Source organism: Paraburkholderia sp. 22099 (assembly GCF_052045835.1).
Lineage (GTDB): Bacteria > Pseudomonadota > Gammaproteobacteria > Burkholderiales > Burkholderiaceae > Paraburkholderia > Paraburkholderia terricola.
Window position 1 is genome coordinate 1 of the sequence record NZ_JBQEPU010000019.1, and the last position, 57,671, is coordinate 57,671.

The window sequence follows — 57,671 nt, forward strand, 5'->3', positions numbered from 1 at the left end:
CCGCGGATATCAGCGTGATTCACCGTCGACCTTACTGCTACGTCGCCCTCAGGAAATTCCTTTGCCTATGGAAAAACCGCAAACCTGGATATCGCGATTGACACGGAAAGTCATATCAGCGGCCAGCACGCGCGCTTCGTCGGGGTCATCGGGATCGCCGTATTCGTCGATCCACGAGGCACCCGCATGCAGCAGGTGATAGCGGCTCATGTCGAGCAAGGGCACCTCGCATACCACCGCGCCGAACAGCTCGGGGCGCTGCACCATGCACGCGGCCACCAGCAAACCGCCGTTGCTGCCGCCCTGAATGCCGAGTTGCGCGGCACTCGTCACGCCGGTGCTGATGAGCGCCTCGGCCACCGCGATGAAATCGTCGAACGAACGCTGCCGATGCTCGCCCTGCGCCGCCGTGTGCCACTCCGTGCCGAATTCGCCGCCGCCGCGGATATGCGCGACCACGTAGACGCCGCCGCGCGCGAGCCAGCCGATGCCCTGTCCCGTCAGATAGCTCGGCAGCAAGGGAATCGCGAAGCCGCCGTAGCCGTTGAGCAGGCATGGCCGCGCGTGTTGCCGTGCGCGCTCTGACGTGGCCTCTTGCGACGCTTCTTGCATGACGCGCGGCCCGATCACGGTGTACGGCACGCGCGTGCCGTCAGCGGACACCGCATGCGCGCGCGTCACTGCGAACGGCGTTGCGTCGAATTGCGTCGGCCAGCGATCGAGCAATTCCCAACCGGTCAGATCGTCGCGGGCGAGGTCGGTGAGCCAGTACGCCGGCGGTTGCAGATAGTCGTCGGTATCGACGAACACTTCGTCGTTCAACGTCGGCTCGACCGGCGAGACTTCGGCTTGCGCGTCGTCGCGCGACGGAAAGACGCGCCGCCGCCAATGCCAACCTTCTTGATCGGCATCTCGCGCGGGCGTCCACAGCAAGGTCTGGTTTCGCACATCCTCGAGATACGACACGATCAGATGGTTGCGCGTATGCGTCCACTCGCACACCGAGGTTCGCGGTGTCGGCATGAAAAGCGGCGTGACGTCGCGCTCGCCGCGCAGGAACGCCGCTTCGCGAATCGCCAGCAACGCGCCGCCCGCGTAATGCGCGCCGTTGCAATGCCAATCGAGGCGCGGCTCCAGCAGCAGCCAGCCCTGCCAACCGCTCACCGCGACATGCGAGGGCACGTCGTAACGGCGCCAGGCATCGGCGGCAGCCGCGGCGCTCTCTAGGTAATACGTGTGCGAATCGAAGAAGTCGACGCTGCTCACCACCGTATGCCGCTGTTCGACCGGATCGTAGTGCGCTTCGACGCCGATGTCGCCGAACGCGCCTTTGAACACCACCGGCGCGTCGGCCAGCGCCGTGCCTCGCGTCCAGCGGCGCACTTCACGCGGGTAGCCTGAGCGCGTGAGCGTCTTGCGGCCATTGTCCCAACCGACGTACAACGTATCGCGGTCGATCCACGACGCGGTGTGCTTGCCGGCCTTCGCGATCACGAAGCCGTCGTCGACGAAACGTTGGGCGTCGATATCGAATTCGCGCACCACCAATGCGTCCGAGCCGCCCGGCGACAGCGTCACCAGCGCGCGATCGCCATCCGGGTAAAGAATGTCGAGTTCCACGCATACCCACGGCGTGCCTTCCGCCGCGCCGAGCGCGTCGAAGTCGAGCAGGGTCTGCCACACGGGCGCGCCGCTGCGCCATGCGGCCCATGTGGTGCGCCGCCAGATGCCCTTCGGATTGCGCTCGTCCTGCCAGAGATCGTAGGCCCAATCCTTCCAGCGATCGGGAATGACCGGACGCTCGCGCGGCAGATAAGCGTCGGCGAGCTGTTGCCTGAGCGACTCGAATTGCGCACCGCTGCACCACGCGGCGCGCGTGCGGACATTCTGCGCGTCGACCCACGCGAGCGCGGCGGGATCGTCGAGCGCTTCGAGCGACAGAAAGGAATCGGGAGAAAGCGGCCAGAGAAAGGGGCCGCGAGTAGCGGGAGAAGCGGGCATCGTCGGCTGTCGAATGAAAACAGCGTTGATTATGCCCTGCGCGAAGCGAAGCGCCTTTGACGATGCTCGCCAGCGCCGACATGGATGAAGCCGCGAACGACGGAGCGATACCCGAACCGCTCCGCGTCACATCACGCCAACTTCAAGCACGAACCTCAGCACGAACCTCAAGGCTCGAGATTGAGCTCCTGAATCTTGCGCGTAATCGTATTGCGGCCGATGCCCAGACGCTCGGCCGCTTCCACCTTGCGGCCACGCGTGAAATCCAGCGCCTCGCGAATCACCGCCGCTTCGAAACGGCGCGCGAGTTCGTCCATGACGTCGGCCGAGTTCTCGCGCAACAGGCGCGCGACTTCGGTACGCAGACCGCCTTCCCAGGCGCTCACAGGCGTCGCGACCGGCAAGCCGCCGGCCGCGGCCGGTTGCGCCGAAGCGCTCGCGCCGTTGATCGGCGCCGTCGCCGCGAGGCCGGCTTCGCCATTACCGAGCACTCCGCCGCCGCCCGCGAGATCGCTCACGCCGGCTTGCGCGGGACCGAGGTCGGGCGGCAAGTCCTTGATCTCGATGGTCTGCGCGGGCGCCATCACCGTCAGCCAGTTGGCGAGGTTCTCCAACTGACGCACGTTGCCCGGAAACGGCAGCGACGCGAGATACGCCAGCGCGTCTTCGGACACGCGCTTGGGCTCGACGCCCAGATCGCGCGCACTCTTTTGCAGGAAGTGACGCGTGAGCAGCGGAATGTCCTCGCTGCGCTCGCGCAGCGCAGGCAAACGCAAGCGGATCACATTGAGCCGGTGATACAAGTCCTCGCGGAACAGGCCCTGGCGCACGCGCGATTCGAGATTCTGGTGCGTCGCCGCGATCACGCGCACGTTGGCCCGCAACGGATTGTGGCCGCCGACGCGATAGAACTGCCCGTCCGACAGTACGCGCAACAGGCGCGTTTGCAGATCGAACGGCATGTCGCCGATTTCATCGAGAAACAGCGTGCCGTTCTCGGCCTGCTCGAAGCGCCCCTGGCGCATGGCCTGCGCGCCGGTGAACGCGCCGCGCTCATGGCCGAACAGTTCGGATTCCAGCAAGTCCTTCGGAATCGCGGCGGTGTTCAAGGCAATGAAGGGACCGTTCGAGCGTGGGCTATGTCGGTGCAACGCACGCGCGACCAGTTCCTTCCCGGTGCCTGATTCGCCGGTAATGAGCACGGTGGCGGCGGAATGCGACAAGCGGCCGATCGCGCGGAACATATCCTGCATCGCCGGCGCCTGGCCGAGCATTTCCGGTGCATCGGCGACGCGGTCGTCCCACGTCTGTTCGCCGCGCATGCTTTCGTCGACGGCGCGGCGGATCAGTTCGACGGCCTTGTCGACGTCGAACGGTTTGGCGAGGTACTCGAACGCGCCGCCCTGAAATGCGGCGACCGCGCTATCCAGATCCGAGAACGCCGTCATGATGATGACGGGCAAGCCCGGCACCTTGTCACGCACGGTTTGCAGCAATTCGAGGCCGGAGCCGCCTGGCATCCTGATGTCGGACACCAGCACTTGCGGGCTGTCGTGATCGAGCGCGGCCGACGCCTCACGCACGTTCGCGAAGCTGCGTGTCGCGAAGTTTTCGCGGGCGAGCGCTTTTTCGAGCACCCAGCGAATCGATTGATCGTCGTCTACTATCCAGATCGGCTTCATATGGGTCGGTCAGAATTCTTGAGATGCGTTTGGTTTAGCAGTCGAGCGGCAGCACAATCTGAAACTCGGTGTGGCCCGGGCGGCTTTCCACTTCGATCAGTCCGTCGTGTTGTTGCACGAAGGTCTGCGCGAGCGTCAGACCGAGACCGCTGCCGTCCTCGCGCCCCGACACGAGCGGATAAAAGATGCGGTCACGGATCTCCTCGGGAATGCCTGGGCCGTTGTCGATGATATGCAAGTCCAGTGCCAGCTTACATAAACGTTTCGACACCGTGATCTTGCGCGCAATGCGGGTGCGCAATTCGATGCGCGCGTCGCCTTGCGAGATGCGCTCACGCAGCGCCTCGGCCGCATTGCGCACGATGTTCAGCAGCGCCTGAATCAGTTGTTCCTTGTCGCCGCGCAAATCGGGCACGCTCACGTCGTAATCGCGTTCGATCGTGAGGCCGCGCGGAAACTCCGCGAGAATCACCTGGCGCACGCGCTCGCACACCTCGTGAATATTCACGTCGCCGACGATATGCGGATGACGGTGCGGTTCGAGCAGGCGGTCGACCAGCGTCTGCAAGCGGTCCGATTCCTTGATGATGACCTGCGTGTACTCGCGCAACTCGTCGCGCTGACGCTCGCCGAGTTCGAACTCGAGCAGTTGCGCCGCGCCGCGAATCCCGCCGAGCGGATTCTTGATCTCGTGCGCGAGATTGCGGATCAGTTGCTTGTTGACCGCCGTGAGGTCGTTGATGCGCTCCTCGCGGTCGGTGCGCAGATGCCGCTCGTTCTCGAACAGTTCGAGCAGCACGTAGTCCTGCGCCGTTTCCAGAAAGCCGACGATCGCATGCACGTGCAGCGGCTCGTGACCGGGACGCTCGAGCACGGCGTCGAGATGCGTCGCGTGAAAACGGTGGGCGGCGATCGCGGAGATGGTCGCGAGCAGTTCGTCCGCATTCGAGAAGATGTCCGGCCACGCCATCTGCGTGAGTTGCCGGCGCGAAAGCTCCAGCATCGATTCGGCCGACGGGTTCGCGAACACGACGCGCAGCGTGCGCTTTTCGAGCACCAGCACGACTGTCGGCAACGCCTCGAAGCCGGGCAGCAAACCGGAACTCACGAGGAGAGCGTCGTCCGACAGCGTTTGCTCCTGCCCTTTCCTTGCCTTGATCAGATTCTTGAGAACCATCTTTGCAGTCCGGCCGATAGGAGATGGTGATAAATCAGGTGTAGCGCGTTTTGTGTCGCCCGGTGCCCGCGGCTCGCGCATGTCGCCTACGCGCATGTCGCCTACGCGCATGTCGCGAACGTCGCCTACGCGGATCGCAAACGTTGCGCTCGATCCAACGAAAAAGGGACGGCGCCGCCGTCCCTTCGTGACCGATCGCGAGCGTCGGGCAAAGCGCTTCGCCGTTTGAAGGGCGAAGCGCCATTGCCGCTTACAGCGAGTAGTACATTTCGAATTCGATCGGGTGCACCGACTGACGATAGCGTTGCAGCTCGCCCGTCTTCAGTTCGATGTACGCGTCGAGCATCGAATCCGTGAACACGCCGCCGCGCGTCAGGAATTCGCGGTCCGCGTCGAGTGCGTCCAGCGCCTGGTCGAGGCCGGCACACACGGTCGGGATCTTTGCATCCTCTTCCGGCGGCAGGTCGTACAGGTTCTTGTCGGCAGCTTCGCCCGGATGAATCTTGTTCTGCACGCCGTCCAGACCCGCCATCATCAGCGCGGAGAAGCACAGGTACGGATTCGCCATCGGATCCGGGAAGCGCGTTTCGATACGGCGGCCCTTCGGATTCGACACGTGCGGAATGCGGATCGACGCCGAACGGTTGCGAGCCGAGTAAGCCAGCTTCACCGGCGCCTCGAAGTGCGGCACGAGGCGCTTGTACGAGTTCGTCGACGGGTTCGTGATCGCGTTCAGCGCGCGAGCATGCTTGATGATGCCGCCGATGTAGAACAGCGCGAATTCCGACAGACCCGCGTAACCGTTGCCCGCGAACAGGTTCGTGCCGTCCTTCCAGATCGACTGGTGAACGTGCATGCCCGAACCGTTATCGCCGACCACCGGCTTCGGCATGAACGTAGCCGTCTTGCCGTACGTGTGCGCGACGTTGTGGATGATGTACTTCATCTGCTGCAGCCAGTCGGCGCGTTGCACCAGCGTCGAGAACTTGGTGCCGATTTCATTCTGGCCCTGGCCCGCGACTTCGTGGTGATGCACTTCGACCGGAATGCCGATCTGTTCGAGCAGCAGGCACATTTCCGAACGGATGTCCTGGAACGTGTCGACCGGAGCGACCGGGAAATAGCCGCCCTTCGTGCCCGGACGGTGGCCGGTGTTGCCGCCTTCGAATTCCTTCGCCGACGACCACGGTGCTTCTTCCGAACCGATCTTGATGAAGCAGCCCGACTGATCCGTGTTCCACTGGACCGAGTCGAAAATGAAGAATTCCGGTTCCGGACCGAAGAATGCCGTGTCGCCCAGGCCCGTGCTCTTCAGATAGGCTTCAGCGCGCTTGGCGAGCGAGCGCGGGTCGCGCTCGTAGCCCTTGCCGTCCGCCGGTTCGACGACGTCGCAGGTCAGCACGAGGGTGGATTCTTCATAGAACGGGTCGATGAAGGCCGTGTTCGCGTCCGGGACCAGCAACATATCCGATGCTTCGATGCCCTTCCAACCGGCAATCGACGAACCGTCAAACGCATGGCCGCTTTCGAACTTGTCTTCATCGAATGCCGACACCGGCACCGAAACGTGTTGCTCCTTGCCGCGCGTGTCGGTGAAACGAAAGTCGACAAACTTGACGTCTTCGTCTTTGACGAGTTGCACGACGTCGGCCACGGATTTACTCATAACCTATCTCCTGATTAACGAATTCGGCGGGTTCAGCCGCCGCCCAATCTAGCTGACCCGTCCCGGCGCGTCCACCCCTGGTTTCGTCGAGGCGGACATTCGAGCCTGTGGGACAAGTCGATCGGAAGCAATGAAGCAGCTTCTGTGCCATGCATGCGCCAAGCCGGCGCAGACCCATTGTGCGCGCGCGTTTGCGGGGAATGCGCGCACCGAATGGCATGCAGCCCCGAAATCGGCGATTCGGGCATGGCACCGAAAACGTGCATGACCTAACTGCGACCTTGCCGTTATACCTATTTTGGTGCATTTTCTAGATTTTGCACCATTAGAGAACATTACACTTGCGCGGCGACTCCCAAGGTTTCTGGCGCCCGCCGATCCTCTCCGCTTCGCGCTGCGCGCTAGAATGGTTATTTGGTCCAAGAGAGAGACACGCTCATGAGCACGCTTGAACAGCTATACGCCCAGGCGGAAAAGCGTCGCGGCGAAAACCAGTTGCCCTACGCGGGCGCGATCTCGCCGGCCGAGGCGTTCGAACTGCTGCAACTCGATCCGCGCGCGCGTCTCGTCGATGTGCGCACGCGCGCCGAACTCGATTGGGTCGGTCGGCCGGTTGTCGGCGACGGGCAATACGCGCACGTGGAATGGACGCGCTATCCGGGCGCGGTGCCGAACCAGGAATTCCTCGATCAGTTGAAACAGGTCGCCTCGCCGGATACGCCGGTGCTCTTCCTGTGCCGCAGCGCCGCGCGCTCGAAGCTCGCCGCGATCGCCGCGGCCCAGGCCGGCTTCACCCAGGCGTACGACCTGCTCGAAGGCTTCGAAGGCGACAAGGACGGCCAGGGGCATCGGAAGACGGTGTCGGGCTGGTGTTTTCGCGGCTTGCCGTGGATCGGCGCATGATCGCGGACGGCGCGGTTGGCGCGGTTGGCTGACCCGTTGGCCGACCGTTGCCGGTTGCCGGTTGCCATTGGCATGCGCGCACGCCTGCCTGAAACGCATCGTCGGCGCTGAGTGTGACAGGCCGATGATGCGGCGACTACACAATGAAGCACAGCCGGCGAGAGAGTGCCCGCACGGCCTCACGAGCGCCGAAAAAAACTCGCTCGCGTAGCCCGCGAATCAATCGCGCGGTTTGGCCGCGGCCGCGTCCAATTCGACGATGTCGCCGCCCAGCAGATGCACCCCTTCGCGCAGTTTGACGAACGCCGCCGCGACGGCTTCCGGCTCGCCCTTCACACCCAGATCGATGTGATGCCGCGCATACACGCCGCCGCGTTCGGCGTCGCCCACGCTCGGCAGGCTGAACACCCGCACGCCCGGAAAATCCCGTTCGATCTTCTCCATCAACGGCGTCACACGCGATTCCGGCAACTCGAACACCAGCAGTGATTTTTCCGCGTGCGGCATGGCGTGATGCAAATGCGCGTACTGCGTATCCAGCACCCACTCGATCATCGGCCACGCCATCACCGGGAAACCCGGCACGAAGTGATGCTGGCCGATCGAAAAACCCGGAATCTTGTTGTAGCCGTTCGGAATGATCGAAGCGCCCTGCGGATAGGTGCCCATGTTCAGGCGATGCAGGTTTTCCGGCGTTTCCAGATCGAGCGGCGTTGCCGCGGTCGCCGGATACATATCGCGGATGCGCTCCTGGATCAGCCGCGCCGCTTCCGGATGCAATTGAAGCGGCACGCCGAGCGCGGCCGCCGCGCACTGGCGAGTGTGATCGTCCGGGGTGGCGCCGATGCCGCCCGTGGAGAACACGACGTCGCCCGACGCGAACGTGCGCCGCAGCGTCGCCGTGATGCGCTCGGGATCGTCGCCGATATATTCCGCCCAGCCGAGCGACAGTCCGCGCGCGCCCAGCAATTCGATGACCTTCGGCAGATGCTTGTCGACGCGCCTGCCCGACAGGATTTCATCGCCGATGATGATGACGCCAAATGCCATTGCCGCCTCTTTCGCTTAGTCAGTAATTCATCAATAAGGAACCGGCGCCGTCTGCCGCGCGCCGCCGTGCTCTTCCGCGCGCATGCGTTGCAGCGCGCGCAGACAGTAGTAGCCGAACCACAACGCCGAGAACACGAGGATGAACGCGTAGATCCAGATCGTCACCGCGGTGATTACCGGGAACAGCACGATCAGCCATACCGACGACACCCACAGCAGCGTGGGCAGCGAGCCCATCAGACCGCTGGCGATGCCGATCAGCAGCAGCGGCAGGCGGAAGCGCCGCACCAGTGCGCGACGCTCGTCGCGCGTGGCGTGCAGCGCAAGCGCGTCGTAAGTCATCACGCGATAGGTCAGCCAGCCCCACAGCAGCGGCGGAATCAGCGCGAAGAACGGCGGCACCAGCCAGAGCGGCAACGTGACGATCAGCAGCACCAGACAGACCAGGGTGGTCCACAACGCATGGCCGAGGCTACCGTACCACGTTCCGCCTCGGCGCATTTCGAGGCCGGTGAATTGCCGCGTCGACAGGAAACGGATGACCGCCGGCATCGACAGCGTGGCGATCAGCAGCAGCACGGTGACGACGATCAGCGGAATCGCCATCGCGATCACGATGAACGGCGCGATCGCCGCATGCAGCGACGCAAAGCCGAGCCAGTCGAACAGTTGATAGAGCGTGGCCGTGAACGACCAGCTCGCGAGCCAGGTGCGGGTCGCGCCGATCAGCGTCTGCCAGGAAAACCACAGGATCACGCCCCAGCCGACCGTGGCCGCGAAAAACGGCATGAAGGTCAGCCAGAGCATGCGCGGGTGGAGCGCGCTTGTAAGCGCGCGTCCGAACGAGCGCAACAGATCATTCATGCGTGCCAGTGCCGGTAAACGAAACGATGGGATAAAAGGAAGCGCGCGACGAGCCGGTCAGAACAGCGTTGCAGCGCGCGCAAACGTGGACAGGATAAACCACGTGATGCGCCGCCGGGGAAACCGGCGGCGGGTGATGAAGGAGTGACGCAGGAGTAATCAGGCGGGAATCGGGCGAAGATCGGGCTCGAATCGGGCTCGAATCGCGTGGGGCTCAAACGGCGGCGGCGTCACCGCCTTCGGTGCCGCGTTTCGACGAAAGACGCCTGGCGATTCGCACGAACGCGAGCCAGTGCTGCGCCCAGAATCCGTCGCCATAGCGGCGGCCGTCGAGTTGATCGGCGATGCCGGTCGGCTCCATGTCGCGGCTCCACGAGGCGCTGCGAAACAGCATGTCCCACCAGGGGAACAGCACCCCGAAGTTGCAACCGTATTTCAGCCCTTCATGGCCATAACCCATCGCATGGTGACGGCGATGGAAAGTCGGACTCACCAGCAGGCGCTCGCCGAGCCAGCCGAAATACAGGCGGATATTCGCGTGCTGCACGCTCTGCGCGAGATTCGTGATGGCGACCAGCACGACGAATTGCGACGGCGGCACGCCGATCACCAGCGCGATCATCGCAAAGAACGACGCCTGCAGCAGATCGTCGAGCAGATGATTGCGGTCGTCGGCCCACAGCGACATCTGCTGCTGGCTGTGATGCACCGCGTGCAGTTCCCACCACACGCCGACCCGGTGCTGCCAGCGGTGATACCAGTAACCCGCGAAGTCGAGCGCGAGCAGGTACATGACGAACGTGACGAGCGGCTGCGTGGTGACGCCGGGCCACAGATTGTCGAATTCGATATTCGCGATGTTGTGCAGCCGCAACCAGGCCTGCACGTTGTCGAAAAGCGGCTGCAGCGCGAAGAAAAAGAACAGGTTGAGAATGCCGAGCTTGGCGATCCACGTATAGATCACGTCGACGCGCACCGCCTTGCGGTTTTGCCACTGCTCCACCGGCCGCAGCGCCTCGAGCGGCCGCAGCACCGCGTACATGGCCAGCACCTCGAACACGCCCACGATCAGCCAGTACAGGCTGTCGTAAGTGTCTTCGTCGTAATCCATCAGATCGAAGCGGAACAGCAGCGGCTGCACCACGTCGACGTACAGCAGCGTCTGCACGGCGGAGACGAAGCTGTCGAGCGAAGAGAAGATGAGATGGAACATGGTGCTGGCCGGTTACTTCATTCTAGCGGCTGTTCAGGCGCCGTTCGGCGCCGTGACCGGCGCGCGATTGAAGAAATAGATGCCGTGCGGCGAACGGCCGACGGCAATCGTCTGGACCAGCTTGCGCGTGGTCAGGTCGATCACGCCGACGTGCTTCGCGAAGCGGAACGTCACCCACAGATAGCGTTTGTCGGCGGAAAGCTCCATGTCGTCCGGTCCAGGCAGCAAACCGCCAATGTCGCCGACGTTCGTGAGCGTGTCCTCGTCGAGAATGCTGATCGTGCTCGCAACCCGGTTCGACACCGCGACGTGCTTGCCGTCGGCCAGCGACCGGAAGTTGTGCGCGCCCTTGCCCGTCTGGATGGTCTTGACGATCTTCTGGTTGCGCCAGTCCACCACCGCGACGTAATCCGCGCCGGTCATGCCGATCAGCAGGTACTTCTCGCCCGGCGTCATCCATAGCCCGGCCGGCACCTTGCCGACCTTCATCTTCCATTTGACGGTTTGCGTGGCCAGATCGATCGCGGCCAGTTCGCCCGAGACCTGCAGCGTGACGAACACGGTCTTGCTGTCGTTGGTGAACGCCATGTGGCTCGGCATGACCGCGAGCGGCAGGCGCGACGCCAGCGTCATCTGTTTGTTCTGGTTGTCGTAGTGATAGATGTCGAGCCTGTCCAGACGCAGCCCGGTGGTGACGAGCCATTTGCGGTCGGGCGAAAAACCGATCTGATAAGGATCCTCGATGTTTTCGACCCAGCGCTGCACCTGGCCCGACTTCGGATCGACGAACATCAGATTGTTCGATACCGAATTGGCGACGATCAGCGATGAACTGTCCGGCGTGACCATCAGGTGATGCGGTTCCTTGCCGGTGGGCACCGTGCCGACGACCTGGCGGCTGGTCTCGTCGATGAGGCTCAGCGTGGCTTCGCCGGAATTGAGCACGATCACGTTGTTGGCGTGAGCCGCCGGGGAAAACAGGCCTGCGGCGGCAACCAGCGCCGCGCCCGCGGCGAACGTGGCAGTCAAGCCGGGAAGGAAAAATTTGCGCATGAAAACTCACTTCGGAGAACGGCTGTCATTGTAGAACGTTTGCCGCGGCCAGCGGTTGACGTGGATCGGGTATCCAGCGCGCGAAAAAACAGGGGCGCGATTGACTCCGATGATCGCGCCTCGAACGGCCTGGCGCAGCGGGTTCGTGCTCCTTGCGACGCGCGGAAAATGGATCCGCGGCTGAAACGTCGAGTCTTGATTTGCTCATACAACTCAAGAAATATCCAAATAAAATAATCCATTTATAAGAATAATTTCTTCAATTCCTTATTTCCTCTATTTTAGATTTTTCAAGTTAAGAGGCATCAATATAAAGCGATTTTTCCGGGCCAATTTCAGATTTACCTGACATCGCTTGCGCAGCGCCAGATTGGACAATCCCGCCGCTACATCGCCCACACAGCCAATCCCTGTGGACGAATGAGCGTGACGCGGGTGTTTCGTGCACGCAAAAAACGCCGAAGACGCTGACTCATGAAAGCCAAGGTCCGCGGGTTATTTTTTGCACGATTTATTCAGGCGATGAAGTCTTCTCCATTAACACGCGCCCATGCGCCGTCCACGCAAGCAATACCCGGAGACTCGTAAAAGATGAACAGGAAGAACCCATTGGTTTGCTGTGAAGCACCCCACACGCGGCTGGCGGCGCCGGAACCTGCGATATCGGGCGAAAAGCGAACCGCGGCCATGCGCAGGAAGCGCATCGCGCAAGCGGTGCTGGTCGCGGCAGCGTTGGCGGGCGCGGCATCGGCGGCGCATGCGACGATCTACTTCACGGCCAGCCCGAACGATCCGGCCACCGATACGGACGCGAGCGCGACCAAAACCGGCGCGCTGGCGGCAGGTATCGGGGCGAGCGCAGACGGCACCCGCTCACTGGCGGCAGGTCTCACTGCGCAAGCGCTCGACGACGCCACGATTGCAATAGGCGCGGAGGCTATCGCCGGGGGCAGCGGCTCGATTGCGACTGGCTTCCAGGCACTTACCGTGCAAGAAAATTCAATCGCAACGGGTACGCACGCCAGAGCGACGGGCAAGGGTTCCGTCGCCGTGGGCGCCACGTCGGAGGCAATGGGCGATATGTCCACGGCACTCGGCTTTGGAGCGCATACCACGGGCTCCGCCGCGTTCGCCGGCGGCAGATCGGCGAACGCCGCATCCAACTTTGCCGTCGCGATCGGGTATGAGGCCAGCGTGGACGTCGGCAGTGCGGGCTCAATGGCATTGGGTGCGGGCGCGCTAGCGCGTGGCGGCTATGCGAGCGCTTTTGGCGCCGCGGCCGCGGCCATCGCGAACTCAGCCGTCGCGATCGGCTACATGGCCACGGCCACCTCCATCGATAGTGTCGCATTGGGCGCCAGGTCCACCACGACGGCGGACCCCGCTCTGCCCGGTTACCAACCGACCGGCAACGGCGCGACGGACATCGAGGCCCCCAAGGCGATCGCCGAGGTGTCCATCGGTTCGGCGGCGAACGAGCGCCGCTTAACGAACGTCGCGGCGGGCACGGCGGGGACCGATGCCGTCAACGTCAGCCAGTTGAAGGCGGTCGACGGCAAAGTCGAGGCCGTCGCGCAAAATGGCACGCTGCACTATTTCAAGGCAGACGGCACGGCCACCGGTTCTGACGACGCCGTCGCGAACGGCACGAATGCGGTCGCGGCAGGCGTCAGCGCGGCTGCGACGGCTGAGAACGCGGTCGCAGTCGGCATGAGCGCCACTGCTGGCGGCGTGGGTTCGACCGCGCTCGGCGCAAGCGCCGTCGCCAATACCGCGGGCTCCACGTCGATCGGCGCGTCGTCCTTCGCCGACAGCAACGGCGCGACCGCGCTCGGCGCGTATTCGAGCGTTACCGGCGCCGGCGGCGTCGCACTGGGCTACATGGCGAGCGCCAGCGCCGACAATTCGGTTGCCATCGGCCAGGGCTCCATCGCCGACCGGGTCAATACGGTCTCCGTGGGCAGCGCCGGCAACGAACGCCAGATCGCCAACGTCGCGGCAGGCACGGCCGACACCGACGCGGTCAACGTCAGCCAGTTGAAAGCGGTCAGCGACGAAGGCGCCGCCACCGCCGCGAAGCTCGAGGGCGCCGTCATGTACGACACCGACGGAACCAGCATCAACAGGAAAAGCATCACGCTCGGCGATCCGTCAAGCGGCGGCACCGTCATCCGCAACGTCGCGGCAGGCGTGGATGCCACCGATGCGGTCAACGTCAGCCAGTTGCAGGCGGCGAGCGAGAACGCGTCGCGCTATTTCAAGGCGAATGGCGCCAATGACGGCACCGACGACGCCTCCGCTAGCGGCGAGCAGGCGGTCGCCATGGGCAGCGGCGCGCTGGCGTCGGGTCAAGCCAGCGTGGCCGCGGGCACGGGCGCAGCGGCAAGCGGCGATTTCAGCACGGCGGTCGGCGGCCTCGCTACGGCTCAGGAGGAAGGCTCGACGGCATTCGGCTATCAGGCGAGCGCTGCGGCAACCAACACAGCCGCGTTCGGCTACCAGGCGAGCGCCACGGCAGAGAATGCCGCCGCATTCGGCAATCAGGCTAGCGCCAACGCCGTCAACGCCGTCGCACTGGGCCAGGGCTCCGTCGCCGACCGCGCCAACACCGTCTCCGTCGGTTCCGCCGGCAACGAACGCCAGATCGCCAACGTCGCGGCCGGCACGGCCGACACCGACGCGGTCAACGTCGCCCAGTTGAAAGCGGTCAGCGACCAGGGCGCCGCCACCACGGCGAAGCTCGACGGCGCCGTCATGTACGACACGAACGAGGACGGCAGCGTCGACAACAGCAGCATCACGCTCGGCGATGCGTCGGCCGGCGGCACCGTCATCCACAACGTCGCGAACGGCGTGGACGCCACCGACGCGGTCAACGTCAGCCAGTTGAATACGGCCATCAGCGGCGCTGTCAGCGACATCGTCAACAACGTCGTGGTCAACGCGGCCAATCCGTTCTTCAGCGCGGAAGGCGATCGCGATGCCGAAGGCGCCGTGTCGTCGGGCGCGCATTCACTGGCGTCGGGCGCGAGCGCGCAGGCCACCGCCGCGAACGCGGTCGCGATCGGCGCAAACGCCGTCGCGAGCGCGACCAACGCCACCGCCTTGGGCGCGGCCGCCAACGCCAGCGCCACCAACGCCACTGCCGTCGGCGCGGGCGCCAACGCCAGCGCCGAGAACTCAGTCGCGTTAGGCCAGGGTTCGGTCGCGGACCGGGCAAATACGGTATCGGTCGGCGCGGCCGGGCAGGAGCGTCAGATCGCCAACGTCGCGGCCGGCGTGCAAGGCACCGACGCGGTCAACGTCAATCAGTTGCAGCAGAGCGTCGGCGGCGCGCTCAGCCAGGCGAACCGCTATACCGACGACCAGATCCGCTCCGCCCGCCGTGATTCGTACGGCGGCACGGCGTCCGCCATGGCGATGGCCGGCTTGCCGCAGGCGGTCTTGCCGGGTCGCGGCATGGTCGCGATGGCGGGCGGCACGTATGCCGGCCAGTCGGCGTTGGCCCTCGGCGTCTCGCAACTGTCGGAAACGGGCAAGTGGGTCTACAAGGTGCAAGGCACGACCGACTCGCGCGGCCAGTTCGGCGCGGCGATCGGCGCCGGCATGCACTGGTAAGCCTGAATTCGCGGGGCCGGCTCGCATCGAGCCGGTCATCGCGACGGTTTAAGCGTTGTCGTCCCAGGCGCGCAACAACAAGCCTCGCGCCCTTCGCGCGATGTCGTTCTCAAAAGGAGCGCCATCGCGCGTTTTTTAAGCCAAAGCCTGGCGGCATACTCGCAAGCCGCCCGCATCGAGCGACTGCGAGCCGCCCCATCAGCGCTGCATCGACTCCCACACTTTGTACAGACGCTTCACCGAAACCGGCATCGGCGTGCGCAACTCCTGCGCGAACAGGGAAACGCGCAGCTCCTCCAACAGCCAGCGGAACTCCGACAAGCGCGGGTCCAGCACGCCGCCGCGTTGCGCGACCGCGCGCTGATAGTTCTGCCACAACGGCTGAAACTCGGCGAACTGCCGGGCGTCGCGCGCGGGATCGGCCTTCAGCTTGTCGACCCGCAGCGCGATCCCCTTCAGATAGCGCGGAAAATGCGCCAACTGCGGATACGGCGTATCGACCACGAAGCGCTTGCCGATCAGTCCATCGAGCTGATTCAGCATGTCGGCGTGCGCGGCCGTGAACGACTTTGCCTGCACCAGTTTCTTGGTCACGCCCGCATATTCACCGAGGATCTGCCCCACCAGCCGCGAAATTTCCTGCGCCAATAAGGTGAGCCGGCTGCGGCCCTCGTCGCGGCGCGTGTGAAAACTCACGTCGTCGTCAGGCAGCGGCTCTTGCAGACAGGCGCGGTCGAGCGCGGTGTCGATCAGCTGATCGCGCAACTCCTCCTGGGTGCCGCGCGGCATGAACAGCATCGCCATCTCACGCAAGCCCGGCAGATTCTTTTCCAGATACTTGATCGGCTCCTTCAACTGCAACGCGAACAGACGCCGCAAACCCGCGCGATGAATCCGCGCGGCTTCGTCCGGCGAATCGAACACCTCGACGTCGCAGTGCGCGCCGCGATCCACCAGCGCGGGATAGCCGAACAGGGTCTGCCCGCCACGGCGAATCTCGAGCAACTCGGGGAGCTTGCCGAAATTCCACGTCGTCAGTTTTTCGTAGAGCGCGGTGCCTTGCGCGCCGCCAGGCTGCGCGGTTTGGGGACCGCTCACCGCCGCGCCCTTGCCTCGCTGCGCGCCGCCGCCCGGCGAACCGGCGGCGCCCGCGGAAGCGGCTACCGGCGAAGCGCCCGCGACACCGCCACCGCCCGCCCCCGCCAACGCCGCCCCGGCCGCGCTCGACGCGATCTTCTGAAAATGCTGCTGCGCCTGCCCGCCGAGTTCGGCGCGCAGTTGCGACAGATTGCGTCCCATCGCGAGCTGCCGCCCATGTTCGTCGATAACCTTGAAGTTCATGAACAGATGCGGCGGCAGCGTTTCCAGCTTGAAGTCCGACTGTTTCATCGCGACCTGGGTCTGCTCGCGAATATCCGCGATCAGCGATTCGAGCAAACCGCCCGCGCCGAAGCGCGGCCCGCCGTGCCGTTCGACGAAACCCGCCGCGTACTCCGGCACCGGCACGCAATGACGGCGCAGCTTCTGCGGCAAGGACTTCAGCAGCAGGTGCGTCTTCTCCTTCAGCATGCCCGGCACGAGCCACTCGCAGCGCCGTGCGTCGACCTGGTTCAGCGCGTAGAGCGGCACCGCGAGCGTCACGCCGTCGCGCGGCGAACCCGGCTCGAAGTGATAGGTGAGCGTCATCTCGACGCCCGCCATCGTCATGCGCTTCGGGAACAGATCGGTCGTCACGCCGGCGGCTTCATGCCGCATCAGATCGTCGCGCGACAGATACAGCAGGCGCAGCTTCTCTTCAGGCTGGCCGCTCTTTTTCACCTCGTCGCGATACCAGCGCTCGAACGACGCGCCGGTGTAAATGCCCTTCGGCAACGCCTGGTCGTAGAAGGCGAAAATCAGTTCGTCGTCGACCAGCACGTCCTGACGGCGCGACTTGTGCTCCAGTTGCTCGATGTCGGCGAGCAACTTGCGGTTGTGCACGAAGAACGCGAGCTTCGTATCGAACTCGCCTTCGACCAGCGCGCCGCGAATGAACAACTCCCGCGCGCGCGCCGGGTCCTGCTTGCCGAAGCTCACGCGCCGCCGGTGATAGATCGGCAACCCGTACAGCACCGCCCGCTCGAACGCCGACACCTGCGCCGCGCGCTTCTCCCAATGCGGCTCGGAGAGCGATTTCTTCAGCAGATGCGCGCCGATCTTCTCGATCCATTCGGGCTCGATCTTCGCGATGCAGCGCGCGTACAAACGGCTCGTCTCGACCAGTTCGGCGGCCATCGCCCACTTGCCCGCCTTCTTCACCAGCGCCGAGCCCGGCCACAGGTAAAACTTGATGCCGCGCGCGCCGAGGTAATACGGTTCGTCGTCGGCTTTCAGGCCGATGTTGCCGAGCAGGCCGGTCAGCAGCGCAAGGTGAATCTGCTCGAAGGTCGCCTCGGCTTCGTTCAGACGCCAGCCGTGCTCGCGCACCACCGTCAATAGTTGCGAATGCACGTCGCGCCATTCGCGCAGGCGCAGTTGCGACAGGAAGTTCTTGCGGCACTCGTCCTGCAACTGCCGGTTCGACTTCTTGTGCGCGATCGCTTCCTCGAACCAGTTCCAGATTTTCAGCCACTGCAGGAATTCGGAGCGTTCGTCGGCGAACCGGCGATGCGCCTGGTCGGCTTGCTCCTGCGCCTCGATCGGCCGGTCGCGCGGGTCCTGCACGGACAGCGCGCTCGCGATGATCAGCACTTCCTTCAACGCCTGCTGATCGCGCGCGGCCAGGATCATCCGGCCGACGCGCGGATCGAGCGGCAAACGCGCGAGTTCGCGGCCGAGCGGCGTGAGGTCGTTATCGTCATCGACCGCGCCCAGTTCATTGAGCAGTTGATAACCGTCGGCGATCGCGCGGCCCGGCGGCGGTTCGATGAACGGGAAGGTTTCGATCGCCGTGAGATGCAGCGACTTCATCCGCAGAATCACCGAGGCCAGCGACGAACGCAAAATCTCCGGATCGGTGAAGCGCACGCGGCCCTGATAGTCGCTTTCCTCGTACAGCCGAATGCAGATGCCGTCCGCAACCCGGCCGCAGCGCCCGGCCCGCTGATTGGCGGCGGCCTGCGAAATCGACTCGACCTGCAACTGCTCGACCTTGTTGCGATACGAGTAGCGCTTCACGCGCGCGAGGCCGGAGTCGACCACATAGCGAATGCCCGGCACCGTCAGCGAGGTTTCGGCGACGTTGGTGGCGAGCACGATGCGGCGCGCGTTCGAGGTGCGGAACACGCGCTCCTGTTCGGCGGCGGAAAGCCGCGCGAACAGCGGCAGGATTTCGGTGTGCGGCGGATGGTGCTTGCGCAGCGCCTCGGCGGCGTCGCGGATTTCGCGCTCGCCGGGCAGGAACACCAGCACGTCGCCGGGGCCTTCGCGGCAGAGTTCGTCGACGGCGTCGACGATCGCTTCCATCAGATCGCGATCGCGGTCCTTGCCAAATTCCCGTTGAGTTTTCGGCCTGTCACGCGATTCGCGCGACGACGGCGCCGGGGACGTGCCTTCCGCCGCCTTCACCGCCGGGCTGTCTTCCGCCACCGGCCGATAGCGCACCTCGACCGGATACAGACGCCCGCTCACTTCGATCACCGGCGCGGGCTTCTCCTCGCTGCCGAAGTGGCGCGCGAAGCGGTCCGCGTCGATGGTGGCCGAGGTCACGATCAGCTTCAGATCCGGGCGCCTGACGAGGATTTCCTTCAGATAGCCGAGCAGAAAATCGATGTTCAGGCTGCGCTCGTGCGCTTCGTCGATGATCAGCGTGTCATACGCCTTGAGCAGCGGGTCGGTTTGCGTTTCGGCGAGCAGAATGCCGTCGGTCATCAGCTTGACCGACGCGCCCGGCGACAGGTTGTCCGTGAAGCGCACCTTGTAGCCGACCACTTCGCCGAACGGCGTGCCGAGTTCCTCGGCAATGCGGCGGCCCGTCGCCGACGCGGCGATCCGGCGCGGCTGCGTGTGGCCGATCAGACCGGCGCCGCCGGCGCCCAGACCGCGCCCCAACGCGAGGCAGATCTTCGGCAACTGGGTGGTTTTGCCGGAGCCGGTCTCGCCGGAGACGATCACCACCTGATTCCGCGCGATGGCCTTGGCGATCTCGTCGCGGCGGGCGGAGACCGGCAGCGCCTCGGGGAAGGTGATCGGCGGAATCGGGTTGGGTTCGACGATACGCTGAGCGCGCGGCGCACGTGGCTCGCGCGGCTCGCGGCGCGCCTCACGCGGCGGCTTGCTTTTCTGCGCCGACACCGGCGCGCCTTCCGTCGCACGCCGCGGCTCGCGCGCCGGTTTTGGCGTGGGCGGCGCATCGCTACGCTTCGCGTCGCCGGCATTCATCTGATCGGCGGCCGGCGCCGCATTCTCGTTCGCCGCAGCGGGACTTTTGGGTACATTCGACATGGGGGCGCATTATAATCCCCGGCATGAATTCCCAAACCGACCTCGTCCCCGCGCCCGCGAGCGCTCCGGCCCCCGCCGGAGCAACGGAAAACCTCGCACAGCATGCGCAATTCGTCGACTGGATGCGCTCCGTCGCCCCGTATATCCACGCGTTCCGAAACAAGACGTTCGTCGTCGGCTTCGGTGGCGAGGTGGTGCATCAGGGGCTCCTGAATGCGCTCGTGTCCGACATCGCGCTGCTGCAGGCCATGGGCATCCAGATCGTTCTGGTGCACGGCTCGCGACCGCAGGTCGAAGAGCAGATGAGTTTGCACGGAGTGGAGTCTGAATTTTCGCACGGCATGCGCATCACCGACGCGCGCGCGCTCGAATCGGCGAAAGAAGCGGCCGGCGAAGTGCGTCTGGACATCGAGGCCGCGATCAGCCAGGGCTTGCCGAACACGCCGATGGCGCACGCGCACATCAGCGTGGTATCGGGCAACTTCGTGACGGCGCGGCCGGTCGGCATTCTGGACGGCGTCGATTTCGCCCACACCGGCGTGGTGCGCAAGATCGACGCGGACTCGATCCGCCATTCGCTCGCGAGCCGCAAGCTGGTGCTGCTCTCGCCGCTCGGCTTCTCGCCCACCGGCGAGGCCTTCAACCTGGCGATGGAAGACGTCGCGTCGGCCGCCGCTATCGCGCTGCGCGCCGACAAGATCGTGTTCCTGACCGAAACGCCGGGCCTGATGCAAGCCGGCGAGGAAGGCGCCGAACTGATCCGCGAACTGTCGCTCGACGACGCCTACAAGCTGCATGAAAGCGGCGAAGTCACCGGCGACGCGGGCTTTTATCTGAAGCATTCGATTCGCGCCTGCCGCGGCGGCGTGGCGCGCGCGCACATCATCCCGTACGCGCTCGACGGCAGCCTGCTGCTCGAACTGTTCCTGCACGACGGCGTGGGCACGATGATCTCGTACGAGAACCTCGAAAGCCTGCGCGAAGCCACGCCGGACGACGTCGGCGGCATTCTCGCGCTGATCGAGCCGCTGGAATCGGACGGCACGCTGGTCCGGCGCGGACGTCACCAGATCGAACGCGACATCGACCATTTCTCGGTGATCGAGCACGATGGCGTACTGTTCGGCTGCGCGGCGCTGTATCCGTACACGCAGGAGCGCATCGGCGAAATGGCGTGCCTGACGGTCGCGCCCGAGGCGCAAGGCACCGGCGACGGCGAGCGGCTCCTGAAGCGCATCGAGCAACGCGCGCGGGCGCGCGGCCTCACGCGCATTTTCGTGCTCACCACGCGCACCGAGCACTGGTTCCTCAAGCGCGGCTTCGTCAAGGTGACCGTCGACGACCTGCCCGAAGACCGCCGCAGACTCTATAACTGGCAGCGCAAATCGCTCGTGCTGATGAAACAGCTCTGAGCGGCCCCATATACAGCGCCTGCCCGCCCCACATTCGATTACAGGAGAAGCACAGCATGACTCGTATGGTTCAATGCGCGAAGCTCGGCAAGGAAGCCGAAGGTCTCGATTTCCCGCCGCTGCCGGGCGAACTCGGCAAGCGGATCTACGAAAGCATCTCGAAGGAAGCCTGGCAGGCGTGGTTGAAGCAGCAAACCATGCTGATCAATGAAAACCGGCTGAACATGGCCGATCCGCGCGCACGCCAGTATCTGATGAAGCAGACCGAGAAGTTCTTTTTCGGAGAAGGCGCGGATACGGCGCAGGGTTATGTGCCGCCCTCGGCGGAGTGAGTTTTCGCGTTTTGCCGGCGTTTGTGCGCCACTGAAAAATCCGCGCCGCGTGCGCGGATTTTTTTGTGCCGGCGGCGACGTTGCTACGACGGGACGGCCGCAATCCCTTCCAGCGCGATGATCCGCGTCCTCGCGCATGTTTCGCGGATCGCCTTCAGAGGGGCGTACTCGGGCGACTCATACCACGCCATCAACGAAGCCATGTCCGGAAACTCGATGATGACGAGACGATGCGGCTGCCAATCGCCTTCGAGAATTTTCGTCAGTCCGCCACGGCCCAGATATTTGCCGCCATAGCGCGCCTCGGTAGCGGGCACTTCTCGTTTGTACTCTTCGAAAACGGCGGGGTTGGTGACATCGACATCGGCAATCAGATAGGCGGTCATGGCGCAATCCTTTTCGCGGTGTCGTCCCACCGCCGACTGTGACCCATCCATTGTAGTCGGCAAGGACAGCAGTCATTTTTAGCTTTACCCTGGCGCAGTTTTCCCCTACTCCATCTCACTACGGAACCAACCAGCGGTCCGCGCCGCCGGCCTCCCGAACGCCCTCGCTCGACGCCCCGCGAGCCCAAGGTTTGCGCGATCCTCTGTCATCGTGCTATCATGTTCATCGTTCCAACAGCATTTCACCTCATTAACGTTTCTTTTCATTGTGGCCCGCAGTGCGGGTGCCATGTTGAAATCGAACAGTTTTTATACAAGAAGGCTTGTCGGTCGTTTTCCTGCCTGAGGTTCCCTCGCGTTTCCCCAGCGGCGAATAAAGCACCGGCCTTTTTCGTTTCAAGCCTTCCAGCGGCGCCTGGGCCAGCTTTCGGCCAACCCAGCGTCCTCATGCACCTGCCCCCCTTCCACGGCCACGCAGGTGCAACAGTCAGCACGATCCAGACGAGTGTTTTTCGCGAATCATCCGCGAGGCACGGGCGTTGTGTTTTTGCGCCCCGCTTCTTCGTTCCTTGCGACGAGGCATACGCCATCGCGGGTTTCGTGAAACGCACTTTTCCAGCAACCGTGGCGGAACGTTCATGCGCATCATGAGTTTCGTCGCAGTCATCGGAGTTTTAACCTTGACCGCTTCCAGCAACGGCTTCTGGCGACACCACAAAGAAGAACAACGCCTCTCTCTGGACGACATCACCGTCGTCGACAAATCACTCCTCAAGCGGGCCGTCGGCGCAATGGCGCTCGGCAACGCGATGGAATGGTTCGATTTCGGCGTGTACAGCTACATCGCCGTCACGCTCGGCAAGGTGTTCTTCCCGTCGTCGAGTCCGTCCGCGCAGTTGATCGCCACCTTCGGCACGTTCGCCGCGGCGTTTCTCGTGCGGCCGGTCGGCGGCATGGTGTTCGGGCCGCTGGGCGACCGCATCGGCCGTCAGCGCGTGCTGGCGATGACCATGATCATGATGGCGCTCGGCACCTTCGCAATCGGCCTGATTCCGAGCTACGCGACGATCGGCATTTTCGCGCCGGTGCTGTTGCTGGTCGCGCGCCTCGTGCAGGGCTTCTCGACCGGCGGCGAGTACGGCGGCGCGGCCACCTTCATCGCCGAATTCTCGACGGACAAGCGGCGCGGCTTCATGGGCAGCTTCCTGGAGTTCGGCACGCTGATCGGCTACGTGCTCGGCGCGGGGACGGTTGCCGTGCTGACCGCGGCACTGTCGAACGAGGCGCTGCTGTCATGGGGCTGGCGCGTGCCGTTCCTGATCGCGGGTCCGCTGGGTCTGGTGGGTCTGTACATCCGGATGAAGCTGGAAGAAACGCCCGCGTTCAAAAAGCAGGCCGAGCAACGCGAAGCCGAGGACAAGTCGCTGCCGAAGCAATCGTTTCGCGAGCTGCTCGCGCAGCAATGGAAGCCGCTTTTGCTGTGCGTGGGCCTCGTGCTGATCTTCAACGTGACCGATTACATGGCGCTGTCGTATCTGCCGAGCTATCTGTCGGCCACGCTGCACTTCAACGAAACGCACGGTCTCTTCCTCGTGCTGCTCGTGATGGTGCTGATGATGCCGATGACGCTCGCCGCCGGCCGTCTGTCCGACGCGATCGGCCGCAAGCCGGTCATGCTGTTCGGTTGCGTGGGGCTGTTCGCGCTGTCGATTCCCGCGCTGCTGTTGATCCGCATGGGCACGGTGCTGCCGGTGTTCGGCGGCCTGATGATTCTCGGCGTGCTGCTGTCATGCTTTACCGGCGTGATGCCGTCGGCGCTGCCGGCGCTGTTCCCGACCAAAATCCGCTACGGCGCGCTCGCGATCGGCTTCAACATTTCCGTATCGCTGTTCGGCGGCACGACGCCGCTGGTCGCCGCGTGGCTGGTCGACAGCACCGGCAATCTGATGATGCCCGCGTACTACCTGATGGGCGCGTCGCTGATCGGCATCGTCTCGGTAATCGCGCTGCGCGAAACGGCGCGCAAGCCCCTCCTCGGCTCGGGCCCGTGCGTGGCCACGCACGCGGAAGCGCATGCGGTGCTGCGCGGCGAGCGTGAAGCCGCGGAGATGGACGAAAGTTATGCAGCGGCGGCGACGGCGCGCGCGTGACGCCGGGTTGCGCGCTAGCGCGGTAGTTGAGAACTGACGTGTCAGAACGGGTCGGCAAGTTTGCCGGCCCGTTTTTTTATGTCAGCAGGGAATCGAATCGCGCCGTCGCGTGCGCGCCATCGACGATCAACATGCCGGCCGAAACCGGCAGCTTGAAGCGCCGTGGGCCGGCGCTGCCGGGATTGACGAACAGCACACCGTCGCGTTCGCTGACCGACGGCTTGTGCGAGTGACCGGTGACCACCACGCCGATGCCCTCGCTGTGCGGATCGGCAAGCACGTCGGCGATGTCGTGCGCGACGAGAATGGTCACTTGCTGGACGGCGAGCCTGGCGTGCGTCGGCAGCGATGCGGCCCACTCGCCGATGTCGTTGTTGCCGCGCACCGCCGTGACCGGCGCGATCTTCACGAGCGCCTCGAGCACTGCCGGATTGCAGATGTCGCCCGCGTGGATGATCGCGTCGCAGCCGGCGAGATAGCGCAGCGCTTCGGGACGCACGAGGTTGTGCGTGTCGGAGATGAGGCCGACGCGGGTGGAGGAAGCGTTTTTTGTGCGGGCAGTCATGACGCAAGTATCAGCGAAACGGGCTCGGTTTGCGCGCAACGGTTTGCGCGAGTTCGTGCTTGCGACCGAACCCCGCAGCGGCTTGGCCAACTAACGCTGGCAAGCCGCGAATTCAGGTTCGGCGGATTCCGCGCCTGCAGTCAACTAGCGGGGGCACAACGGCCCTACGGCTTCAATCCACCGATTGCCGCTCAACAAGCTCACGCGACAAAGCCCCAACCGGCCGCTCGGCAGCAAGCATCCGCTTGCTCGCGCCTTGCACGATCACCGACACCACCGCCGCGCACGCAAAGCTCAGCCATACACCGTCATGCGGCAGCATCGTCGCGGTCACCGCGAAGAACGCCGTGAACGACGCGCGGCCGATCACCATGCCGCGCATGAGCAACGCGACGAAGTCCGCGCCGTGCGCGCGTTGCGCCGATACCGCGAGCACGATCCCGAGCAACGGAAACACCGAGAGCAATCCGCTCCAGGTCGCGCCCATCGACGCGGACAACGTCGTGACCGCGACCGTCAGCAGCGCGCCGGCAAGCATGCGCACGGCGAGATCGCCGAGCCCGCCGCGCGCGGCCGGCACAGGCCCCGACGCACGCGGCAAGCCGCCTTGCGAAACCGCGACGGCCACGCCTGCCGCCGCCACCGCCCACATGAGCCCGCTCGCCAGTTGCGTGAGCAACATCGCCACGCCGACCCACCCCGCCATGCCGACCGTCAGCGCAAGCGGCCACGCAAAACGCCGGCACGTCCACGCATATGTAAAGTTGAACGCTTCCGATGCCGCAATCGCCGCGATCGACGCCGCCGACGCCTGCGCCGCGAATGCCGGGCCGCGTTCGAGCGCGAGCAGCAGGACGATCGGCCCGGCGACGACCGGCAGCCCCGCCAGCCATCCCGCCACCGACGGTCCCCAGACGCGCCCCGCCACGGTCAGCGCGGCAAGAAACGCCGGCACCAGTGCGAGCTTGAGCGCCAGCAACACGCTTACGCTTCCAGCACGTGCTCGATACGCCGGTCGGGCACCAGCCACCACGCCGCGACCAACGTATAGAGCGCCGCCGAGACCCACGGCACGACGAATGCGAGCGCGATGCCCACCAGGTTGATGACCACCGAGACCTTGCCCTTGAAGTCGCTGCCGACCGCCTTGGCAAGCGTCGAGTCCCCGCCATGCTCGCGGATCAGCACGCGCGTGAGAATGAAGTAGGCGATCGCCGACATGCACAGCACGACGCCGTACATCGCGGTCGGCCACGAGGCCAGATGGCTCTCGCCGATCCAATGCGTGACGGCCGGCATCAGCGACAACCAGAACAGCAGATGGAGATTGGCCCACAACACCGCGCCATTGACCCGCTGCACCGCATGGAACATGTGGTGATGATTGTTCCAGTAGATGCCCACGTAGATGAAGCTCAGCACGTATGCGCAGAACACCGGCAGCATGGGGCGCAGCGCGGCGAGATCGTGGCCTTCCGGCACCTTCAGTTCGAGCACCATGATCGTGATGATGATGGCGATCACACCATCGCTGAAGGCTTCGATGCGTCCCTTGCCCATCGGTCGGTTTCCTGATGATGAATGCGGTTGGGCGCATAGCGTCGCCCGCGTCCCGCGGACGGCTCGCGCCGCCGCCGATTATCGGCGATGCCGCGCCGCTTTGTCGATGCGGGTTCGAACCGCTTGCACACATGCGCGCCGACTCTCGACCGACAACGCATATCTACGGCGCAAGCAACAACGCTCAATCCGCGGCGCCGTCCGGGTAATACACCGCAAGCCATACGCTCGGCTCCGTCTCGCTCGTCCATGCGACCCGATGCCGGCAATGCGCTTCGATCAGCACGTGGTCGCCGGGCTTCATCGGGTGCGGCTGCGGTTCGCCCTCGAATTCGAGCGCGGCCGCGCCGCTCAGCAGCACGACCCATTCGGCGCGCGGGCTGTCGTACCAGAAGCCCGGCGGGCTGGCCTGCCCGGTCGATACGATCCGCTCGATGGTCACCCCGCCGCGCTCGACGAGCGCGTCGACTCGTTCGTCCGAGCTTGCCGGCTCACCGTGGTCGAACAGATTGCCGCTGCGGATTGCGCGTTTCATCGCATGGACTCGCTGCTGGTATTGGTCGATGGTGCTCGTCGATCGCACTCGCCGTTCACTTCATCGGCTTCAGTCCGTCGAGCAAGGTCGGCACCAGTTCGCTGATGGTCGGATGAATGTGCATGGCGTACTGCAAGGTCGGATACGGCGCGCCCGCCGTCATGATGTCGATGAACGTGTGAATCGCTTCGTCGCCTTCAATGCCGTGAATCGCCGCGCCGAGAATCCGCTTGCTTTGCGCGTCCACCAGCACCTTCATGAAGCCGTCGGTCTCGCCGCGTTCGCGGGCGCGGCCGACGCGCGACATCGGCAGGGTGGCGATCAACGCGTCGCGGCCCGACTTGCGCACGTCGGCCTCCGAGAGCCCGACGCGCGCGAGCGGCGGATCGACGAACACCGCATACGCCATGATCCGCGTGTCGACGCTGCGCGCGCCGCCGTCGAGCAGATTGGCCGCCACGATCTGATAGTCGTCGTAGGACGTATGCGTGAACGCGCCGCGCCCGTTGGCGTCGCCGATGGCCCACACGCCGGGCACGCTGGTGCGCAACTGGCCGTCGACGGGAATCGTGCCGTGCTTATCCGTCGCGATGCCGGCGGCGGCGAGGCCGAGGTCGTCGGTATTCGGCTCGCGGCCGGTGGCGAACAGCAAATGCGACGCCTCGAGCGCGGGAACGTTCTGCTCGAAGCCGATGCACACCTCGTTCGCGCGATGCGGATGCGGCTCGACCCGTGAAGGCTGCACGCCGAACCGAAACTCGACGCCTTCGCGCGCCAGCACCTTCTGCACGGATTCGGCGAGATCGGCATCCTCGCGCGTGAGCACGCGCTCGCCTCGCACCAGCACCGTCACGCGGCTACCGAAGCGCCGGAAGATCTGCGCGAATTCGAGCGCGATATAGCTCGCGCCGACGATCACCAGATGACTCGGCAATTCCGTCAGCTCAAGCAGACTGGAGTTGGTGTAGTAACGAATCCGCTCGATGCCTTCGAGCGGCGGCACGACCGCGCGCGTGCCGGTGTTGATGAAGATTTCGTCGGCGTTGAGTTCGTGGAGCAGCGCACCGTCCGGCCCGCTGATGGAAAGCGCATGCGCGCCGGTGAAACGCGCGTGGCCGTTGAAGACCGTCACGTTGTGCGCGCCGCGCAGCCATGTCTCGACACCGTCGCGCGATTGTCCGATGATCCGGTCCTTGCGCGCTTTCACCGCCGCCAGATCGACGCCGACCGCCCCGCTCACCTGCACGCCCAGTTCCGCCGCGTGGCGCGCCACGTGCGCCGCGCGGGCACTGGCCACATAGGATTTGGTCGGCGTGCAGCCCACGTTCACGCACGTTCCGCCGAAGGCCGCGCGTTCGATGACCGCGGTTTTGCGGCCGCTTTGACCGAGACGCACGGCGAGCGGCGCGCCGCCTTGTCCCGTGCCGATCACAACTGCGTCGAAGTGCTGTGGCATGGCAACTCTCCAGAGGCTGGGGTGCAGGTCGTAGCATCTTACGCCCAGCGCCTGAAGTCGCGTCACCGCGTTACCGCTTTACCGCGTTTCCGTTTTTGCGCCGCGAACCGGCACGGCGCGATTCTCCTGTCGCCGCGCTCAGGCGTGGCAATGCGCGGCGCAGATCAATTCGCGCGAGCGTTGCAGCGCGGCCCGCGCGCCGCGCGCCGCCATGACCCAGCCGACCTGGCCGAGATTGAAGTCTTGCGACACCATGACTTGCATGAGGGCGACCATCGGCAAGACCACCGATGGCCGGTAAAGCTGGTTTTTGATCAAGGCTGGCATGACGGCTCCCATCGCACGGGACCGCCGTGGCGCCGCGCTCAACTTCCATTTCGATGGGAGGATTCTAGGGAGAACGACGTCGCGGATAAATACCGCGAACGCGAAGGCACTTGTTTGGGAAACTGAACAATCGGCGCTCCGTGCCGGGAAGCGGCTTGCGCCTGCCCAGCGCCTGCCCAACGTGCGCCCGCGCAAGCGGGATAGCGGCGCAGGCCGCCTACGCGCTCATGACACGTTGACCAGCCGCGCTTGCGCGTCGCACAGGCTGCGGGCGTAAGCATTCGCGCCGACCGGCCGGCTATAGAAGTACCCCTGCTGCTTGTCGCACTTGATCGTCCGCAAGAACGCCGCCTGCTCCGCTGTCTCCACGCCTTCCGCCGTCACGTTCATGCCGAGCGAATGCGCCATTGCCACCACCGCCTGGGTAATCGCAATGGAGTCGCGATGATCCGGCAAGCCCGCGACGAACGAACGGTCGATCTTCAGGTTATGCAGCGGAAACCGCTTCAGATACGACAGCGACGAATAGCCGGTGCCGAAGTCGTCGACGGAAATGCGCACGCCCAGCGCGGTCAACGCGTTCAGCATGGGCAGGACCGTATCGGTGTCGCTCATCAAAAGGCGTTCGGTGATTTCCAGTTCCAGCGCCGCCGGTTCGAGCCCGGAGCGCGCGAGGCAGCGCTCGATCCGCGCCACCAGACCGTCGTTGAACTGCCGCGGCGACAGATTCACCGCGACGATCAGATCCGGCGCCAGCGTGCGCCGCCATTGCGCGACCTGCTCGCAGGCGCGCGTCAGCACCCAGTCGCCGATCTCGACGATCAGACCCGAGTCCTCGGCCACCGGAATGAATTCCACCGGCGAGACGTTGCCGAGTTCGCTGTTGTACCAGCGCAGCAGGGCTTCCGCGCCGATCGTGCCGCCGTCATGACTGTCGACGATCGGCTGATACACGAGGCTCAGTTCGTCGGCGGCGAGCGCGCGCCGCAACGACTGCTCGATCATGAAGCGGCGTTGCAGGTGCTGATTCAGCTCCGCGGTGAAGAACTGGAAGTTGTTGCGGCCGCGCTGCTTCGCGTGGTACATCGCCGAATCGGCATTGCGCATCAGCGTGGCCACGTCCTGGCCGTCCTCGGGAAACAGGCTGATGCCGATGGAAGCGCCCAGGTAGTACTCGTTGCCCGCCACCGCGAACGGCACGGCGATCATGTCGAGAATGCGGTGCGCGAAGCCGATTAGCTGGCCGCTATTCTCATAAGCGCTGATCACGATCACGAACTCGTCGCCGCCCACGCGCGCGAGCGTGTCGTCGCGGCCGATACAGGCCGAGAGCCGCTGCGCCACGCTGCACAGCAGCGCGTCGCCGGCTTCGTGGCCCGCCGTATCGTTCACCTTCTTGAAGCCGTCGAGATCGACGAACAGCACGGCCACGCTCGCAAGCTCGCCTGTGCCTGCCGACCCGCCCGGCTCGAACAGATCGCGCATGCGCTCGGTCAGATAGGCGCGGTTATATAGCCCGGTGAGCGGGTCCCGGGTGGCGAGAAACTTGAGCTGCCGTTGCGCCTCGCGCACCGGCCCGATGTCGGTGAAGGAAATCAGCACCGAGCCGGGCTCGCTCTCGCCCGGCTTGACGATCGGCACGATGTTCTCCGTGATCCAGACGACATCGCCGTCGACCAGTTCCACCCCGATTGTGACGCCGAGCATCGGCTTGCCGGTCGCCAGCACCTGCACGGTCGGGCGCTCGGCCTCGCTCACCAGCGAGCCGTCCTCGTGATAGGCGCGCACCATCGCGGTTCGGATACTGCGCCCGACGATCTGCGGACCGGTGCGCAGAATGCGCTGCGCGCTCGGATTGCAGGCCAGCACCAGGCCCGAGCGCGACTGCACGACGATGCCCTCGTTCAGATGATCGACCACCATCCGGTGATGTTCCTCGCTGTGCGCGAGGCGCCGCGCCATCGTGTCGTGATGGACGGCGAGGCCGACGCTGCGGCCGATGTCGCGCAGCACCGCCTCTTCCTCCACACTCGGGCGGCGCGGCGTGCGGTGATAGACCGCGAATGCGCCCAGCACGACGCCGGCGTCGTTCTCGAACGGCACCGACCAGCACGCCCGCAAGCCGAGCGGCAAGGCGAGATGCCGGTAGTTCGCCCACAGCGGATCGGTTTCGATGTCTTCCGCGACCACGAGACGCCGTTCGAACATCGCGGTGCCGCACGAGCCCACTTGCGGGCCGATCTCGACGCCGTCGATCGCCGCGTTGAACTGCGCCGGCAGCGACGGCGCGCCGCCCACTCGCGCGTGCCGGCCGTCCGCGTCCAGCAGAAGGATCGAACAGGACGCACCTCCGCCGAGCAGCGCTTCCGCGCGGCGGCAGACTTCTTCCAGCAATTCCGGCAGCGGCGTGTTGCGGGTGATGAGCCGCAACACGCTGCGCTCGGACGCCAACACCTCCTCGGCCAGATCCGGCCGATGGCAGGCGCCTTCGGGCGTCGCTCCCATCGCGTTCTCTGATGTCGCTTTCCAGCTCATATGTACGCCCCCTAACCGAACATCGGCATTTCAGTGTAGGCGGCGCATCCGGGTTTACGCGAGCCGCGTGCACTTTTAATCCCCGATGCATACGACGAGGGAGGCAGACGGCGGAGCGGGACGCATGAGGCGGCCCGGATGGCTGGCGCGCTTCTGGAGCGCCAGCCGGCCCCGCCGTTGCTGTTATTGCCGGCCGTTCCCGCTGTTGCCGCCGCCGGGCGGCCGGTTCGCGCCGCCCGGCGGCGGACCGCCTTGTGGACGCCCGCCCCCGCCGCCCTGCGCAGCGCCGCGCGACCCGCCGCCCCGGTTGCCCGATGGTTCGGCCTGATGCCGTCCGCCAGCGTGCTCCCTTGGCTGGCCGCTCGGCGGACGCCCACCCGCATTCCCCTGTGACCGATCTCCGGACGGACGCCCGCTCACATGCCCTTGCGGCGAGCCGCCCGGCGGACGCCCGCCCGCATTCCCATGTGGCCGATCTCCGGACGGACGCCCGCCCACGTGCCCCGGTGGCCGATCTCCCGGCGGACGCCCACCTGAATGTCCCGGCGGCGGCCCGCCCGACGGACGCCAGCCCGGTGGCCGTCCGGCGCCCGGTCGAGGCGGCGGCGGCGGCGGCGGCGGATGATGCACCCAGCGCGATTGCTGGCCGTACCACGGCCGGCCGCGATAATAATTGCCCCAGTAGCTGCCGATCGAGAACGTCACGATCGGCAGGCCGATCACCAGGCCGTAATTGATCAGCGGCACATTGCTGCCCTGGTACGGATAACTGAGCCGCGCCGCATACACCCAGCCGCGCAGGTTCGGCGCGGCGACGTCGCACCATTCGTAGTTGCTGAGGCAGCCCATCACGCTCACCGGCACGCCGCCTGGCAACTGCGTCACGATCGGGTAATCCGGCGCGGGGCCGGCGCGCACGTTGACCGGGCCGTTGGTATAGGCCTGCGACTGCGCGTAGACCGCAGCCGGCAGCGCCAGCAAACCGGCCGCCGTGCAGATACATCGAACGAGGTGTTGTTTCATTCTTGCTCCCGTTTTGCGGACGGCGCTCGCGCGGCCCGCTCTGTGTCCCGGTGCTGTTCCCGGTGCTGTTCCCGTTGAGACAGACCCAGGCGCGCCGCCCCCACGGCGCAAGATTTGGTAACCACTCATCCGAAGTCATGCGTTTTTCGGGCCTCTGCATCGAGGCGTCCCGGCCGATCATCCATTGCATGAAACAACCATGCAACGCCGGGACCGCCATGAAAATCTTCCGCCCGCTTCTTATCGCCGCGCTGACGCTCACGCATCCGCACGCCGACGCCACCAGTTTCGACTGCAACAAGGGGCGCTCGCTCACCGAGAAAATGATATGCAACGATCCCGCGCTCTCGAAGCTCGACGACACCTTGGGGCAACTGTACTGGAAAGCGCGGCGCGGAATCGTCGACCGGCGTGCCTTTCGCACCGACAGCGACAGCAAGTGGGCGTGGCGGGAAGCGAATTGCCGCGATGCGGATTGTCTGGGGACGTGGTACTCGACGCGCATCGAGGAACTGCGGCGGCTGCTCGAAAGCATGCGGACGGGAACGCCGGCCGCGCCCGCCGAACCGGGCACCCGGCGCAAACCGCCGATGCCGGCCGCGCAACCGACCGAAACCACGATGCTTCAATGCACGGCGGCGAGTCCTGGGATCGTGGTGAACGAGCCGTGCCCGACCGTGCTCCGGGAGAAGAGCGGCCAGTGGCAGTACAAGCCGCACGGCGGCGACTGGTTTTGCGGCGTGGCGATGCTCTCGCCGATAGAAACGCAAACGCAAACGCGAACGCAGATGCGCGATGGAGCCGCGCAATAAGCCGAGATAGCGTGCTGGTGCCTGCTTGCCCTGCAACCATGCCCGCACGGCAGGCACGGCTAACCCAACCGCGGTTGAAGCCGAAGAGGAACCGCTATCTGCCGTTCCAGAACCGGCGCTGAACCTCCATCACTTCGCCTTCCACCTCGGCCACCGGCCCGATCACTTCGACCCGCTTCTGGCAATGATCGAAGACATACCGGCAATCGACGCTCATGGTCGGATTCTCGACATGATCGCCGGTCGCCTCGAGCAGCCGCTTCTCGGTCATGCCGAACACCACCCGGCCGATGTTGGCCCAATACATCGTTCCGGCGCACATGCAGCACGGCTCGACCGACGTGTACAACGTGCAACTCCACAGGTACGCCGGCGTGAAATTCAACGCCGCCACGCGAGCCAGCACCGACTCGGCGTGATTCACCGTGTCGACATTGCCCTGCTCCATCAACACGGTTTCCTGGTCCGGGCCGATCAGCACCGCGCCGAACGGATGGTGGCCGAGCAACGTCGCCCGCTCGGCCACCCGGCTCGCATGCCGCAGATGCCGCACGATCTGCTCGTGCGTGGGCGGCAAACCCTGCGGCGGATATTCGGCCGCCGTTGCGGCGGCCCCGGTCGAGACGCTCAGGCTCACGGGCGATCTCCGTTGAGGAGGGTTGATCTGGCAGGCCGATCGATTGGTCACTTCGGCAGCGAGCCGTCCACGCCCTGCACGAACCAGTTCAAACGCAGCAGTTCGGCATCGCTCAGCGACTTGCCGGCGGCGACCTTCACCGTGCCCGACTGATCCGCGATCGGCCCGGCGAACGGATTGAACTTGCCGGAGATGATCTCCTCGCGCTTCTGGCTCAACGCTTTTTGCGCGACCGGCGAAACCGCCTCGGTGTTGATGTCCGCGAGGTCGATCGCTTTCTCCTTCAGCCCCCACCACACCGGCGCGTTGTTCCACGTGCCCGCCATCACCTGCTGCACCAGATAGCTGTAGTACACGCCCCAGTTGCTCACGCAGGCACCCAGTTGCGCGTTCGGACCGAACTTCTTCATGTTGGAGTCCCAGCCGAACGCATGCACCTTCTTCTGCTCGGCGGTCTGCATCGTCGCGGTGGAATCGGTGTTCTGGATCAGCACGTCGGCGCCCTGGCCGATCAACGTTTCCGCGGCCTGCTTTTCGAGGCCCGGATCGAACCAGCTATTGATCCAGACCACCTTCACGCGCGCCTTCGGGTTGACCGAGCGTGCGCCCATCGTGAACGCGTTGATGTTGCGCACCACTTCCGGCACCGGCACCGAGCCGACAAAGCCGAGCGTGTTCGATTTGGTCGTATAGCCGGCGACGAGACCGGCGAGATACGCGCTCTGATAGGTGCGCACGTCGTAGGTGGCGAAGTTGGCCGCTTTCTTGTAGCCGGTCGCGTGTTCGAACAGCGTGTCCGGGAAGTCCTTCGCGACCTTCAGCTCGAAGTCCTGGAAGCCGAAGCTCGAGCCCACCACGATCCTGTTGCCCTTGGACGCCAGATCGCGAAACACGCGCTCCGAATCCGCCGACTCCGGCACGTTCTCCACGCGCGTCACCTTGATCTTGTCGCCGAACTTCGCCTCCACTTCCTTCACGCCCTGTTCATGCGCATAGGTCCAGCCGGCATCGCCCGGATTGCCGAGATAGACGAAGGCGATGCCGAGCGGCTGCGCGGTCGCGGCGGCCGCCGTCGCGGCGCTGAGGGCCAAGGTCGCGCCGACGGTCGCGGCAAGAACGGATCGGATGGTTTTGATGCGCAATGAACGATGCAGCACCCGCGCCAGCTTTGTTTTCATGGATTCTCCGAAGATGTTCGAACGTGCCTGCCACCGCGCGCGGGACTTCTCGCGCAAGGCTCCAGCATAGGGGGCCATATTCGAAGGTCAATTTCACCGCCAAAATTTTTATTCGTTATTCCGGCCATAACCGGGCGCGTATGCTGATCGCGGGCAAACACGTTCGATTCCGTCGAACGGGTACATCGGCAAAGTGGTACGGCAAGCGCCCGCCCGAAGCGCACTATCCGTACATCAACCCGTTTCCACTCTTTCGGAGAAATCAAATGACTCGCTTCCAAGGTAAATCGATCCTCGTCACCGGCGGCAGCAGCGGCATCGGCTTCGCGGCCGCCAAGGCCTTCGCCGACGAAGGCGCACGCGTCGTCATCACCGGGCGCGATGCCGATGCGCTCGACACCGCGAAAGCCGCGCTCGGCGCGAACGCCGTGGCCGTGCGCAACGACGCCGGCTCCGTTGCCGCGGCCCGCGAACTGGCCGCCGCGATCGGCGCCGCCGGCATCCGGCTCGACGCGGTGTTCGTGAACGCGGGCACCGCGAAGTTCGCGTCCTTCCCGGATGTCGAGGAAGCCTTCTGGGATGCGATGTTCAACACCAACGTGAAGGGCGCCTATTTCCAGATTCAGGCGCTACTGCCCCTGCTCAATCGTGGCGCCTCGATCGTCATCAACGGCTCGATCAATGCGCATATCGGCATGCCGGGATCGTCGGTGTATGCGGCAAGCAAGGCCGCGGTGATTTCGCTCGCGAAGACGCTGTCGGCGGAATTGCTGCCGCAAGGCGTGCGCGTGAACGTGGTGAGCCCAGGGCCGGTGCAGACGCCGCTTTACGGCAAGCTCGGTCTCGACGCCGCCGCGCTCGAAGCCACCGCCGCGCAGATTCTCAGCCAGGTGCCGGTCGGCCGCTTCGGCACGCCGGAGGAAATCGCCTCGACCGTGCTGCATCTGGCGGCGCCGGAATCGGCGTTCATCGTCGGCACGGAAATCATCGCCGATGGCGGCATGAGTCAGCTTTAAGGCGGCGCACGGCGCCGGTGGCCCGGCAGGGTCGATATGCGATGCCTGCCGGTGGCGGCGCGGCTCAGGCCGCCCGCGCGCTTAGTGAAGCCGTGGCGCCGGGTCGGCCTGATCCTCGTCCGGCGTTTCGCCATCGCCGAACAGTTCGGCGCACAGGCCCGCGCCGAGTTCGCTCAAGCGCGCCGTGCCCGTGCCTTCCTCGTTGAAGGTGGTATCCACCAGTCCCCCATCGACCAGGGCCGTCAACTGTCGCCGCAAGCCGCTCATCGGCACGGCCGCCTGCTTCGACAATCTGGCGAGCGACCATGCGCCGCCGGGCGTTTCCCGGTGCGCGCGCCACAGTTGCGCCAGCACGGCGACCAGCACCGGATCGAGTTCATCGTTTTCGCTTTCTTCCATCGTGTCTCCTCGTTCTCTGCTTTCAAGCCATGCGCGCCACCAGTTCGCCCAGCGTCTTCAATGCCGCCTCGGTCTGCGCCGTCCACGGATAGCTGTAATTGAGCCGGATGAAATGGCGAAAATCGTCGCGCGTCGAAAACATCATGCCCGGCCCGACCGTGATGCCGCGCGCGAGCGCCGCCTGGTAAAGCCGCATCGAATCGACGCGTTCGGGCAACTCCACCCATAGCACGTAGCCGCCTTGCGGCGCCGACATGCGCGTGCCGACCGGGAAAAACCGCCGCACCATCGCCGTCATGATGCTCGCCTGCTGCCGGTAAACCTTGCGCACGTGCCGCAGATGACGGTCGTAGCCGCCCTGCTTCAGATAATCGGCCACCGCGACTTGCGGCACCGAAGGCGTGGTCAGCGTATTGAGAAACTTGAGCTTCTCGACCTGCGCGCGGTAGCGCCCCGGCATCGCCCAGCCGATCCGGTACGACGCGGTCAGGCTCTTCGAAAACGACGCGCAATGCAACACCAGTCCCTTTGTGTCGAAGTTCTTCAGCGTCGAAGGCCGGGCGTCGCCGAAATAGAGTTCCTGATAAACGTCGTTCTCGATGACGGGAATCTCGTGCGCGGCGAGCAGGTCGACCAGTTGCCGCTTGCGCGCGTCCGGCATCTGAAAGCCGAGCGGATTCTGAAAGTTGGGCATCACCATGCAGGCGGCGATCGTCTGCGTCGCGATCACCTGAGCCAGCGCCTCGATGTCGATGCCGTGCGCCGGATGCGTCGCCACCTCGATCGCGCGCATGCCGAGGCGCTCGATGGCGTGCAGCATCGCGTAATAGGTCGGCGATTCGACCGCCACCGTATCGCCGGGTTTGGCGACCGCCTGCAAGCTGAGGTTGATCGCCTCCGTCGCGCCCAGCGTGATGACGATTTCGCCGGGATCGACCGGCACGCCGTTCTCGGCGTAGCGGCGCGCGATCTGCCGGATCAGTTCGGGATTGCCGGGCGGCAGATCGTCGATCAGATTCCAGCTCGCGCTACGCCGGGCGATCGCGTTCGCATACTGATTGATGCGCCGCCACGGGAACAGCGACGGGTCGGGATAAGGCGAGCCGAGCGGCACGGCGTCGTGGGCGCGGATGCTGCGCAGGGTCGATAGCACCAGCCGGCTGACGTCGACCTCGGCGGCCACGGGCGCGGTCTCGGCTGCCGGCTTGCCGCTCAGGCGGGGCTCATCGAGCGCCGCCGCCCTGGCCGCTCTCGCCGCGGCGTCGCGCACGAAGTAGCCGGACTGCGGACGGCTCTCGACCACCCCACGGCTTTCGAGCAACGCATACGCGCGCAGCACGGTCTTGATGCTCACGCCGTGCTGCTGGCTCGCCTGCCGCACCGACAAAATCCGCTCGCCCGCCGCGAACACGCCACGGCGCACGGCTTCGGTCATGTCGTCGGCGAGTTTTTCGTAGAGTTTCAAGGACCTGGCTCAAACGGAAAGCGTGAGTTGAGGCGCCAGTCTATGACAAAACGCAGACAACTGTATCCCTCGGCTTTCCATTTTTCTGTATGCTGCGCTGCCTTTGGAACACAGTAGGCTTGCAGGTATCGGCTTAAAAGCCTCGTCAAAGCGTATCCGCGGCAACCATCATGAAGAAACCCGAAGCTCGCATCGAACCGTACACGCACCCCGCCGCAGGCTGGGGCGCGCTCAAATATGTCGCGATCAATCTGATCAAGGAAAAGGTCACGGGCGGCAATTACCGCACGCTGTTCAAACAGAATCAGCCCGACGGCTTCGACTGCCCCGGCTGCGCGTGGCCGGATCGGGAGCACGCGTCCACCTTCGAATTCTGCGAGAACGGCGTGAAGGCCGTGGCCGCCGAGGCGACCAGCAAGCGCGTGACGCCGACGTTCTTCGAGGCACACACGGTCGAGCAACTGATGGCGCAGTCGGACTTCGAACTGGAACAGCATGGCCGTCTGACCGACCCGCTCGTCTACGACGCGCTGCGCGACCGCTACGTGCCGATCGGCTGGGACGAAGCCTTCGACCTCATCGCCGGCCACCTGAAGCGCCTCGACGATCCCGACCGCGCCGCCTTCTATACCTCGGGCCGCGCCAGCAACGAAGCCGCGTTCCTGTATCAGTTGTTCGTGCGCATGTACGGCACCAACAATTTCCCCGATTGCTCGAACATGTGCCACGAAGCGACCAGCCGCGGCTTGCCGCATACGGTCGGCATCGGCAAGGGCACGGTCACGCTCGACGACTTCGAACACGCCGACACGCTGCTGATCTTCGGCCAGAATCCGGCGACCAACCATCCGCGCATGCTCGGCGAACTGCGTGAATGCGCGAAGCGCGGCGCGACCATCGTGTCGATCAATCCGCTCAAGGAGCGCGGCCTCGAACGTTTCGCGAGTCCGCAGCATCCGGTCGAAATGATCACGATGGGCAGCACGAAAATCAGCTCCGTGTTCATCCGGCCGAAAGTCGGCGGCGATTTCGCGCTGCTCAAAGGCGTCGCCAAGCGCGTGATCGAACTCGACGACGAGGCGCTCGCGTCGGGCCTCGAGCGAGTGCTGGACGTCGGCTTCATCGCCGGACACACGGTGGGTTTCGACGCGTTCGCCGACGATCTGCGGGCGGAGAACTGGGACACCATCGTCGCCGAATCCGGCGTGCCGTTCGAGGACGTGCTGAAGCTCGGCGACATCTACGTGAAGGGCCGCGCGGTGATTTCCACTTGGGGCATGGGCCTCACGCAGCACAAGAACTCGGTGCCGACCGTGCAGTTGCTGTCGAACCTGATGATGATGCGCGGCAATATCGGCCGGCGCGGCGCGGGTTTGTGCCCGGTGCGCGGGCATTCGAATGTGCAAGGCGACCGCACGGTCGGCATCGAGGAAAAACCGACCGAGGCGTTTCTCGACCGGCTCGGCGAGGTCTACGGTTTCGAGCCGCCGCGCGAACATGGACTCGACGTCGTCAATACGATTCAGGCGATGCTCGACGGCAAGGTGAAGGTGTTCATCGGCCTCGGCGGCAATTTTTCGATTGCGACGCCGGACACGCCGCGTACCTGGGAAGCCATGCGGTCGTGCGACCTGACCGTGCACATCACGACCAAACTGAACCGCAGCCACCTCGTGCACGGACGTGACGCGCTGATTCTGCCGACGCTCGGGCGCACCGAGATCGATTCGCAGAATGGCGTGCCGCAAGGCGTGAGCGTCGAGGATTCGATGAGCATGGTGCATATCTCTTACGGCATGAACAAGCCGGCCTCGGACAATCTGCTGTCGGAGATCGCAATCGTCGCGCGCATGGCGCATGCGACGCTCGGCAGCGACAAGGTGGACTGGCTCGCGCACGCGGCCGATTACTCGCTGATCCGCGACGGCGTCGCGAAGGTGATCGAGGGCTTCGAGAACTACAACGAGCGGTTGAAGCATCCAGGCGGATTCCACCTGGGTGTCGCGTCACGCGAGCGGATCTGGAAAACGCCGAGCGGCAAGGCGCAGTTCATCGTGCACGCGATCGCGCTCGACACGCCGATACATCGCGCGCGCGAAGAGCACGGCGAGCGCCTGATGACCCTGATGACGACGCGCTCGCACGATCAGTACAACACGACCATCTACGGCCTCGACGATCGCTATCGCGGCGTATACGGCCAACGGCGCGTGTTGTTCGCCAACAAGGAAGATCTCGCGATGCTGGGCTTCGCCGCCGGGCAGCGCGTGGATATCACGAGCGTATGGGCCGACGGAATCGAACGTCACGTGAAGGGGTTTCTGCTCGTGGAATACGACATTCCGCGCGGATGTCTCGGCGCTTACTATCCTGAGACGAATCCGCTCGTGCCGCTTTCCTCGGTGGCGGATGGCGCCGGGACGCCGACTTCGAAGTCGATTCCGGTCTTGCTGAAGGCTGCGGAAGCTGACGCGCTGGCTGCTTGATGCTTGACGCGTCGTCAGGCCGGACTTTTCGTCAGTTCCCGATGCGTGAGATAGAGGCGCAGATCGAATTCGATCTGGTGGTAGCCCGGCTGCATGAACTCGCACAGTCGATAAAAGGCTTTGTTGTGGTCGCTCTCTTTCAGATGAGCGAGTTCGTGCACGACGATCATCTTCAGAAATTCCGGCGCAGCGGATTTGAACAGCGAGGCAACGCGGATTTCCTTTTTCGCCTTCAGCTTGCCGCCTTGCACGCGCGAGATGCTGGTGTGCAGGCCCAATGCGTGACGCACGACGTCGAGCTTGCTGTCGTAGGTGACTTTGTCGATTTGCTCCGCGCTGCGCAGATGTTCGCGTTTCAGGTCCGCGCAATAGGCGTAGAGCGCCCGGTCTGTTTGCACGTCGTGTGTGTTCGGGTATCGCTCAGCGAGGTACGGGCCCAGTTGCGCGTCGGCTATCAGCTTCCTGACTTTTTCCTGCAGCGCCGGAGGGTAGCCGGTTAGATATTTCAGGTGAGACAGTCCGGTCATTTTGCCTGGTCTTTGCGTTTCGGGGCAGCGGCGATCGGTGTCGGTAGTGGATTCGAAACGACACCGTCTCTTTGCTGATCCGCATTCTAAACGCATTGGCCTCACCGTTCGGCGTTGCTTCGCGAAGTCGAGGCTCGGGCAACTGTAACGGCAACCAGGAGCCCTCGCCCCTCCCTCGCGTTTCAAGAGAAACGTACTTTCATTCCATAAGCAGTTCGCCCCATTCGAAATCGACGCGGTCGGGAAACATGGGTACGACGCCCGCGCCAGGCGTAAACGTGAGCTCGCCAAAGTACAGCGCATTGTCCGGTGCATAAAGATCGACCCGAACGTAATCGAAGCCGTTGGATAGCTTCGCGGCGGCCTCGAGTATCGCGTCCAGGTTATCTGGCGGAGCGCTCGGCGTGGTGCCGCGCGCGTACTCGCCAATCGTTACGTCGAGATGGTTCCAGTCCGCGTCATACACATCGCCACGCGGCAGCGGTCCAAACCGGTCGCTGATTTTCACGATGTACATGACCGGTCGCCCCGCACTTCGACGAAAGCAATGCACCTTGTAGTCGGCGGGAACCTGACCGTTTCGATCGAGCAGGAGCGTCTCGAAGAATAGCCCCGGTTCGATGTCCCGGTAATGGCGCTCGCGCGCCACCTTGTAAAAATCGGTCGATAGCCACCGGACGGCCAACTGGTGAAGCCGCTCAAAACTCTCTCGTGATTTGTCGCGGACGATCTCGACGAACGTGCTGCCGTGATTCGCCTTCATGACAAACGAGTCTGGAAGAGAATCGAAGTCCGCGCGCGTGAACCTGGTGGGCGCGGCAATCAAAGGAACGAGAAATTCTTCTCCCAGAATCCGGCCCACGTAGTCGCGCACGGCAAGCTTGTCCGTCAACGGCGCAAATCGAGGATCCGGTTGCAGGTTTCGCCTGAGAATGCGTTCGTTGAATGTTCTCGGCTTGATGAGATTGGGAAAGCGGCCCACCTCTTTGCGATGCAAAAGTAACAGGAAGAGAAAATCCGGCAGCAAATCCTTGGCATGCTCTTTTATCCGCCTTTCGAGGCCGACAGGTGTCCCGCCAATGCTCTCTCCCCTCCCGAATGGTGCATTGAGGGCATGGCTTACCTGAAACGCGGTTTCCGCTTGAAAGACTCTTCTTGGACGTGACACAGAAGCCTCCTTAATCGTTGAGTTATCACAGACGTCGACTATTGCGTTGACAGGCGAACGATCACAACTCGAAACGTATTCAATGCGTTGACTGGCAAGCACGCGCCACGGAAGGAAGGCCGATACATGGTCTTCGAACCGCGCGGCGCTGCCGACCGGCCTAATAAGGCACGCCGGAGCCGGGAGGAGCAACCGGCGACACGATGTACGCCGGTTCGGTGGTCAACTCGATCCGTAACTCGCCCACCTGGATAACCGTTCCTTTCGGCGCGTTCGCACCATTGACACGGACGAGAGAGACGAAGAACTCTCGCGAGATTTGATCCACGGCCTTCAACAGCGCCGCGGTAGCGGGATAGTCCAAAGTCACCGCTCCATGATGCGCGGCACCGGAAACTTCAAAGGGACCCAGCGTCCCGATGAAGTGCTGAGCGCGCACCGCCTTATCGCCGAAGTTGTCGGGAAGGTTGAGGTACACGTTGTAGAAATAGCCCCCCGCCGCACCTCGAGCCGTCAGTTTGATGTCGTCGAATACGACCTTCACCGAACGATATTTCCCGGACGTCGTGGCGGTCGTTGTCGAAGGGGCAACCAGGCCTTGCGCGGCCGCGTCGTATGACGCAGCGGTCGCCGAAAGCAAGTCCTGAACGGGTTTAATCGAGGCGGCCTCTCCCAGAATCCGAACCGTGATGGATGCCTCGTTCAGCGCAACGCCGGTGACGCCGCCGATCGAATGCCGCCCAGAGGTAATATCACGCGCCGAGCTTAGGGAGAAGCTGACGACGGGCGGGCGTGCTCGAAGGTCGGTCGTTTGCGCCTGCACCCGAATGATTCGGCCCACCTGTGTTTGCGGCGGCAAGGTGGTGGGTCTCGCCGTGTTGGCGTAGTCATAGCCGAGCCGGGAACGCGGAGAGTACGTTTGCTCCTTGTTGATCGTCAAGGCGGAAGCGTAAGTGAAGGTCCCGGCCCAATACGGATCGGTCGGCGCCGGCATGGTTCTTCCGTCCGGCAGCGCCCACGCGTGCCAAAGCCTGTCGACGTTCGCATGGTGCAGGTAGAAAATCGGATCACGAGGCGATTGCATGGTAGCCATCGAATTGCCGATGATGTTGTGCACCGGATTGTGCGGTGCCGTCTCGAACTTCTCTTCAAATGAATTGGCCGTGCCGCGCTGGAAGTTCACGACCGAGGACGAGAAAGGCGACAGGTCGAGCGCGTTATAGACGTTCGTATTGAGTCGAGGACAATAAAGCGGATTACCGCTTGCCGTATCGGTGAATTCCGCCGGCACGTTCGGGTTGCTGAACCAGTCCCAGTACGGCAGCGTGAAATCGCTGTCACCCGAAATCAGTCTGATCTGACGCTCCAGGTAGTACAGGTATCCGCGATGCCAGGCAAGGAAATATGGCTGCCGATGCGGACAGTAGTTCATGTGGACGTTGGTCCAGTACTGCCATGAATTCGGATCGGCCGCATTCGGGTTGGCCAGCATGGTCCGCACCGCGTTAAGAAATGAAGCATAGTGAGGCGTCGTCTTGAATTGCTGCCATTCGATACGAATCACTAACGTAGTCGACGCTCTTGCCAAAAACGGAAACGACGCCCATGTCATGGCAGTGGCGGCGGCGCCGAGAAAAGTTCTGCGCTTTATCGTAGCGTACGGCATGACTCCTCCATTTAATGGCGGCACCCATGCATTTGCATTGGCCGCGTGTCGTCCCGCTGACACATCTTTGGCGACGGGTCTGCGCTGTCGTGAGATATCGCTTGCCAGTATGGCAATAGCTGGCGCCTGCGCTCGCGTGTTCTAACGCGGGCGTTCAGGCAATTGGCGTGGCCGGATTTGCTCCGGCCTCGGTCTTCCTCAAGCCAATCGGATTCAATTAATAATTTTGCAAAAGTGCGGCAGCGCCGCCTTTCGCGATCCTCGTCTCTGCACAGCAAGCCTAACGGAGACTGAAAAAAATCGTAAGGAATTTACATCCGCAGTTTTGGACAGCATGGCCGAAAATGGTGGACGCATGGTGGACGTATGGGCTGTCAACGCCGTGCGTTCGACGACCGGAACAGCTCCGTATGCAGAGCGCTTTTGAGTCCCGAGAGAGAAGGGCTGGCGCGGGAGCGGGCAGCATCGAGACGATGCAAGGCAGACCAGATAGCTGAGCCGTTCAAGGAAGCCGCAACCTGCCGACCGTCTCTTTAGCACTTGCTTTTGACGCTTCACAGCGACAAGACAGCGACAAGACAGCGACAAGACAGCGACAGGTTTGCGAATGACGGTATTCGCATTGGCCGCGACTCGACAACCGCGGCTCACGGTCGAGCGCCTGGTTGAGTGGCGTCTCGAGTACGTCTGTAAACGATGCAACCGGGTCTCCGCGCGAAGCAGGAGACCCGGTCTTTCGTCACGAATGAACAACCCGTCGATCAGTTGTCCGGGTGGCCCGCCGTGAAGGTCTTGAACGCATTGTACGGCTCGGTTATTGGAACCGTGTTGATCATAATGCCGTAGGTCGTGTTCCCGCTATCCAGCACGTAGTACATCACGGACTGAATGTTGTGCGTCTTTCTCGCTTGATAAAACTCGCCCAATTGCGTGGTGATGTAGTTCGCGCGGAAGGACTCGCTTTGGTCCGGGCCGGTATTCCATTCGGTAATCATGAAAGGCACGCCATATCGGGCCTTGCAATACGTCGGAAGGTCGAAGGTGGGGCCGTTTCCGTCGGAGCCGATTCTGAAAATGTCCCCATACGCATCGTAATTGTGCCAGGTGGTGATATCCCAACGCACCTTCGGATGACCGCCCGTGCCGTCGGGTTGCATGCCTTCCCACAAAGCGTCGGCCGCGCCAATATCGGCAACGCAGAAATTGATACCGCACTTCGCCGTGGACTGGACCGACTTCACGCCGTCGATCATGCCGCGCATGGCGCCGCGCATGGCGGGCCAGTTCGTATTGTTGAAGTCCATCGCCAACGAACCCGCGTAGGAGAAGTTCATGACCGTGGCGTTCTGCCGGGTCAGTTCATTTCCGCATTCGTACATGGTCACGCCGTACGGTTTCATTGCGTTTGCGACAGTCCTGGCACAAGCGAAAGCGCGGGTATAAGCCGCCGACTCGCCAGAAAACACCGTACCGCTGGAGTCGTACACACCTTGCTGGATCAGCACGAGCAGCTTGAGTCCGGCTGACTGGAAGGCTTGCGCGATTTTGACGACGGCATTGATCTGGTTCGGGTCGTCCGTGCAGCCGACGCGATAGGTCGTACAGCCCATGTCTTTCAACATCGAGACCAGTTGAGTAGGCGTGTACGTGTAATCCCAGTGCCCGTTCATTCCGTAGAAGGAACCTGCCGCGGGAGCAACGGCGATACGTGGGTCGCTGCACGGCAGCCATTGGGCCTTGACGTTGCGCACGTCCACGTTCACGTAGAACTGGCCGCCTGAACCCTGATGCCAGATCTTGCCGCCGTACCAGAGCACCAGCGACACATTGTAGGTGTTGCCCACGGTCGCGCCGTTCCTGTAAATGACGCCATTCACGAGGGTCCAGACCGCGGCCGTCTTGTCGATAATGTACGGCGACGTAGGGAGCGTCGTACCCTCCGCTGAAGTGCCGCCCATACGCGGGTCGTTGCACGTTACCCATGTCGAGCCGGTCCATGAATAGAACTGGCCGCCGGAGCCCTGGTGATACACACCGCCGCTGTAGTACAGCACCAATGCGACGTTGTAGGTGTTGCCGGCTTTCGCGCCGTTTCGATACACCGAGCCATTCGCCAGCGTCCACACGGCGCCCGAGTTGTCGGTAATGGAACTTGCAGGGGGAATTGCGGTGCCGCTGGCCGAGGGGGTGCCCGCGTGTGCCGTTGCTTTATTGACGGCTGATTGATCCGTGCTGTTGCCGTCTTCCGAACCGCCGCCACAGGCGCTCAAAAGATAACTGCCACCAAGAGCCGTTAGGCAACCAATGAATTGACGTCGTTTCACCATGTCAAATAATTTCCGCTGTCGAGAAAATTCCCGATAAAAAATCCAAGTATTAACTTTCTGGAGTTTTCGAATTGAGTAGATGCGTCAAGACTCGCCGCCCATTAACCCGGAACGCTTAAGGGCGAAGAAAGTCCTGCGCATACGCGCACAAATCTGATGCTTGATTAGTGGTCGACAAAGACGTTTGAAGAGACGCAGTAATCCGCCGCGCGAGCGTCGCCGATCCTCCGGGCGAGCCTACCCGCACGTCCACTATCTCTTTTGCAAACGATGGAGACGACCTGACACGGTATTGATCTGCTGCTCAAACCGCGAGCCGCGCGTGGCGCAAACGTTTCACCGGAAGGACGACCGACGTGGGATCTGTTCGGTAAGTTATTCACAAATGCGGCGCGACGGAGTAAATCGTACCCGGAATGCGGTTTGAATTACAGTGGAAATAGTTTTTTTCCGCCAGAAAGCAGGAATCTTTCGAACAATTTGAGACGCAGCGAAAATTCCTACTTTCTTATGATCATCAGAGGACTGATGCGCTCAATTGGCACTTCGACCCTATTGGAATGGGGCTTTATTTTTCCGCCGGGTAGGCGGCGCGCACCCGCCGAAGTGAGGCCACCCTTCCCCCGCGCGCGGCCGCCTCCCGATGCGCGATGCGCAACCGGGCAAGTTGTACTCACTCGACCGGAGTAGACCGCCGTGGTTGCAACAAGACATTCCTATTCCAACGAGTTGTTTTAAATAGATCGAAATCGGCGATATTTAATGGGCCATTTTCCAATATGGCTAAGTTGAAAATAGAATGTTCTCTTTTGCACTGACCTATCGGCTGCGTTTGTCATTACATTCAATGTACTGACGACAGCGTTGAATGCGTTTCTCGGCGAGCCTCGGTCGAATCCGCCAACACATCGTGTTCAGCGGACATCTTCCACATGCGGCACTCCCTTGACGAACCACGCGCCGCGCTATTCGATACGTTTGGCCGTGAATGCGGAATTTATGCCGCGCGCCGCGTTATTAGCCACGTATCATGGTCTCACTTCACGCTCGCCGTTTCCGTCTTTCTTCTGATCGAACAGGATGGCGAGATCTCTCGCGATTTCTGGCATCCATTCCCGGAGGATAAGTGAGCATTGCGAGCTTTGTTCTGATCGTGACCGGCGTCCTGCTGAATGCAATGGCGCAACTCTGGCTGAAAGCGGGAACCAATGCGCTGGGAGCCTTTGGATTCAGTCGCCAAACAGCCGTTTCAGCGCTCTTCAGAGTGGGATTCGAGCCTCACATCATGGCGGGGCTGGCATGCTACGTACTGAGCGTTGCGATCTGGATCGTGGCGCTGTCCAAGGTTCCGGTGAGCGTGGCGTATCCGATGCTGTCGATCGGATACGTGGTGAACGCGATAGCCGCGTGGTATCTGTTCGGAGAATATCTGTCGACGCAGAAATTGTTGGGCATCGCCGTCATCATCGTCGGTGTCTATCTGGTTGCGAAATCGTAGGGATCGAACAGGGAGTCGCATCATGCGAGTACTGATCACCGGCGCAGCGGGCTTTCTCGGTAGCGAGTGCGTCAAGCAATTCAAGGCGCGCGCTCATGACGTGACTACCACCGACAGGACCGGCCCAGTCGACTTGCCAGGCGATCTCGCCGATGCCGCGTTCACTGCTTCGCTGCCGAACGTCGACGTGGTGGTCAATTGCGCGGCGGTTCAATACGTTACCAAAGGCGTCCCCCTTCTCTTCAGAAAGTCGTTCTTTGAACGGAACAACGTGCTGGCGGCAAGGAACCTTTGCGAGCGCTATCGCTTCCAGGGATCGCATTTCATTCACGTCGGCACGAGCATGATGTACCGCCAAACCGGACAGAACCAGTACGACATACACAGCAGAATGGGTGGTGAAGGCGTGTACAGCCGCTCGAAGATGGCTGCCCAGGCGTTCGTCGACACCGTGCCGGGGGCGGCCACGATCATTCCCTGCATCATTGGCGGAGAAGGAAGAGAGGGCCTGTTCCGAGGCTTCGTCAACATGATGACGAAGTTCGGTCTCGTTGCATTTCCCGGTCACGGCAACCATAAGATCCACATGGTGCACGTCCTCGACGTGGCGAGCCTGATCTATCGCGTCGCGGAAACGCGTGCCGCCGGTTTTTTCAATGCCGCCGATCCAGACCCGCTGTCGATTCGCCAGTGGATCGACGAAATCTCAGCGGAGCTTGGCGTCCGGCATGTGCGAAAAATCGCGATTCCATTGCTTCCCGTGAAGTGGATATCGTCTCTTTCCGGTTACAGGCTGCTCGCGCGCGAACAGTTGCTGATGCTCGAACTCCAGCACGTCCTCTCGATCGACGAGTCGCTTGCTATTGGCTGGCGCCCGCAGTTTTCGAATGCAAGAATCGCAAGGGATATCGCCGTCCACATCAATCGCAGCGCAGCCGCGCGGCCGGGACTTTCCCGCTCGGAATAGTGGCACGCCAGAACAGCGCGAAGACCCCGGAGACGCGAACAGGCGCTCCGGAACGCCCTTTCCTCTTCTTCACATCGCGGCCAGCACAGTCAGCACGCACAGTGCGATGACGAACAGGCTCGCGCGGTTCTTGATCGCGAAGACGATCGGGTCATCGTGCATCTGCCCGCGGAACGCCACCATCCAGATGCGGCTGATCCAATACAGAAGCAGACAAAAGAGAACCCAGAGCCTGTGCGGATGCTGATACAGCACCTTGACGTCGGCCGAATTCATATAGAGCGCCAGCACCAGCACCGCGACGTAGCCGGCTGCCGTTCCGAATGAGCGCACGATGCTCATGTCGTCGGTTAAGTACCCCCGGCCTGCCGCCGAAGCCTTGCCGTCCCGCTGCGTTTTGTCGAGTTCGGTGTAGCGCTTGACCATCGCGAGGCTGAGAAAGATCATCACCGAGAACATGATCAACCAGTCGGACAGCACAACGCCGCCGGCCGCGCCGCCAGCCACGATACGGGTGGTATAAAGCGCCGCGAGCACGAATACGTCCACCAGCATCACGCGCTTCAGGCGAAACGAATACGCGAGCGTCGTGACGACATAGCACGCCAGCACGAACTGGAACGACTGCGGCAGCATGACTGCAAGGCTTGCCGATCCCGCCAGCAGGATGAACATCAGAAAGATGCCGGAGACCAGCGACAATTCACCGGAAGCGAACGGGCGCTTGCACTTGCGGCTATGACGCCTGTCCGCATCGAGGTCGAGCATATCGTTTAACAGATACACGGACGACGCGCAAAAACAGAACGAAAGGAACGCCACGCCCTCTGCGATCAGCGTGTCGATATTGGTGAAGCGATGGGACGCGAGAAGTGGCACGAAGATCAGCAGGTTCTTCACCCATTGATAAACGCGCATTTCCCTGAGCGCGAGCCGCAAGAAAGAACGCTTGCTTTCGAAGAAGACGGTTGTCTGATTCACTTTCTGCGCCGCCGCCTGCATATGCCTGTTTCCCACGACAATCGCCCTGCGCGCCTGCTTCCAGACCGGCACATCGGCGCGAGCATTGCCGCAGTAGTCGAAGCCCTGCACACCGAAGCGCGCCAGCAAGGCTCCCGCCTTGTTCGTGCCGGAGAGATTGCGCGACTCGTCGCTTGCCATCACGCCTTTGAAGAATCCGAAATGCGAGGCGATCTGTTCGGCAAATCGCTGGTCACCCGCCGTGCATAGATAGAGATCACGGCCACTCGACTGCTCGCGTTTGAGGAAATCAACCACGCGGGCGTTATAGGGCAGCAGTGATACGTCGATGGCGACGCGCGAGGCGATCTGGGCCTTCAGATATCCCTTTCCCCGCAGCAGCCAGACGACGCAATAGAACAGATAGAGGGGATTTTTCTTGATCAGAACAAGGAACGACTCGATCAACAGGTCGCTATGGGTCAGTGTGCCGTCGAGATCGACACAAAGCGGGATGCTTGCAGCAGCCATCGGTAGCCTCGAACGATTATCGAAGTGTTAGCCTGAGCAAAGCGCCGGGGCGGCTCCCATCACTTGCGCGTTGAGCCGCACGCCGATGTCTGAACATACGGGGCCGGCGAAGGTGGGACGCGCTGCGTCGCACGATACTCAAATTAGCACGGGGCTCCAATAAAGAGGCTCCCGGGACCTCCCGAAAAGATGACGAAATATCACTGCCGACGGCCAATTGCATGTGGGCTCATACGTGCGAATCATCATCGGCTGACTCATGGGCAATAGCGGGTCGATAGCGGGAAGCACGCTCCTTGTGCGCCGCCGCACATGCGCCCATAATCCTCATTGATATCTTCACGCTAGCGACGTCGCTGTCCACGATCGCCGCGTTCCCTGTCGTGGCAAATTCACAGCTTTGCCGTGCCCCGTTTCGTATCGGCGCTCCTTCGAAACAATGCCGGCTACGGGCAATTCAACAAAAGCAGCATCACCCCCGCAACAATCGCTCTACGTTTTCCCTTACCTGAGAGAAGGCCCATCCATGTCTACGACGACGATGAAAAACACCTTCAAACATGTGGACTGGACCAGGTTTTGCGACTATGTCGTTGTCTTCGTGTTCGCGTCGTCTCTGTACGCGGCGACGCTCTATAACATTGGAATCTACAGCCCGTCATCGCAACGAATCGTCGGGCTTGCCTTTATTGTCGCGATCGGAATATATGGGTATTTTTTCCGGACTGGATGGCGCACAGCGCTTCTCGCCGTAGCGTTCATCGCGGCTGTACTGTTTGGCTACGGACACTTGAGGGAATTTAGTTACGATGGTCTGAATTACCACAGCGCGGTCGCCCTGCTGCTCGACCGCGAATCGGCCTGGTCTGCCGGCATGCGCGCGCCCGGCGGTATCTTCTGGGCCGAGCACTATCCCAAGGCGTTCGAGTTTTTCGCCTACACGGCCAAGGTGCTCACCACGCACTTCAACAGCGGCAAATCGTTCACGTTGTTGCTCAGCGTTCCCGCTTTGATCTGTCTAATGCGGCTGTTCCAGACGGCGATTCAATCCGCGAGAGCCGCGTTCCTAGCCGCGGCGGCCTGCGTCTACAATCCGGTCGCGATCGGCCAGTTGACAACGCTCTACGTCGACGCTGCCCACTATTACTGCTGGACGATCTTCTCCATCAATCTCCTGTTCGCCATCAGAAACCGGCCGTACTCCGCGGTGCAACTGGGTACCGCATTGGTGCTTCTGGTCGGTTCAAAGATGACAGGACTGGTTTTCGCCGGTGTCTCCGTTTTAGTGCTCTTCGCCGCGGCATTTTTCGGCGGAGAAAAAAGAGGCTTTATCGGAAAGCACAAAGTGGTGATCGGGCAACTGGCTGTATGGTCGTTCGTCGCCGTCGCGGTAATCGGCTATTCGCCCTACATCGAAAACATCGCCTCGGGTAAGCACATCTTCTACCCTATTCTCGGCAAGGATAAGGTGGATATCATCGTGCGGCAGGCATCGCCGGAATTTCTAAGCATGAACCCGTTGCACAGGCTCTTCCTGTCGTATTTTTCGGTGCCGAGTAACTGTAATGCCTGCAGTAACGCGCAGCCCAGCTTTTCGCTGTCGCCGGAGCATCTACGCGAGGCGTTCATCGCGCTTCACACGGCCGATACGCGCTTTGCCGGCTTCGGTCCTTTCTTTGGGGTCATGCTCATCATCGGTGTCATCCCCTTCTTCTGGAAAAGGAAGGGCGCCGATCTCCTGACGATTTTCCTGCTCGCCACGCTGGCTATCGTCCTGATCCACCCACAATCGTGGTGGGCGCGATACGTGCCGATGCTTTACGCGGTTCCATTGCTGATCACCGCGGCGTTTTCAACCAGCCGGCAGCAGTTCCATGCAATCATCGTCTTTGCCGCGATGAACTCCCTGTTATCCGCGGCCAGCGTCGCGGGCTACATCATGCTTAAACAGGCCCACTATAAAGGCGCCGTGGCCGCGGTCCACGAAATGTGCGATCAACGGCCAATCAGGTTGACACCCTCCGAGATGAACTGGGCGTTCGACTTGCGGGACGACAATCTCCCTGTCGCCACCGATAATCGGCCAGAGCAACCTGAATGCACCGTCAATTTCGACCAGTTGATGATCATGAAGAAGTAAGCGCTGCGCGGGCAGGCTCTTGAGGAGCCGGTGCGGCCCGGAAATGACCCTCACCGATGGCGAGCCATCCCTACGAGTTCCCTGAGGTGCCGCGCCATCGTGGTCAATACATTCGCCGACGAACTGGCGGATCGCCCTCTGTGCGGCATTCGTTGAAGATCGTCCCAGTCGACTTCCAGCGAGCGTGCGTGACTCTCCGCTGTAAACGGCCATTCCATCACCACCGCGTGCGCGGCGGATGCGCGATGACCGTTTTCGAACCTCTCCAGATACGCGTTGATAGCCGACACTTCGTGCTGGGCCGCTTCTTGAGATGCGGCCGCGATGAAATCGTCCGGTCCTTCTATGTGGATACACCACAACCGCTCGCCAGCGTCCGGATCCGGTTCGGCCTGTCGGTCGTCACGCTCCACTCTTTCCCAATGGCCCAGATCGTCTTCCATTTGAGGCGCATCCTTTAATGCCGTAACAACGCCAACGGCGCGTACATGATCTTCGATAAGGCGGCTCAATAAGCGTTGCGGTGATGGAAACCTTTGAATATCGTCGCAAGAATGATCTTGACGTCCAGTCCGAACGACCAGTTGCGCAGATAGTACAGATCGTGTGCCACGCGCCCCTCCATTTTTTCGATGTGGTCGGTTTCGCCGCGAAAGCCGTTGATCTGCGCCCAACCGGTAATGCCCGGCTTGATCCTGTATCGGTGAATGTAGCCTGACACGATGTTCTGATAGAGATCGTCGTGCTCCAGCGCGTGTGGCCGGGGACCCACCACCGACATGTCGCCGCGCAGCACGTTGAAGAATTGCGGTAATTCGTCCAGGCTGGTTCGACGCAGAAACGAGCCCACGCGGGTGATGCGGGGATCGTCGCGAGTCGCCTGTTTCAGAACACCCTGTTGTTGCTCGTGCAGGCGCATCGTACGAAATTTGTAGATGGTGAACACCCTGCCGTCGGCGCCTTTACGGCATTGCCTGAAGAACACCGGCCCCCGCGAACTCAGCTTGACGGCAATCGCGCACGCAAGCAGGATCGGCGACACCGCGACAAGCGCGCCGAAAGCAAACACCCGGTCGAACAGCTCCTTTATCAGCATGGCGTTCGGCGGCAGCGGCGGCGCCGCCAGATTGATGGTGGGAACGCCCAGCAATTCGGTAATGCTTCCTTCGAACAACGCAAGCGCGCGCACGTCAGGCATGAAACGGATATTGATCAGATCGTTTCTGAACTCGTCGACCAGCTTGAGAATCGCGCGTTCCTCGCTCAATGGCAGAGCCAGCCAAACTTCACCAATCTTCTGCTCACGGACATAGTCGACGAACGCCGCGTGCTGGTCGAACACCGCGACAGACGATGTCACCCGGCCGCCAACGCCCAGGTTGTAAAGCGCCTTGGCGCGGAATCCGGCAGCCTGCTTTGCCTCCATCTTTTGAATGATTTCTTCACAGTGCTCGCCGCATGCCGCGATGGCGACATGCTGCAAATTCAATCCCGCGTGTCGAACACGGCCGAGCAGGCTATGCGTCAAGATGCGTCCGGCAATCATCGCGGCGCCTGACAGGCCCGTCCAATACGCGAACCATAAACGGGACACGAAGTCGATGCGATGCAGTGAAAACATCAACGCCATCGCGCACGCCTGAACGATCAGCCACGCCAGCGCAACCTGCCCCGCGAGCACCCACTTCGAGCGCCCGCGCCACGACTCGTAGACGCCGAGCGCGGGGAAGACCGCGAGCGAAAACGCCGCGGCGAAGGCGACGAACGCCATGTAGAAACTGTGCTGGGAAATGTCGTCGAAACGGAATATCAGCGCGACGAAAGCGCCCCCCACGATTACCGCGACATCGAACGATCTTGCCAGTAAACCAATGATTGCCCGCATTGCAACGCTCCCAGAGCACGCGCATTGTTCATACCGGCCGGTTAGCCGCAACGACCGTATTTATCGTCGAATCGCACGATGTCGTCCTCGCCGAGGTAGGCGCCCGACTGCACCTCGATGATCTGCAGCGGGACACACCCGGGATTCTCGAGACGGTGGCGCACACCCAGGGGGATGTAGGTCGATTCGTTTTCGCTCAGAAGAAGCTGCTCGTCGCCTCGTGTGACGAGCGCCGTTCCGCTCACCACGATCCAATGTTCCGCGCGATGGTGATGCATCTGCAAGGACAGACGCGCGCCGGGGTTCACGACGATGCGCTTGACCTGGAAGCGATCGCCGTGATCGATCGAATCGTAGAAGCCCCACGGACGGCGCACTTTTCTGTGCGCCTCGGCCTCGGGCGATTTCTCTCTTTTGATCCGCGACACCAGACCCTTGATGTCCTGCACATGCGCGCGATCGGCAACCAGCACCGCATCGTCCGTCTCGACCACAACCAGATCGGTCGTACCCACGCAAGCCAGAAGCCGCCCGCCCTGCGAGCGCGCATACGTGCTCGTCGCGCCTTCGAACAACACCCGGCCGCTTCCCGCATTGCCGGATTCATCTTTTTGCATTGCTTGCCACACCGCGTCCCATGAGCCGAGATCGGACCAGCCGGCCTCCAGCGGCACGACTACGCCAAGGCAAGGGGAATCCGCCTTGCCCAGGCGCTCCATCACCGCGTAGTCGATTGAATCGGATGGCGAGCGGCAGAACTCCACCGCGGCGGGAATGACGCAACCCTCCGCCTTTTTTCCATGCTCGTGCGCTTGCGCGCAAGCCGTGTGCATGTCGGGCTGGAAGCGCTTGATCACCTTGAGCCATAGCGAAGCACGAACGACAAAGATGCCGCTGTTCCACCAGAAGTTTCCTGCCTCGACGTACTGAGCCGCAAGTTCGGCAGCGGGCTTCTCGACAAAGCGATCGATCAGATAGGCACCGTCCTGCAGCACTGCGCCAAGCCGGATATAGCCGAAGCCTGTGTCCGGGCGAGCCGGTGGCACGCCCAATGTCACGATCGCGCCGCCCTCCGCATAGCCTGCGGCGATCGCGATCGAGCGATGCAGCGCGTCGAGATCGGCAATCGCGTGGTCCGCGGGCATCGCGACCAATATGGCGTCGTGGCCCTCGGCGGTTGCGGTCAATGCGGCCAGCGTCAACGCCGGCGCGGTATCGCGTCGAGCGGGCTCGACGATGATGCGCGCGTTGACACCGCTGTCACGAGTCTGCTCGTAAGTGGCGAAGTAATGCTCCGCCCCGCAGACAATCACAGGCTCCGGCGCGACTTCCCACCGTCCCTTGAAATTGTCCATTCGCGATACGGTGGCTTGAAGCAGCGTCTTGTCACCAATCACATCGATCAGTTGTTTGGGAAACTGCTCGCGCGATACGGGCCACAATCGTGTGCCTGAGCCACCGGCCAGGATCACCGGAACCATCCGCGAACACGCGGCTGCAGTGTCATTGGCCAACTCGACAGACGAAGCATTGACTTCCAGCGTGACATTGCCCATTTAAAGCCCCTGCAAAGTTGTATCCGTTGGCTATCCGAACTTCGAATGCCGCCACGAAACGCGGTGGGCGTTACTCGATTCAATGATAGGCACGTTACGCTGCACCACAGCATGCGTGGCGCGAACCGTTGAAACTTTGGCCGTGTCCACGCGATCCGTTTGCGCGTTGTAGCTGGCAGGCCGTCATAGGTGCGCGCAAAGTAGAAGCAGGTTTGGAGATCAATGCCGAGCCGTGATAACTTCGAGTCAACGCACCGCGTGGTTGGTGAACTTCCAAAGATAGGATTCCGACGGTCTCGCGCACCCGCTGCCCGCTGCCAGTTGCCCTGTTCGTTACCGGCCATCCGTATGCTCTCGATGGAGTCGCAATGGCTTATATATCCCTGTTGGCGCTATTCCTGACAGTGACCAATCTGCTTCCGGTGAGCGCGGCTGGATTCTTACCGATCGTTTTATGTTCGTGGCGTTTCTTCGGTAGAAGCTACCCGGCTTTCATGTCGGCCCTGACTGCCTTCACGTTATTCGTTCTCATCTCCACGCTGCTCTACGACCCGCGCTCTCTCATCGAATTCGAGTTTTACCGGCGCGACGGCAATTTCTTCGTCTCTTATGCCCCGATCTTCGCCGGGTGCCTCTATGCGCACCGCTGGGATCTCAACAAGGTCTTGCGAACGTTCTTTATCTTCGCCGTGGCGATCAATGTGCCGCCCTACGCCTACTACATTCTGCAAAACGGGCTGCTGAGCATCTTCACGCATCCGGACAACAGCTTCGGCAGCTACTTTATCGCCCGTAACGCGGCGGGCGGCTTTCTTGCGATGCTGTTTTGTCTCGGCACCGCGTGCTACCTGCAAAAACGCGGCAAGCTGATTCTGGCGTTACTCGCCATGAACGGACTGATGCTCTTTTCCACCTATAGCCGCGGGTCGTTGCTCGGTGCGCTGGTGATGCTCCCGTATCTGTATTTTGGCCGTAAGCGCTGGATGCTCGGCACGCTGATGGGCTGCCTCGTAGCCGGCTCGGTGGCGATTGCGTTCATTCATACCGAGCCGAACGTCAACTACATGGGCTACAGCTTCAACATCCATAACCAGGACGCGAAGGTCGCCAACCTCGACACGCGATCCGAATGGTTGTGGCCGCGCGCGCTGGCGTACTTCCGCCAAAGCCCGGTGGTCGGGCTCGGCTTCGGTTCGTATGACGATCAGATCGGCCACGTCGTGTCTTACTTCGATCTCCTGGGAATACCGTCGGACGTGACCGTCGAACACAGCGATTCTCATGCGCACAACTCTTACCTGAATTTACTGGCGGAAATGGGCGTGGTGGGACTGGGCCTGATGCTGAACTTCTTCTGGAAGCTCATTGAATGGAGCCGCAGAGGGGCGGCCAACGCCGAGTTGATGGCCGGTGTGCAGAACTTCGTGGCATTCCGGTTCGTCGAGCTCGCCTCGGTCTGCCTGCTCGTGATGGCGGCAACGGAACACCGGTTGGTGTCGCCGTCGAATGTCCTGATTCTTTCTCTCGTCATTTCGCTACTGCTCGCATCGCGGCCGTTGGCCGCCCCCACGTCCGGACCGCCGGTGTATCGAACACGACGAGGCGACCCAACGATAACGCGGCAGCGGCGCGGCGCCGCGCCACTCGTGCCGAATAACCGTCCGTAGCCCGGACGGGGCGACAAAAGCAAACAACGAAGGAAACGACGACGCCATGTGGCGAATGTTTACCAATCTCGGGGACGCCGCGCTCACGTTGCCCGTGGCGCTGACCTGCGGCATCTGGATCGCGCTATTCGACGTGCGCGCGGCATACCGCTGGCTTCTGGCCTTGGCAGTCGGCATGTCGATCGTAGGCGCCACGAAGATCCTCCACGCGGGGTGGGGCCTGTCTTTCCCGGCTTCTCATTTCCGCGTGATAAGCGGACACGCCATGCTCTCGACGTCCGTATGGATCGTCGTCTTTACGCTGCAATTCAAGTGGTGGCGTCTACCGCCCGCAGCCGGAGTCGTCATGGGTCTGATCGTCGGGCTTCTTACCGGCATGTCGCGGGTATTGAACGGTTCGCACTCGCTACCCGAAGTCTTTGCGGGCTGGGTAATAGGAGTCGCCGTTGCGCTGATCTTTTTACGCGGTGCGCGTCATGTCGACGTGGAGCGGTTCCCGCCGCTCTGGTCGGCGCTCAGCATTCTGCTGGTTGCAGCGCTGGCGTACGGGCACACGACTCCGCTTCAACGGTTGATCGAAAGGCATTCGCCCGCAATCCATCGGCATACGCTTGCATTCGCCACCTATCTCCACCCGCGCCGTCATCCATTCCACTTTCACGAGACCACGGTCGAGAATCGACGCTTGCCGGCCGGCGCGGGCTCGACGGAGCGGTCGCCGGGACGTGATGGAACAAACTGGTCGACGAAGCTATAAGGAAGCCGCGCTTCGATAAAACCGGTCAGCGCCGCCTTGAAATTCTCAGACGAGAATCGCTCGGCGTTTCTCCGGCACTCGCCCGGATCGAAGAGACAC

45 protein-coding genes (1 of these 45 running past the window's edge) are annotated in these 57,671 nt (G+C 62.9%); 13 read left to right on the forward strand and 32 right to left on the reverse strand.

The annotated features are described in order from the left end of the window. Window positions 1-48: 48 nt before the first annotated feature. The 4 genes from ACTJLC_RS18795 to glnA all read right to left on the reverse strand — a co-directional run bounded on the left by ACTJLC_RS18795 (window position 49) and on the right by glnA (window position 6,526). Window positions 49-2,001: a prolyl oligopeptidase family serine peptidase gene (locus ACTJLC_RS18795; RefSeq protein WP_440844845.1), complete on the reverse strand. Its 1,953-nt coding sequence runs from the start codon at window positions 1,999-2,001 to the stop codon at window positions 49-51. A 167-nt stretch (window positions 2,002-2,168) separates the two neighbouring features. Then, complete coding sequence (ntrC, locus tag ACTJLC_RS18800) at window positions 2,169-3,683, reverse strand: nitrogen regulation protein NR(I) (RefSeq protein ID WP_073427534.1); 1,515 nt, start codon at window positions 3,681-3,683, stop codon at window positions 2,169-2,171. Window positions 3,684-3,717: 34 nt separating this feature from the next. Next, window positions 3,718-4,860 (reverse strand): nitrogen regulation protein NR(II), encoded by a 1,143-nt coding sequence (gene glnL, locus ACTJLC_RS18805; RefSeq protein WP_073427533.1) that lies wholly within the window; start codon window positions 4,858-4,860, stop codon window positions 3,718-3,720. 250 nt (window positions 4,861-5,110) lie between these two features. After that, entirely contained in the window at window positions 5,111-6,526 is a 1,416-nt protein-coding gene (gene glnA, locus ACTJLC_RS18810) for a type I glutamate--ammonia ligase (RefSeq protein ID WP_073427532.1), read from the reverse strand. Between the two features lie 438 nt (window positions 6,527-6,964). On the opposite strand from glnA, the gene ACTJLC_RS18815 reads away from it, so the two are divergent. After that, entirely contained in the window at window positions 6,965-7,429 is a 465-nt protein-coding gene (locus ACTJLC_RS18815) for a rhodanese-like domain-containing protein (protein ID WP_073427531.1), read from the forward strand. Between the two features lie 219 nt (window positions 7,430-7,648). Here the strand turns inward: ACTJLC_RS18815 and ACTJLC_RS18820 are convergent, their stop codons facing one another. The 5 genes from ACTJLC_RS18820 to ACTJLC_RS18840 all read right to left on the reverse strand — a co-directional run bounded on the left by ACTJLC_RS18820 (window position 7,649) and on the right by ACTJLC_RS18840 (window position 12,313). Continuing rightward, window positions 7,649-8,479, reverse strand: coding sequence for a competence/damage-inducible protein A (locus ACTJLC_RS18820; protein ID WP_073427530.1), 831 nt, complete (start codon window positions 8,477-8,479; stop codon window positions 7,649-7,651). A 30-nt stretch (window positions 8,480-8,509) separates the two neighbouring features. Beyond that, the gene (locus ACTJLC_RS18825; protein WP_073427529.1) at window positions 8,510-9,343 is read right to left on the reverse strand and encodes an EI24 domain-containing protein; all 834 of its coding nucleotides are present in this window, start codon (window positions 9,341-9,343) and stop codon (window positions 8,510-8,512) included. A 214-nt stretch (window positions 9,344-9,557) separates the two neighbouring features. Beyond that, window positions 9,558-10,556, reverse strand: coding sequence for a sterol desaturase family protein (locus ACTJLC_RS18830; protein WP_114162198.1), 999 nt, complete (start codon window positions 10,554-10,556; stop codon window positions 9,558-9,560). Window positions 10,557-10,589: 33 nt separating this feature from the next. Beyond that, window positions 10,590-11,609 carry a YVTN family beta-propeller repeat protein gene (locus ACTJLC_RS18835; protein ID WP_073427527.1) on the reverse strand — a complete coding sequence of 340 codons (1,020 nt, stop codon included), beginning with the start codon at window positions 11,607-11,609 and terminating at the stop codon, window positions 10,590-10,592. Between the two features lie 515 nt (window positions 11,610-12,124). Further along, complete coding sequence (locus ACTJLC_RS18840) at window positions 12,125-12,313, reverse strand: hypothetical protein (RefSeq protein WP_227470678.1); 189 nt, start codon at window positions 12,311-12,313, stop codon at window positions 12,125-12,127. Between ACTJLC_RS18840 and ACTJLC_RS18845 the strand changes: the two genes are divergently transcribed. After that, window positions 12,297-15,227 (forward strand): YadA family autotransporter adhesin, encoded by a 2,931-nt coding sequence (locus ACTJLC_RS18845; RefSeq protein ID WP_235004806.1) that lies wholly within the window; start codon window positions 12,297-12,299, stop codon window positions 15,225-15,227. The two genes, ACTJLC_RS18840 and ACTJLC_RS18845, sit on opposite strands and share 17 nt — an antisense overlap. A 198-nt stretch (window positions 15,228-15,425) precedes the next feature. On the opposite strand, the gene hrpA is transcribed toward ACTJLC_RS18845, so the two are convergent. Beyond that, window positions 15,426-19,649 carry an ATP-dependent RNA helicase HrpA gene (hrpA, locus tag ACTJLC_RS18850; protein ID WP_073427525.1) on the reverse strand — a complete coding sequence of 1,408 codons (4,224 nt, stop codon included), beginning with the start codon at window positions 19,647-19,649 and terminating at the stop codon, window positions 15,426-15,428. 23 nt (window positions 19,650-19,672) lie between these two features. Here hrpA and argA point away from each other — a divergent pair, with 23 nt between their 5' ends. Next, window positions 19,673-21,061, forward strand: coding sequence for an amino-acid N-acetyltransferase (argA, locus tag ACTJLC_RS18855; protein ID WP_073427524.1), 1,389 nt, complete (start codon window positions 19,673-19,675; stop codon window positions 21,059-21,061). A 56-nt stretch (window positions 21,062-21,117) separates the two neighbouring features. After that, entirely contained in the window at window positions 21,118-21,393 is a 276-nt protein-coding gene (locus ACTJLC_RS18860) for an oxidative damage protection protein (RefSeq protein ID WP_073427523.1), read from the forward strand. Window positions 21,394-21,476: 83 nt separating this feature from the next. Here ACTJLC_RS18860 and ACTJLC_RS18865 read toward each other — a convergent pair whose 3' ends face one another. Continuing rightward, a complete protein-coding gene (locus tag ACTJLC_RS18865) occupies window positions 21,477-21,779 on the reverse strand; it encodes a DUF1330 domain-containing protein (protein ID WP_073427522.1) in 303 nt (100 codons plus the stop codon). Between the two features lie 647 nt (window positions 21,780-22,426). Here ACTJLC_RS18865 and proP point away from each other — a divergent pair. Then, window positions 22,427-23,929, forward strand: a complete 1,503-nt coding sequence (proP, locus tag ACTJLC_RS18870; RefSeq protein WP_235004812.1) for a glycine betaine/L-proline transporter ProP — start codon at window positions 22,427-22,429, stop codon at window positions 23,927-23,929. A gap of 76 nt (window positions 23,930-24,005) precedes the next feature. Here the strand turns inward: proP and ACTJLC_RS18875 are convergent, their stop codons facing one another. From ACTJLC_RS18875 to ACTJLC_RS18910, 8 genes are all read right to left on the reverse strand, one after another. Then, window positions 24,006-24,494 carry a metallophosphoesterase family protein gene (locus ACTJLC_RS18875; RefSeq protein ID WP_073427521.1) on the reverse strand — a complete coding sequence of 163 codons (489 nt, stop codon included), beginning with the start codon at window positions 24,492-24,494 and terminating at the stop codon, window positions 24,006-24,008. A gap of 172 nt (window positions 24,495-24,666) precedes the next feature. After that, window positions 24,667-25,473, reverse strand: a complete 807-nt coding sequence (locus ACTJLC_RS18880; RefSeq protein ID WP_440844901.1) for a hypothetical protein — start codon at window positions 25,471-25,473, stop codon at window positions 24,667-24,669. 5 nt (window positions 25,474-25,478) lie between these two features. Continuing rightward, complete coding sequence (locus ACTJLC_RS18885) at window positions 25,479-26,054, reverse strand: TMEM175 family protein (protein WP_073427520.1); 576 nt, start codon at window positions 26,052-26,054, stop codon at window positions 25,479-25,481. A gap of 184 nt (window positions 26,055-26,238) precedes the next feature. Next, entirely contained in the window at window positions 26,239-26,589 is a 351-nt protein-coding gene (locus ACTJLC_RS18890) for a cupin domain-containing protein (RefSeq protein WP_073427519.1), read from the reverse strand. Between the two features lie 55 nt (window positions 26,590-26,644). Continuing rightward, window positions 26,645-28,045 carry an FAD-containing oxidoreductase gene (locus tag ACTJLC_RS18895; RefSeq protein WP_073427518.1) on the reverse strand — a complete coding sequence of 467 codons (1,401 nt, stop codon included), beginning with the start codon at window positions 28,043-28,045 and terminating at the stop codon, window positions 26,645-26,647. A 138-nt stretch (window positions 28,046-28,183) separates the two neighbouring features. Continuing rightward, entirely contained in the window at window positions 28,184-28,372 is a 189-nt protein-coding gene (locus ACTJLC_RS18900; protein ID WP_073427696.1) for a hypothetical protein, read from the reverse strand. A 225-nt stretch (window positions 28,373-28,597) separates the two neighbouring features. Beyond that, window positions 28,598-30,907: a putative bifunctional diguanylate cyclase/phosphodiesterase gene (locus ACTJLC_RS18905; protein ID WP_440844853.1), complete on the reverse strand. Its 2,310-nt coding sequence runs from the start codon at window positions 30,905-30,907 to the stop codon at window positions 28,598-28,600. 183 nt (window positions 30,908-31,090) lie between these two features. Further along, window positions 31,091-31,930, reverse strand: coding sequence for an SH3 domain-containing protein (locus ACTJLC_RS18910; protein WP_440844855.1), 840 nt, complete (start codon window positions 31,928-31,930; stop codon window positions 31,091-31,093). A 218-nt stretch (window positions 31,931-32,148) separates the two neighbouring features. Here ACTJLC_RS18910 and ACTJLC_RS18915 point away from each other — a divergent pair, with 218 nt between their 5' ends. After that, window positions 32,149-32,742, forward strand: coding sequence for a lysozyme inhibitor LprI family protein (locus ACTJLC_RS18915; RefSeq protein ID WP_073427695.1), 594 nt, complete (start codon window positions 32,149-32,151; stop codon window positions 32,740-32,742). A 94-nt stretch (window positions 32,743-32,836) separates the two neighbouring features. Here ACTJLC_RS18915 and ACTJLC_RS18920 read toward each other — a convergent pair whose 3' ends face one another. Next, window positions 32,837-33,379 (reverse strand): nucleoside deaminase, encoded by a 543-nt coding sequence (locus ACTJLC_RS18920; RefSeq protein WP_176035718.1) that lies wholly within the window; start codon window positions 33,377-33,379, stop codon window positions 32,837-32,839. 47 nt (window positions 33,380-33,426) lie between these two features. Continuing rightward, on the reverse strand, window positions 33,427-34,557 hold the full coding sequence (locus ACTJLC_RS18925) for a BMP family ABC transporter substrate-binding protein (RefSeq protein ID WP_073427693.1): 1,131 nt from the start codon (window positions 34,555-34,557) through the stop codon (window positions 33,427-33,429). 266 nt (window positions 34,558-34,823) lie between these two features. Here ACTJLC_RS18925 and ACTJLC_RS18930 point away from each other — a divergent pair, with 266 nt between their 5' ends. After that, window positions 34,824-35,573: an SDR family oxidoreductase gene (locus ACTJLC_RS18930; protein WP_073427515.1), complete on the forward strand. Its 750-nt coding sequence runs from the start codon at window positions 34,824-34,826 to the stop codon at window positions 35,571-35,573. A gap of 81 nt (window positions 35,574-35,654) precedes the next feature. On the opposite strand, the gene ACTJLC_RS18935 is transcribed toward ACTJLC_RS18930, so the two are convergent. Both ACTJLC_RS18935 and ACTJLC_RS18940 read right to left on the reverse strand, forming a co-directional pair. After that, the gene (locus tag ACTJLC_RS18935; protein WP_073427514.1) at window positions 35,655-35,972 is read right to left on the reverse strand and encodes a helix-turn-helix transcriptional regulator; all 318 of its coding nucleotides are present in this window, start codon (window positions 35,970-35,972) and stop codon (window positions 35,655-35,657) included. 22 nt (window positions 35,973-35,994) lie between these two features. Beyond that, window positions 35,995-37,437 (reverse strand): aminotransferase-like domain-containing protein, encoded by a 1,443-nt coding sequence (locus ACTJLC_RS18940; RefSeq protein WP_073427513.1) that lies wholly within the window; start codon window positions 37,435-37,437, stop codon window positions 35,995-35,997. A 170-nt stretch (window positions 37,438-37,607) separates the two neighbouring features. Here ACTJLC_RS18940 and ACTJLC_RS18945 point away from each other — a divergent pair, with 170 nt between their 5' ends. Then, the gene (locus ACTJLC_RS18945) at window positions 37,608-39,923 is read left to right on the forward strand and encodes an FdhF/YdeP family oxidoreductase (RefSeq protein ID WP_073427512.1); all 2,316 of its coding nucleotides are present in this window, start codon (window positions 37,608-37,610) and stop codon (window positions 39,921-39,923) included. 14 nt (window positions 39,924-39,937) lie between these two features. On the opposite strand, the gene ACTJLC_RS18950 is transcribed toward ACTJLC_RS18945, so the two are convergent. From ACTJLC_RS18950 to ACTJLC_RS18965, 4 genes are all read right to left on the reverse strand, one after another. Continuing rightward, window positions 39,938-40,441, reverse strand: coding sequence for a M48 metallopeptidase family protein (locus ACTJLC_RS18950; RefSeq protein WP_073427692.1), 504 nt, complete (start codon window positions 40,439-40,441; stop codon window positions 39,938-39,940). A 208-nt stretch (window positions 40,442-40,649) separates the two neighbouring features. Then, window positions 40,650-41,531, reverse strand: a complete 882-nt coding sequence (locus ACTJLC_RS18955; protein ID WP_073427691.1) for an ATP-grasp fold amidoligase family protein — start codon at window positions 41,529-41,531, stop codon at window positions 40,650-40,652. A 247-nt stretch (window positions 41,532-41,778) separates the two neighbouring features. Further along, entirely contained in the window at window positions 41,779-43,284 is a 1,506-nt protein-coding gene (locus tag ACTJLC_RS18960) for a tyrosinase family protein (protein WP_084561355.1), read from the reverse strand. Window positions 43,285-44,045: 761 nt separating this feature from the next. Further along, a complete protein-coding gene (locus tag ACTJLC_RS18965; protein ID WP_083083323.1) occupies window positions 44,046-45,611 on the reverse strand; it encodes a hypothetical protein in 1,566 nt (521 codons plus the stop codon). Between the two features lie 1,126 nt (window positions 45,612-46,737). Between ACTJLC_RS18965 and ACTJLC_RS18970 the strand changes: the two genes are divergently transcribed. Continuing rightward, window positions 46,738-47,109 carry an SMR family transporter gene (locus ACTJLC_RS18970; protein WP_073427509.1) on the forward strand — a complete coding sequence of 124 codons (372 nt, stop codon included), beginning with the start codon at window positions 46,738-46,740 and terminating at the stop codon, window positions 47,107-47,109. Then, entirely contained in the window at window positions 47,084-48,076 is a 993-nt protein-coding gene (locus ACTJLC_RS18975) for an NAD-dependent epimerase/dehydratase family protein (protein WP_143031906.1), read from the forward strand. Before ACTJLC_RS18970 ends, ACTJLC_RS18975 begins: the two co-directional genes overlap by 26 nt. 69 nt (window positions 48,077-48,145) lie before the next feature. Here ACTJLC_RS18975 and ACTJLC_RS18980 read toward each other — a convergent pair whose 3' ends face one another. Then, on the reverse strand, window positions 48,146-49,567 hold the full coding sequence (locus ACTJLC_RS18980; protein WP_073427507.1) for a UbiA family prenyltransferase: 1,422 nt from the start codon (window positions 49,565-49,567) through the stop codon (window positions 48,146-48,148). Between the two features lie 526 nt (window positions 49,568-50,093). On the opposite strand from ACTJLC_RS18980, the gene ACTJLC_RS18985 reads away from it, so the two are divergent. Further along, a complete protein-coding gene (locus ACTJLC_RS18985; RefSeq protein WP_073427506.1) occupies window positions 50,094-51,707 on the forward strand; it encodes a hypothetical protein in 1,614 nt (537 codons plus the stop codon). 50 nt (window positions 51,708-51,757) lie between these two features. On the opposite strand, the gene ACTJLC_RS18990 is transcribed toward ACTJLC_RS18985, so the two are convergent. The 3 genes from ACTJLC_RS18990 to ACTJLC_RS19000 form a co-directional block, all read right to left on the reverse strand. Beyond that, on the reverse strand, window positions 51,758-52,150 hold the full coding sequence (locus ACTJLC_RS18990; protein WP_235004805.1) for a hypothetical protein: 393 nt from the start codon (window positions 52,148-52,150) through the stop codon (window positions 51,758-51,760). A 65-nt stretch (window positions 52,151-52,215) separates the two neighbouring features. Continuing rightward, window positions 52,216-53,592: an undecaprenyl-phosphate glucose phosphotransferase gene (locus tag ACTJLC_RS18995; protein ID WP_073427505.1), complete on the reverse strand. Its 1,377-nt coding sequence runs from the start codon at window positions 53,590-53,592 to the stop codon at window positions 52,216-52,218. A 41-nt stretch (window positions 53,593-53,633) separates the two neighbouring features. Then, window positions 53,634-55,148: a mannose-1-phosphate guanylyltransferase/mannose-6-phosphate isomerase gene (locus ACTJLC_RS19000; RefSeq protein ID WP_073427504.1), complete on the reverse strand. Its 1,515-nt coding sequence runs from the start codon at window positions 55,146-55,148 to the stop codon at window positions 53,634-53,636. 368 nt (window positions 55,149-55,516) lie between these two features. Here ACTJLC_RS19000 and ACTJLC_RS19005 point away from each other — a divergent pair, with 368 nt between their 5' ends. Next, the gene (locus tag ACTJLC_RS19005) at window positions 55,517-56,815 is read left to right on the forward strand and encodes an O-antigen ligase family protein (protein WP_073427503.1); all 1,299 of its coding nucleotides are present in this window, start codon (window positions 55,517-55,519) and stop codon (window positions 56,813-56,815) included. 46 nt (window positions 56,816-56,861) lie between these two features. Further along, a complete protein-coding gene (locus ACTJLC_RS19010) occupies window positions 56,862-57,572 on the forward strand; it encodes a phosphatase PAP2 family protein (protein WP_084561354.1) in 711 nt (236 codons plus the stop codon). Here the strand turns inward: ACTJLC_RS19010 and ACTJLC_RS19015 are convergent. Then, a protein-coding gene (locus ACTJLC_RS19015; protein ID WP_073427501.1) for a glycosyltransferase family 4 protein crosses the window boundary here: on the reverse strand, window positions 57,473-57,671 show its final stretch. Its footprint extends 1,004 nt past the window's final position; the window shows 199 of its 1,203 coding nt (coding positions 1,005-1,203); its start codon lies beyond the right edge, outside the window; the stop codon is at window positions 57,473-57,475. The two genes, ACTJLC_RS19010 and ACTJLC_RS19015, sit on opposite strands and share 100 nt — an antisense overlap.

Coding starts and splice junctions, on each gene's coding strand:
- ACTJLC_RS18830 (WP_114162198.1), bottom strand. CDS start 10,556: ATGTTCCATCTCATCTTCTCTTCGCTCGACAGCTTCGTCTCCGCCGTG.
- ACTJLC_RS18965 (WP_083083323.1), bottom strand. CDS start 45,611: ATGGTGAAACGACGTCAATTCATTGGTTGCCTAACGGCTCTTGGTGGC.
- ACTJLC_RS19010 (WP_084561354.1), top strand. CDS start 56,862: ATGTGGCGAATGTTTACCAATCTCGGGGACGCCGCGCTCACGTTGCCC.
- ACTJLC_RS18960 (WP_084561355.1), bottom strand. CDS start 43,284: ATGCCGTACGCTACGATAAAGCGCAGAACTTTTCTCGGCGCCGCCGCC.
- ACTJLC_RS18795 (WP_440844845.1), bottom strand. CDS start 2,001: ATGCCCGCTTCTCCCGCTACTCGCGGCCCCTTTCTCTGGCCGCTTTCT.
- ACTJLC_RS18985 (WP_073427506.1), top strand. CDS start 50,094: ATGTCTACGACGACGATGAAAAACACCTTCAAACATGTGGACTGGACC.
- hrpA (WP_073427525.1), bottom strand. CDS start 19,649: ATGTCGAATGTACCCAAAAGTCCCGCTGCGGCGAACGAGAATGCGGCG.
- ACTJLC_RS18935 (WP_073427514.1), bottom strand. CDS start 35,972: ATGGAAGAAAGCGAAAACGATGAACTCGATCCGGTGCTGGTCGCCGTG.
- ACTJLC_RS18835 (WP_073427527.1), bottom strand. CDS start 11,609: ATGCGCAAATTTTTCCTTCCCGGCTTGACTGCCACGTTCGCCGCGGGC.
- ACTJLC_RS18875 (WP_073427521.1), bottom strand. CDS start 24,494: ATGACTGCCCGCACAAAAAACGCTTCCTCCACCCGCGTCGGCCTCATC.
- ACTJLC_RS18845 (WP_235004806.1), top strand. CDS start 12,297: ATGCGCAGGAAGCGCATCGCGCAAGCGGTGCTGGTCGCGGCAGCGTTG.
- ACTJLC_RS18860 (WP_073427523.1), top strand. CDS start 21,118: ATGACTCGTATGGTTCAATGCGCGAAGCTCGGCAAGGAAGCCGAAGGT.
- ACTJLC_RS19000 (WP_073427504.1), bottom strand. CDS start 55,148: ATGGGCAATGTCACGCTGGAAGTCAATGCTTCGTCTGTCGAGTTGGCC.
- ACTJLC_RS18885 (WP_073427520.1), bottom strand. CDS start 26,054: ATGGGCAAGGGACGCATCGAAGCCTTCAGCGATGGTGTGATCGCCATC.
- ACTJLC_RS18895 (WP_073427518.1), bottom strand. CDS start 28,045: ATGCCACAGCACTTCGACGCAGTTGTGATCGGCACGGGACAAGGCGGC.
- ACTJLC_RS18905 (WP_440844853.1), bottom strand. CDS start 30,907: ATGAGCTGGAAAGCGACATCAGAGAACGCGATGGGAGCGACGCCCGAA.
- ACTJLC_RS18900 (WP_073427696.1), bottom strand. CDS start 28,372: ATGCCAGCCTTGATCAAAAACCAGCTTTACCGGCCATCGGTGGTCTTG.
- ACTJLC_RS18890 (WP_073427519.1), bottom strand. CDS start 26,589: ATGAAACGCGCAATCCGCAGCGGCAATCTGTTCGACCACGGTGAGCCG.
- ACTJLC_RS18925 (WP_073427693.1), bottom strand. CDS start 34,557: ATGAAAACAAAGCTGGCGCGGGTGCTGCATCGTTCATTGCGCATCAAA.
- ACTJLC_RS18995 (WP_073427505.1), bottom strand. CDS start 53,592: ATGCGGGCAATCATTGGTTTACTGGCAAGATCGTTCGATGTCGCGGTA.
- glnL (WP_073427533.1), bottom strand. CDS start 4,860: ATGGTTCTCAAGAATCTGATCAAGGCAAGGAAAGGGCAGGAGCAAACG.
- ACTJLC_RS18825 (WP_073427529.1), bottom strand. CDS start 9,343: ATGAATGATCTGTTGCGCTCGTTCGGACGCGCGCTTACAAGCGCGCTC.
- ntrC (WP_073427534.1), bottom strand. CDS start 3,683: ATGAAGCCGATCTGGATAGTAGACGACGATCAATCGATTCGCTGGGTG.
- ACTJLC_RS18910 (WP_440844855.1), bottom strand. CDS start 31,930: ATGAAACAACACCTCGTTCGATGTATCTGCACGGCGGCCGGTTTGCTG.
- ACTJLC_RS18915 (WP_073427695.1), top strand. CDS start 32,149: ATGAAAATCTTCCGCCCGCTTCTTATCGCCGCGCTGACGCTCACGCAT.
- glnA (WP_073427532.1), bottom strand. CDS start 6,526: ATGAGTAAATCCGTGGCCGACGTCGTGCAACTCGTCAAAGACGAAGAC.
- ACTJLC_RS18980 (WP_073427507.1), bottom strand. CDS start 49,567: ATGGCTGCTGCAAGCATCCCGCTTTGTGTCGATCTCGACGGCACACTG.
- ACTJLC_RS18930 (WP_073427515.1), top strand. CDS start 34,824: ATGACTCGCTTCCAAGGTAAATCGATCCTCGTCACCGGCGGCAGCAGC.
- ACTJLC_RS18990 (WP_235004805.1), bottom strand. CDS start 52,150: ATGGAAGACGATCTGGGCCATTGGGAAAGAGTGGAGCGTGACGACCGA.
- ACTJLC_RS18865 (WP_073427522.1), bottom strand. CDS start 21,779: ATGACCGCCTATCTGATTGCCGATGTCGATGTCACCAACCCCGCCGTT.
- ACTJLC_RS18945 (WP_073427512.1), top strand. CDS start 37,608: ATGAAGAAACCCGAAGCTCGCATCGAACCGTACACGCACCCCGCCGCA.
- ACTJLC_RS18820 (WP_073427530.1), bottom strand. CDS start 8,479: ATGGCATTTGGCGTCATCATCATCGGCGATGAAATCCTGTCGGGCAGG.
- ACTJLC_RS19005 (WP_073427503.1), top strand. CDS start 55,517: ATGGCTTATATATCCCTGTTGGCGCTATTCCTGACAGTGACCAATCTG.
- proP (WP_235004812.1), top strand. CDS start 22,427: ATGAGTTTCGTCGCAGTCATCGGAGTTTTAACCTTGACCGCTTCCAGC.
- argA (WP_073427524.1), top strand. CDS start 19,673: ATGAATTCCCAAACCGACCTCGTCCCCGCGCCCGCGAGCGCTCCGGCC.
- ACTJLC_RS18815 (WP_073427531.1), top strand. CDS start 6,965: ATGAGCACGCTTGAACAGCTATACGCCCAGGCGGAAAAGCGTCGCGGC.
- ACTJLC_RS18840 (WP_227470678.1), bottom strand. CDS start 12,313: ATGCGCTTCCTGCGCATGGCCGCGGTTCGCTTTTCGCCCGATATCGCA.